The following is a 55,167-nucleotide window of genomic DNA, read 5'->3' as shown; positions in this document are numbered from 1 at the left end:
CCGAGCCGGTCGTGGCCTCGTGACCGTCTACCCGGGACGGGCCGGCCGGTCGATGCGGCCGACGTTGCGGCTGCGGCTGACCCTGCTCAACGGCATCCTGCTGGTCGGCGCCGGGGCGGTGCTGGTGCTGCTGGCCTGGCTGCTGGTCAGCGAGTCGCTGCACCCGGTGGACGAGCTGCGGGCGGGTTCCACCGTGACGCTGAACGACGGCACCACCCGGGAGGCGCTGACCTGGCAGACCGAGATGGTCGCGCAGGCCTCCCGGGAGCTGCTGATCAAGGGGTTCAGCGCGCTGCTGGCGGTCGGGGTGATCGGGGTGGCGCTGGCCTACGCGGTGGCCGGCCGGGCGCTGCGGCCGCTGCACTACGTCACCCAGACCGCGCAGCGGCTCGGTGAGGAGACCCTGGACCAGCGGATCCGGTACTCGGGCGCGGACGACGAGGTGGCCGAGCTGGCCCGGACGTTCGACGCGATGCTGGACCGGCTGGCGGCCGCGTTCGACTCGCAGAAACGGTTCGTGGCGAACGCGTCGCACGAGCTGCGCACCCCGCTCGCCGTGATGCGCACCGAGATCGACGTGACGCTCAGCGACGACGAGGCGGACGTCGCGGAGTACCGGCGGATGGCCAAGGTGGTCCGCAACGCCTCGGAGCGGGCGAACGGCCTGGTCGACGCGTTGCTGGTGCTGGCCCGGTCGGAGGCGCAGTCCGGCCGCCGGCTGGTCCGCAAGATGCCGGCCGACCTGGCGAGCAGCGCCCACAACGCGCTGTCGGCGGTGAAGGCCGAGGCGGAACGGCTGAAACTCGACGTGACGACCGATCTCACGCCGGCGCCGGTGGTCGGCGACCCGAGCCTGCTGGACCGGCTGGCCGGCAACCTGATCGAGAACGCGATCCGCTACAACCACCTGCTGGGCCGGCTGTGGCTGCGCACCGAGTCGGTGGACGGGCAGGCCCGGCTGATCGTCGGCAACACCGGTTTCGAGGTGGAGCAGGCCGACGTCCCGGGGCTGTTCGAGCCGTTCCAGCGGGGCGGCTGGGAGCGTACCGGCACGCGCGGCTCCGGCCTGGGCCTGTCGATCGTGCGGGCGGTCTGCGACGCGCACGGCGGCACGGTCTCCGCGGTGGCGCAGGAGGGCGGCGGGCTGGAGGTCACGGTGGCGCTGCCGGCCGCGGACACCACGCCGGTGGCCGCGGCCACCGCGAGCGTTCCGCGGGTCCGTTGATCCTCGGGGGTACGCCCGGAGCACGGTCCCGTGGTCAGCGGCTGCCGAGCGCCCGGCTCAGCGCCCGCACCGCGGCGTCGAACCCGTGCTCCGGCGGGGTGCCGTAACCGACGACGAGCCCGTCCGACGGCGGCATCGGGCTGTCCGGATGCCGGTACCCGCTCAGCCCGTCGACGGCCACGCCCTGCTCCCGGGCCGCCGCCAGGACAGCCGGTTCGGTGCCCGGCGCGAGCGCGACGACGGCGTGCAGGCCCGCGGCGACGCCGGTCACCCGTACCCCCGGATGGTCCTGCGCGAGCACCGCGACCAGGTGATCACGCCGTCGCCGATAGACCTGCCGCATCCGGCGCAGATGCCTGTCGTAGGCGCCGCAGGCGATGAAGTCGGCCAGCGTGAGCTGGTCGTTCGCGCCGGACCAGACCTCGCGTGACCCCTTGGCCGCGAGCACGTCGTCGATCATGCGGTCCGGCAGCACCATCCAGCCCAGCCGTAGCGCCGGCGACAGGCTCTTGCTCGCCGAGCCGAGGTACACCACCCGGTCCGGGTCGAGGCCCTGCACCGCCCCGATCGGCTGGCGGTCGTAGCGGAACTCCCCGTCGTAGTCGTCCTCCAGGATCAGCCCGCCGGTCGTGCGGGCCCAGTCGACGACCGCGGTGCGGCGGCTCGCGTGCAGGGCGCCGCCGGTCGGGTACTGATGCGCCGGGGTGAGCAGCACCGCCCCGGCGCCGGGCATCGCCGCCACCCGGGCGCCGTGCTCGTCGACCGGCAGCGCGACGGTGCGCCGGCCCAGCAGCTCGCGGTGGAACGGCAGGCCGTAGGCCTCGACCGCGACGGTCTCCGGCAGCAGGCGGGCGAGTAGCCGCACCCCGCCGGCGAACCCGGCGCAGACGACGATCCGTTCCGCGTCGGCGCGCACACCCCGGGCCCGGCTCAGGTATTCGGCGAGGGCCCGGCGCAGCTCGGGGCGCCCGCGCGGGTCACCGGGACCGAAGGCCTCGCTCGGCGCGGCGGTCAGCGCCCGGCGGGCCGAGGTCAGCCAGGCGGACCGGGGGAAGGCGGCGGCATCCGGTGAGCTGGGCGCGAGATCGTGTCGTGGCCGGTGGTCGTGCGCGATCGGGTGCCGGGGGCGGACCGGCGGCGGGGTGGCCCGGCGCGCGACCCGGGTGCCGGAGCCCTGCCGGGCGGTGAGCCAGCCCTCCTCGACCAGTTCGGTGTACGCCTCGGCGACGGTGTTGCGGGCGATGCCGAGATCGGCGGCGAGGGCCCGGTAGGACGGCAGCCGGGTGCCCGGGGTGAGCCGTCCGTCGCGGATCGCGTCGCGTACCGAGCGCATCAGGGCGACGCGCCGCCCGCCCGCGCCGAGGGTGAGATTGACCCAGGAATCCGGCATGGAACTGCACCATACTCCGGGTCACTCGGCTACTTAGCGTGTAAGTCATGAACTTCCGCGACACCGCCCCGAAGATCTTCCGCGCCATGCTCGCCCTCGACGCCGCGGCCCGGGAGGGCCTCGACCCGGTCCTCGCCGAACTCGTCCAGATCCGGGTCGCGCAGATCAACCGGTGCGCGTACTGCATCGGCTATCACACCCGCGACGCCCGCAAGGCCGGCGAGACCGAGCAGCGGATCTATCAGCTCACCGCCTGGCACGAGTCCCGCCTCTACACCGAGCGGGAGAGGGCGGCGCTCGCTCTGGCCGAGGCGGTCACCCTGCTCCCGCAGGGCGTCGCCGAGCAGGTGTACGCCGAGGCCGCGCGCCACTTCACCGAGCCCGAGCTGGCCGCCCTGATCGGGGTGACGTTCACCGCGAACGCCTGGAACCGGATCAACGTCACCTGCCGGACCGACCCCGATGACCTCTGAGGTCCTGGTCCGGCCGGCCCGTGGCTGGCTCGCCGTCGCCGCGGTGACCGTGGGCATCTTCGCCCTGATGACCTCCGAACTGCTGCCGGTCGGGTTGCTCACCCCGGTCGGCGCGGAACTCGGGGTGGCCGAGGGCACGGCCGGGCTGATGGTGACCGTGCCCGGCCTGGTCGCCGCGGTGTCCGCGCCGCTGGTCACGGTGGCCACCGGCCGGCTGGACCGGCGGCTCGTCCTGGCGGCGCTGATCGGCATCGTCGGGGTGGCCAACCTGGTCTCCGCGTTCGCGACCGGGTTCGGCCCGGTCCTGCTCGCCCGGTTCCTGATCGGGGTGAGCGTCGGCGGGTTCTGGTCGCTGGCCGGAGGCATCGCGGTGCGCCTGGTGCCGGAGCGTCACGTGCCCCGGGCCACCGCGGTGATCTTCGGTGGGGTGGAGACCGCGTCGGTGCTGGGGGTGCCGGCCGGCACGATGCTCGGCGATCTCAGCGGGTGGCGGACCGCGTTCGCCGCGGTCGGCGTGCTCGGCCTGGCCGCGCTGGCGGCGATCGTGCTGCTCGTGCCGCGGCTGCCACCGGAGCGGGTCCTCGCCCTGTCCGGCCTGCCGCCGGCCCTGCGCGGCCGGGCCCTGCGCGGCGCGCTCGCGGCGACGTTCCTGCTGATCACGGGGCATTTCACGGCGTACACCTTCGTCCGCCCCGTGCTGCTCGACCGGGACGTGCCCGCGGACCTGATCGGGGCGCTGCTGCTGGTCTTCGGTGTCGCCGGGATCTGCGGCAACTTCCTCGCCGGGGCGCTGGTCGCCCGTGGCCTGCGCCGGACCGTGGCGGGGATCGCCGTGGTCCTGGCCGTCGCGATGGCCGCGGTGCTGGTCACCGGCCTGCCGGTGTGGCTCGCGCTGTGGGGGCTCGGTTACGGGGCGATCCCGGTCGCGCTGCAGACCTGGGTGCTGACCGCCGCGCCGGCCGCGACCGAGGCCGCGAGCTCGTTGTTCGTATCGGTGTTCAATCTGTCGATCGCGTTCGGGGCGCTGCTCGGCGGCCTCGTCGTGGACACGCTCGGGGTGACCGGCGTGCTCGTGGCCGGCGCCGTCCTGGCCGTGGCCACGCTGGTCCCGGTGCGCCGGGCGCCGTGAGCCCGGCCTTCCGCTGCGGGCCGGTGCGGTCACCGCACCGGCCCGTCGCGGCGTACCGGATCAGCTCTTCGTCTCGATCTCGGCGCGGTGCTTCGGGAAGTCCGCGGCCACCTGGTCGGCGGTCTTGAAGAAGTACATGATCATGCCGACGCTGCCGTTGTCGGCCCAGCCGCAGACGGCGACCTTCTCGCCCTCCATGGCCGCGGTGCCGCACTGCGCGACGCCACCGAGCGTGCCGGTGCCGACCGCGGTGATGCCGCTGACCTGGGCGGTCTCGCTGAACGACTTGAACGAGGCGTCGAGTTCGGCCTTCGGGTCGGCCAGCGTGGCCTTGGTGGCGATCGCCGCGGTCATCTGCGACTTGGTGATGTCGCCGTAGAAGGCGCCGAACGCGTCGGACGCGCCGGGGTAGCCGGCCAGCTCCTTCTCCATGTCCGCCGTCAGCGAGGCGAACTCCTTGTTGTTGAGCTTGGGCTGGCCGCCGAGGGTGGCCGGCTCACTGATGGTGATCTTGGAGGCTTCGACGCCGGCGTCGATCTCGTCCTTGGCGAAGATGTAGAACGCGGCGCCACCGCCGACGCAGAGGACCAGCACGATCCCGATGATCACCAGGACGATCGGCAGGGCCTTGGACTTCTTCTGCGGGGCGCCGGGCGGGGGCCCGAAGCCGGGCGGCGGCGGTGCGAACCCGGGCGGCGGCTGCTGGCCGTAACCGGGCTGCTGCTGTCCGTACTCCGGCTGGCCGTACTGCGGCTGCTGGGGCTGCCCGTACTGCGGTTGCTGAGGCTGCCCGTACTGCGGCTGCTGCGGCACCTGCGGCTGACCGTACTGCGGCTGCTGCGGCGCGCCGTAGGGCGGCGGCGACTGGGGCTGGCCGTACTGCGGAGGCTCAGGGGACCCGAACTGCCGGGTCGGTGGAAGCGGTTCGCCGGGCGAGGGCTGCCCGGGCGGCGGGGGGTATGTCATCGGGACTCCATCAATCGAATAGTCGCTGGATCCTATCGACGCCCGGGAACGACGGTAGACCTCTCAGCGGGTGAATTCCCACACCAGCACGCCGATGGCCCCCGCGCCAGCAGCGCGGGGGCCATCGATCGTCGGATCTCGGTCAGCTGCGGACGTTGGCCACGCCGTCCGCCAGGAACCGCTTGCCGGTGACCTTCTCCGCGATGCCGCTGCGGTCCAGGTACGGCGTGACGCCACCCAGGTGGAACGGGTAGCCGGCGCCGAGGATCATGCACAGGTCGATGTCCTGCGCCTCCGCGACCACGCCCTCGTCGAGCATCAGGCGGATCTCCTCGGCCAGGCCCTCGAGCGCCTTCTGCCGAACCTCGTCGGCGGTCAGCGGGGCGTCCCCGACCTGGAGCAGGGCGATCACCTCGGGGTTGATCTCCTTGTCGGCCATCACCGGCAGCTTCGCGTCGACGATCCGCTTGAGGTTCGGCGAGTCGACGTAGCGGTCCGGGAACGCCGCGTGCAGCGTCTCGCCCACGTGGTAGGCGACGGCCGGGCCGACCAGCTGCAGCAGCGCGATCGGGCGCATCGGCAGGCCCAGCGGGTCCATCGCCACGTTCACCACGTCGAGCGGGGTGCCGGCGTCGACGGCCTGGAAGATCTCGCTGGTGACCCGGGTCAGCAGGCGGTTGACCACGAACGCCGGGGCGTCCTTGACCAGCACCGACGACTTCTTCAGCGTCTTGCCGACCTCGAACGCGGTGGCCAGCGTCGCGTCGTCGGTCTGCTCGCCCCGGATGATCTCCAGCAGCGGCAGGACGGCGACCGGGTTGAAGAAGTGGAAACCGACCAGCCGCTCCGGGTGCTCCAGACCGGCCGCCATCTCGGTGATCGACAGCGAGCTGGTGTTGGTCGCCAGGATCGCCTCCGGGGAGACGATCTTCTCGAAGTCGGCCCAGATCTGCTTCTTCAGCTCGAGGTTCTCGAAGACGGCCTCGATCACGAAGTCGGCGTCGGCGAACACCGACTTGTCGACCGAACCGCTGATCAGCAGGCGCAGCTTGGCCGCGGTGCCCTCGTCCATCCGGCGCTTGGAGACGAGCTTCTCGATCTCGGCGTGCACGTAGGCGACGCCCTTGTCGACCCGCTCCTGGTCCAGGTCGGTCAGCACGACCGGGACCTGGAGGCGGCGCAGGAACAGCAGGGCCAGCTGGGAGGCCATCAGGCCGGCGCCGACGATGCCGACCTTGGTGACCTTGCGGGCCAGCGACTTGTCCGGCACGCCGACCGGGCGCTTGGCCCGGCGCTGGACCAGGTCGAACGCGTACAGGCTGGCGCGGGACTCGTCACCCAGGATCAGGTCGGCGAGGGCCTCGGTCTCGGCCGCGGTGCCGTCCTCGAACGACGCCGTCTTGGCGAGCGCGAGCAGCTCCAGGGCCTTGTTCGCGGACGGGATGGCGCCGTGCGTCTTCTCGTCCAGAACGGCCTTGGCGAACTCGAGGACGCCGTCCCAGTCCTTGCGGTCGATCTCCTGACGCTCGACCGTGACGTCGCCCTTGACCACGCCGGCCGCCCAGGCCAGCGAGTCCTCCAGGAAGTCGGCCGCCTCGAACAGGGCGTCCGCGACACCCCACTCCTTGGCCTGCTTCGGGCGCAGCGTCTTCTGGGTCAGCGGGTTCGACAGGATCACCTGGGCGGCGTTGATGATGCCGATCAGGTTCGGCAGGATCTGCGAGCCACCCCAGCCGGGGATCAGGCCGATCGCGACCTCGGGCAGGGCGAGCGCCGCCGCGCCGGTGGAGACCGTGCGGTAGTGGCAGTGCAGCGCCACCTCGAGGCCGCCGCCCATCGCCGCGCCGTTGACGAACGCGAACGTCGGGATGGTGCTGTTCCTGAGGCGGGCGAAGACCCGGTGGCCCAGCTCGCCGAGCGCGACGGCCTGCTCCCGCGAGTTGATCAGCGGCATGCCGGTGATGTCGGCGCCGACACAGAAGATGTACGGCTTGCCGGTCAGCGCGATGAACGACGGGTTCGCCTCGGTGGCCGCGGTGATCGCCTCGTCCAGCGAGGTGAGGCCGGCCGGGCCGAAGCTGTTCGGCTTCTTGTGGTCGAAGCCGTTGTCCAGCGTGATCAGGGCGGCGGGCCGGTCCAGGCCGGGTACCGGCACCAGGCGGAGGATCGCCTTGGTGACTACCTCGTTCGGGTTCTCGATCACTTGGCCGCGCCCTCCCAGTACGGGTTCTCCCAGATAACGGTGCCGCCCATGCCGATGCCGATGCACATCGCGTTGATCCCGTAGCGGACGTCGGGACGCTCGGCGAACTGCCGGGCGAGCTGCGTCATCAGGCGGATCGCCGAGGACGCGAGCGGGTGACCGATGGCGATCGCGCCGCCCCACGGGTTGACCCGGGGGTCGTCGTCGGCGATGCCGTAGTGGTCGAGGAAGGCGAGCACCTGGATCGCGAAGGCCTCGTTCAGCTCGAACAGGCCGATGTCGTCGATCGTCAGGCCGGCCTTCTTCAGCGCCTTCTCCGTCGACGGGATCGGGCCGTAACCCATGATCTCCGGCTCGACGCCGACGAACGCGTAGGACACCATCCGCATCGCGACGGGCAGGCCCAGCTCACGGGCGGTCGCCTCGTCGGCCAGGATCGCCGCGGTCGCGCCGTCGTTGAGGCCGGCCGCGTTACCGGCGGTGACCCGGCCGTGCGGGCGGAACGGGGTCTTCAGGGTGGCGAGCTTCTCCAGCGACGTCTGGCGCGGGGCCTCGTCGACGGTGGCCAGGCCCCAGCCCAGCTCCTTGCTGCGGATCGCGACCGGCACCAGGTCCGGCTGGATCTTGCCGTCGGCGTACGCCTTGGCGGTCTTGATCTGAGAGTTCAGGCCGTACTTGTCGGCCCGTTCCTTCGTGATGTGCGGCAGGCGGTCGTGCAGGTTCTCCGCCGTCGAGCCCATCACCAGGGCGGACGGGTCGACCAGCTTCTCGGCCAGGATCCGCGGGTTGGGGTCGACGCCCTCACCCATCGGGTGCCGGCCCATGTGCTCGACGCCACCGGCGATGGCGATGTCGTACGCGCCCATCGCGATGCCGCCGGCGACGTTGGTGACCGCGGTCATGGCGCCCGCGCACATCCGGTCGACCGAGTAGCCCGGGGTGGTCTTGGGCAGACCGGACAGCAGAGCGGCGGTCCGGCCGAGGGTCAGGCCCTGGTCGCCGATCTGGGTGGTGGCCGCGATCGCGACCTCCTCCACCTTCTCCGGCGGCAGCTGGGGATTGCGCTTGAGCAGTTCGCGCATACAGCGGATCACCAGGTCGTCGGCGCGGGTCTCGGCATACATGCCGCCCGCTTTGCCGAACGGGGTGCGGACGCCGTCGACGAAGACGACCTCGCGTACTTCACGGGGCACAGCAAGCCTCCTTGCGGGCGTGAACCCAAATGTGTCGGCAATGCTACTCGCCAGTAACTAGTAGCTGCCAGGCCCTCCGAGAAAAGGTCACATCCCGAAGTCAGAGCCACATATCGGCGCTGCGGACCGCCGCTGAAGAACTCCGGCTGGTTGTCACGGCTGTCTCAGCGCCGCTGAGACAGCCGTGACAACCAGCCGGGAGAAGGAACCCCTCAGGCGCTTTCCGGAAGGACCGCCGCGAGATCGTCGCTGAGCAGCACCACCTGCCAGTTGCGGGCGCCGAAGCCGAGCAGCGTGTCACCCACCGTGCGGGGCGTGATCTCGTCCGGCGGGGACCAGGCCAGCCGGCGGATGAAGTCCGGGCTGATCAGGTTCTCCGGAGGCAGGTTGTGGCGCTCGGCGGTGCCCACCACGATCTGCCGGCAGCGGGCCAGCCGGGCCGCCGCGATCGGATCACGCTCGGCCCAGCGGTGCGGCGGTGGCGGGCCGTCGACCGGCTGGTTCACCGGCAGCTCGTCGTCCGGCAGCGACCGGGCCGCGTCCAGCGCGTCCAGCCAGATCTTCGCCAGCCGGCGCACCGAACGGCCACCGAACCCGGGAATGCCGAGCAGGGTGCGCTCGTCCTTCGGATCGGCCTCGGCCGCGGCCACGATCGCCGAGTCCGGCAGCACCCGGCCCGGTGCGGAGTCCTTGCGGGCGGCGACACCGTCCCGGGCGTACCAGAGCGCGCGGACCCGGGACTGGGCGCGGGCGCCCCGGACACGGTGTATCCCCGAGGTGCGGCGCCACGGATCCGGGCGCACCCGCGGCGGCCGGTCCGCGCCGGCCACCAGGGCCGCGAACTCCTCGGCCGCCCAGGCCGCCTTGCCCTGCCGCTCCAGCTCCTCGGCGAGCAGGTCCCGCAGGTCGGTGAGCAGCTCCACGTCCAGGGCGGCGTAGGTCAGCCAGGACTCCGGCAGCGGACGGGTCGACCAGTCCGCCGCCGAGTGGTGCTTCTCCAGCGAGTAACCCAGCAGCTGCTCGGTGAGCGCGGCCAGGCCGACCCGCTCGAAACCGGCCAGCCGCGCAGCCAGCTCGGTGTCGAACAGCCGGCGCGGCCGCATGCCGATCTCGGCCAGGCACGGCAGATCCTGGCTGGCGGCGTGCAGCACCCACTCGGTGTCGGCGAGCGCGGCGTCCAGGGTGCGCAGATCGTCCAGGGGCAGCGGGTCGATCAGAGCCGTTCCCGCGCCGGCCCGGCGCAGTTGCACCAGGTAGGCGCGCTGGGTGTAGCGGTAGCCCGAGGCGCGCTCGGCGTCCACCGCGACCGGCCCGGAGCCGGCGGTCATCAGGGCGACGATCTCGGCCAGTTCGGCCGGGGTCTCCACCGGGCGGGGAGTGCCGTCCCGGGGCGCGGTCAGGGGTGTGCTGGGGCGGGAAACCTCCTCGGGACCGCCAGACGGGTCGGGCGGCACATCGTGCGGTCCGTCTCCTGCCGTGTCCGGCGAGTCCCGACGGCGCAGGGGTGCTTCGTCGGTCACTCCGTAACCGTACGGGGACGGCACCCTCGCCGTGCGCAGCAGGGCACTCGGCGCGTCGATTCTCGATCTTTCGGGGAGTTCATCCGTTCCGCCTTCCGGTCCGTACCACCTGTCGCAGCGCCGAGACCACCGGGAGGCCGCGCAGAATGTCCACTTCTTTCGAGCCCTTCACGCCCGCCAACGGCTCCGGCGGGCGCCGGCGTTCCCAAGAGTGGCCCTCCTGGCAGGACGAGGCTCAGGACCCGTGGGCGCAGCCGGCTCATCACCAGCAGCCGGCTCATCACCAGCAGCCGGCTCATCACCAGCAGCCGGCTCATCACCAGCAGCCGGCCTATCACCAGCAGGCGGGTCACCAGCAGCAGCCGGTTTACCAGGATCCCGCCTATCAGCCGGTGTACCAGCAGCCGGTCTATCCGGAACCGGTTTACCAGGAACCGGTCTACCAGGCCCCGCCGCCGGTTCACCAGGCGCCGCCCGCTCCGCTTCCCCGGCCCCGGACCAACAAGACGAAGTCGATCATCATCGGGCTGGTGGTGGCCCTGGTCGCGGTCTCCGGCTGGCAGGCCTTCCGGGTCGAGAGCATGATCCAGAGCAGCAACGACCTGGCCGAGCGGGTGAGCACCTCGCAGGGCAAGACCGAGGAGCTGGAGAAGCGGCTCACCTCGGTCTTCGACTCGGAGGGCATCGCCGAGGGCGTCCTGCCCAGCGTCTTCCGGGTACGGGCGGGCGAGTTCACCGGCACCGCCTTCGCGATCGGCCGGGCGAGCGGGCGGACCAACCTGTTCACCAACTTCCACGTGGTGCAGGAGGTCTGGGAGAGCGGGGACCGGGCGGTCACCCTGGAACGCGGGAACACCCGGATCAACGCGACCATCGTGAAGGTCAGCGAGGGCAAGGACCTGGCGCTGCTGCGGACCAACCAGGACATCACGCCGCTGCAGGTGGCCCCGGGCGCGGTGAAGTCCGGTCAGCAGGTGATGGTGGTCGGCGCGCCGCTCGGCCTGGAGGACTCGGTGACCACCGGGGTGATCAGCGCGTTCCGGACCACCGAGGACGGGCCGACGATCCAGTTCGACGCCCCGATCAACCCCGGCAACTCGGGCGGGCCGGTGGTCGACGCGAACAAGCGGGTGGTCGGACTGGCCACGGCGAAGGCCCGGGACGCCGAGGGCATCGGCCTGGCCATCCCGATCGCGACGGCCTGCCAGACGCTCGGCGCCTGCAACGTCCCCTGAGCCCCGGCGGCGTGTGGATTTCGGGCGCTATGCGCGGCCGAAACCAACACACCGGGTCGTGTGGATTTCGGGCGCTATACGCGGCCGAAATCAACACGCGGGGTTCGGAGCGAGGCGACGCCCGGGGGCGGCAGACCGGCCGTCGAGGACAGCATCACGCACCAGCCGCGCAGGTGGGCGCCGAAGTCGCCGGAGGTGGGCGTCCACGACGCGCGCACCTCCAGGTCGGCGGTGGGCTCCGGGCCGGCCAGCTCACCGAACCGGGTGGACGCGGTCTGGGTGACGGTGCCGCCGATCGCCGTGTACGCCGCCGCGTGCTGGTCCAGCCCGTCGGTCAGCCAGGTCCAGGCCACCGCGGGCAGCAGCGGATCGGAGGCGAGGTCCTCCTCCAGCTCCGCCGTGATCAGGGTGACCAGCCGCAGGTCGCCGCGCCAGGCGTCGTGCCCGGCCGGGTCGTGCAGCAGGATCAGCCGGCCGCTCGCCACCTCGTCACCGGCGCGGAGCACGGTGGCGCTCAGGGCGAACGCGAACGGCGCGAGCCGCTGAGGCGCGGCGATCTCCTCGAGCAGGATCTCCGGCCGCGGCGACTCCGCGCGCAACCCGGCAACGGCGCGGGTGAACGCCTCGGGGGCAGCGGAGGGGGACGCCATGGGGGCAGCCTATGCCGATCTCGCGGCTGCCACCGCTCGCCGCGCCGCCGGGGCCCGCCGGTCCCATGACAGGATGGCCGGGTGACGGTTCTCCAGGATTCCCCGTTCGTCCGGGCCTGTCGTGGTCTGCCCGGCCCGCACACCCCGGTCTGGTTCATGCGGCAGGCCGGCCGGTCGCTGCCGGAGTACCGGAAGATCCGCCAGGGTGTCGGCATGCTGGAGTCGTGCCGCCGGCCCGACCTGGTCACCGAGATCACCCTGCAGCCGGTGCGCCGGCACCACGTGGACGCGGCGATCTTCTTCAGCGACATCGTGGTGCCGATCGCGGCGGCCGGCGTCGACCTGGACATCGTGGCCGGCACCGGCCCGGTGGTGGCCGAGCCGATCCGTGCCGAGGCCGATCTGGCCCGGTTGCGCCCGATCACCCCGGCCGACGTGGACTTCGTCACCGAGTCGGTGCGGCTGCTGGTCGCCGAGCTCGGCGCGACGCCGCTGATCGGTTTCGCCGGGGCCCCGTTCACCCTGGCCAGCTACCTGATCGAGGGCGGTCCCTCGCGGACCTACCTGAAGACCAAGGCGATGATGTACGGTGCCCCCGACCTGTGGAACGCGCTGCTGAGCCGGCTGGCCGACATCACGTCGACGTTCCTGCGCGTGCAGATCGAGGCCGGGGTGAGCGCGGTCCAGCTGTTCGACTCCTGGGCGGGCGCGCTGTCCGAGGCCGACTACCGCAAGTACGTGATGCCGCACTCGGCCGCCGTGCTGGGCGGCCTGGCCGACGCCGGTGTGCCGCGGATCCACTTCGGGGTGGGCACCGCGGTGCTGCTGGAGGCGATGGGCGAGGCGGGCGCCGACGTGGTCGGTGTGGACTGGCGCACCCCTCTGGACGAGGCGACGAAGCGGATCGGGCCGGACCGCGCGGTGCAGGGCAACCTGGACCCGGCGATCCTGTTCGCCGACTGGGCGACCGTCGAGCGGGAGACCCGCCGGGTCCTCAAGCAGGGCCAGGCGGCCCCCGGGCACGTCTTCAACCTGGGCCACGGCGTGCTGCCGGAGACCGATCCGGAGGTCCTGACCCGTCTGGTCGCGCTGGTGCACGAGGTTTCCGGCTCGTAAGAGAGGCCGCCCGTCACAGCGGCGGACCCCGCTGGCCGGAAGCGTGCGGGACCTGGGAGTGTGAAGAACGTGCGGAAGCGGATCGCGATCATCGGCGGCGGCATCGCGGGGCTTGCGGCCGCGGTCCGCTTGCGGGACCTGACCCCGGACACCGAGATCGTGGTGTACGAGCGGAGCACCGCCCCGGGTGGCAAGCTCCGCACCGGGAACCTGGGTGGACTGCGGGTGGAGCGGGGCGCCGAGTCGTTCCTGAACAGCGCTCCCGACGGCGGCGAGTCCGCGGCCGTGGCGCTGGCCCGCCGGGTCGGCCTCGGGGACACGCTGGTGCATCCGGCCGCCCGCCCGGCCGCGCTGGCCTTCGGCGGCCGGCTCGCGTCGATTCCCGGCGGCACCCTGGTCGGTGTCCCCGGTGACCTGTCCGCGCTGGACGGGGTGGCGCTGCCCGCCGACGGCGCCGACGTCGACTCCGGCCGCCCGCTGCTGGCTCCCGGCGAGGACGTCGCGGTCGGCGCGCTGGTCCGGGAGCGTTACGGGCCCGAGGTGGTGGACCGGCTGGTCGACCCGATGCTCGGCGGCGTCTACGCGGGCCGGGCCGACCGGTTGTCGCTGCGGGTCACCATGCCGCAGCTGGCGCACACCGCGGAGACCGAGCACACCCTGGCCGGCGCGGTCCGGGCCGCCCAGGCGCGCAGCCGCCGGACGCCGGGCCGGCCGGTGTTCGCGGCCGTCGAGGGCGGGATGAGCCGGTTCGTCGAGGCGGCCGTCGTGGCGTCCGGGGCGCGGGTGGTGCTGGGGGAGACGGTGCGGGAGCTCAGCCGTACCCCGCAAGGCCGTTGGATGTTGACTTTCGGGCCGGCGCCCGCGCCGCGCACCGATGAGGCCGACGCGGTGATCCTGGCCGTTCCGGCGAAGCCGGCGGCGCGCCTGCTCGGGCGGGCCGAGGACCTGGAGTACGCGAGTGTGGCGCTGGCCGCGCTGGCCCTGCCGCCCGGCACGCGGCTGCCGGAGCTGTCCGGTTTCCTGGTGCCGCCGGGGGAGGGAACGCTGGTCAAGGCCGCGACCTTCTTCACGGCGAAGTGGCCGCATCTCGCCGTGGACGGCGGCCCGGTGATCGTGCGGGTGTCGCTGGGCCGGGCCGGTGAGGAGGAGCGGCTGCAGCTGGACGACGCGTCGCTGCTCGCCGTCGCCCACCGGGAGCTCGGCGAGTTGCTGGGCGCGCCGCTGCCGGCGCCGGTGGAGTCGTGGGTGCAGCGCTGGGGCGGCGGCCTCCCGCAGTACGCGCCGGGTCACGCCGGCCGGGTCGCGGCGCTGCGGGCCGGGCTGCCGGACGGGGTGGCGCTGGCCGGGGCGGCGTTCGACGGTGTCGGCATCCCGGTGTGTGTGGCCAGTGGCGAGCGTGCGGCGGACGATGTGAGCAAGTACCTGGAGGAGATGCGATGACAGAGCAGCAGCAGACCAACGCGGCCCGGATCAAGGAGCTCAACGCGACGATCCGTTACACCATGTGGTCGGTCTTCCGGGCGGCCTCCCCGCTGCCGGCGCTGCGTGACGAGCTGGCCTCCGAGGTCGACGCCCTGTTCGGCCAGCTCGGGGGGAAGGACGTGACGATCCGCGGCACGTACGACGTGTCCGGTCTGCGCGCCGACGCCGACATCATGGTGTGGTGGCACTCCAGCTCGCCCGACGCGCTGCAGGACGCGTACGGGCTGTTCCGCCGGACCGCGCTGGGCCGCCACCTGGAGCCGGTCTGGTCGCAGATGGCGCTGCACCGCCCGGCCGAGTTCAACCGCAGCCACCTGCCGGCGTTCCTGGCCGATGAGGAGCCCCGGCCGTACATCTGCGTCTACCCGTTCGTCCGCTCCTACGAGTGGTACCTGCTGCCCGACGAGGAGCGCCGCGCGCTGCTCGCCGAGCACGGCAAGATGGCCCGGCCGTACCCCGACGTGCGGGCCAACACGGTCGCGTCGTTCGCGCTCGGCGACTACGAGTGGATGCTCGCCTTCGAGGCCGACGAGCTGCACCGCATCGTCGACCTGATGCGTGACCTGCGGGCGTCCGGCGCGCGCCGGCACGTCCGCGAGGAGGTCCCGTTCTACACCGGCCGGCGCCGCTCCGTCACCGAGCTGGTAGCGAACCTTCCGTAAGTTCCCGTGTGTGGAGTTCGGCCGCTATGCGCACCCGAACTTCACACGCAGGATCTGGCCATCGGCACGTGGGGGATGCCGTCCTCCAGGTACTCCGGACCGGCCGTCTCGAAGCCGTACCTCGCGTAGAACGCGGTGAGGTGCGCCTGGGCGTCGAGCACGGCCGGCCGGTGGCCGATGACCTCCAGGGCCTTCTCCATCAGGCGGGCGGCCAGGCCGGCGCCGCGGGCGTCCCGGGCGGTCACCACCCGGCCGATCCGCTCGGTGCCGTGATCGGCGAGAACGCGCAGGTAGGCGCGTACCTCATCGCCTCTCTTCACCCAGATGTGCCGGGTTCCGGGCTCGATGTCGCGTCCGTCCGGGTCAAGATAGGCACATTCCTGCTCGACCACGAAAACCTCGCTGCGCAGCTTGAGAATCTTGTAGAGGGTGGTGCCGTCCAGGTCACGGAACGACGCCACACGCAGCTCGTCATGAGGTTCGGGATGCATCGGCACAACATACGCGGCTGTCCGCCGTTGTACCGGGTGAAGGCTGGGAGGGCATCATGATCAAGACAAGCAGGCTGTTCGGCAACAAGACCCGGGTGACCTTCTGCCTGCCCGCCGACGCGCCGGCCGGCCGGGTCAGCGTGGTGGGCGACTTCAACGACTGGGAGCCGGGACGGCACGAGCTGCAGGCGCGGCGCAACGGCACCCGGACGGTCAGCGTGCCGCTCGGGCCGGGGACCTACAAGTTCCGGTACCTGGCCACCGACGGCGTGTGGCTGGACGACGAGGACGGCAGCGAACTTCACCTATAAGCGTTTCAGCGCGGGCGCGGGGGAGATCTCCTTGAGGCATGGCTGACGTGAAGCTCGCGATCATTTACTACTCGTCCACGGGCACCCTCCACGCGATGGCGCAGCGGCTGAGCGAGGCCGGTGAGAAGGCCGGCGCCGAGGTGCGCGTACGTCAGGTGCCCGAGCTCGCGCCGGCCGAGGCGATCGCCTCGAACGCGGCCTGGAGCCAGCACTTCGACAAGACCAAGGACGAGCCGAAGGCGTCCGCCGACGACGTGGTCTGGGCCGACGCGGTGCTCTTCGGCACCCCGACCCGGTACGGCAACGTCGCGAGCCAGCTCAAGCAGTTCATCGACACGCTGGGTCCGCAGTGGGCGCAGGGCCAGCTGGCGAACAAGGCGTACGCCGGGTTCACCGCGTCGATGACCGAGCACGGCGGCCAGGAGTCCACGCTGCTGGCGCTCTACAACACGATCTACCACTTCGGCGGGGTGGTGGTGGCGCCCGGTTACACCGACCCGCTGAAGTTCGCCGACGGCAACCCGTACGGCGTCTCGCACGTCACCGGCGGCAGCAACGACGCCCCGCTGACCGAGGTACAGTTCGCCGCGCTGGACCATCTGGCCCGCCGCATCGTCGGCATCGGCGGCAAGCTCCGCTAGTTTGGGCGGATGGCCGTCGACACCCAATACGAAGATCTTCTGCGGCGGGTTCTGGAGTCCGGCACTCCCAAGAGCGACCGCACCGGCACGGGGACGCTCAGCCTCTTCGGCGAGCGTCTCCGTTACGACCTGTCCCAGGGTTTCCCACTGATCACCACGAAGCGGGTGCACTTCAAGTCGCTCGCCGTGGAGCTGCTCTGGTTCCTGCGCGGCGACACCAACGTGCGGTGGCTGCAGGAGCGCGGCGTCACCATCTGGGACGAGTGGGCGTCGGAGTCGGGCGAACTGGGCCCGGTGTACGGCAAGCAGTGGCGTTCCTGGCCTTCCTCGCGCGGGGACGTCGATCAGCTCGCCGAGGTGCTGGAGACGCTGCGGAAGGACCCGGACTCGCGGCGGATGATCGTCTCCGCGTGGAACGTGTCCGAGATCCCCGACATGGCCCTTGCGCCGTGTCACGCCCTGTTCCAGTTCCACGTCGCCGACGGGCGGCTCTCCTGCCAGCTCTACCAGCGCAGCGCCGACCTGTTCCTGGGCGTGCCGTTCAACATCGCCAGTTACGCCCTGCTGACCCAGATGGTCGCCGCGCACACCGGTCTGACTCCGGGTGACTTCATCTGGGTCGGCGGCGACGTGCACATCTACAACAACCACGTCGAGCAGGTGCGCGAGCAGCTCACCCGCGAGCCGTACCCGTTCCCGACCCTGGAGATAGCCGCCCGCCCGAGCCTCTTCGAGCACGAGTTCGAGGACTTCACGCTGGTGGATTACCGGCACCACCCGCTGATCAAGGCGCCCGTGGCGGTATGACGATCCACATGATCTGGGCCGAGGCCCGGAACCGGGTGATCGGGGCGGGCAACACCATCCCGTGGCGGGTGCCGGGGGAGCAGCAGGTCTTCAAGGAGCGGACGATGGGCGCCGCGGTCGTGATGGGCCGTGCCACCTGGGATTCGCTCCCGCGCCGTCCGCTCCCGGGACGGGAGAACGTGGTTCTGACCCGCTCATCCGGGTGGACCGCTCCGGGCGCCACCGTGGTGCACGACCTGGAGGGTGTGGGACTCGACGACTTCTGGGTCATGGGCGGCGGTGAGGTCTACGCCGCGTTCCTGCCTCGTGCGTCGCACATCGTGCGGACGCGGATCGACCTCGAGGTCGCCGGGGACGCCTTCGCGCCGGAACTCGGTGACGAGTGGGTCGTCACCGAGTCGGTCCAGGTCGAGGCGCCGACCGGCGTCACCTACGTCGTCGAGGACCTCAGACGGCGGGATCCAGCCTGACCGACAGGCTGTTCACGCAGTGCCGCGTGTTCTTCGGGGTGAAGCCCTCGCCCCGGAACACGTGGCCCAGGTGCGAATCGCAGCGGGCGCACCTGATCTCCGTGCGGACCATCCCGGCGCTGCGGTCCTCGATCTCCCGGACCGCGCCCGGGATGGCGTCGTCGTAGGAGGGCCAGCCGCAGTGGCTGTCGAATTTGCTGCCGCTCTCATAGAGCGCCGCGCCACAGGCCCGGCAGTTGTAGACGCCCTCGGTCTTGGTGTCCACGTACTCACCACTCCAGGGGCGCTCCGTGCCGGCCTCGCGCAGCACATAGAACTCCTCAGGGGTCAGGCGGACCCGCCATTCTTCCTGAGTGGTAGGTAGATCGGTCGTCATGCCATCAACCGTACGTCGCACGCCCGGTCCGCCAGAAGTGATGTGCGCCCCCCGTTGAGGGGTCATGGAAGGTGCATCCCCGGCGACGTTCCGGCCGACCCCGCAGCAGGCCTTCGGCCACGGTCTCTACCTCGGTGTCCTCGGCGCCGTGGCGAGTGTCGGGCTGGCGGTGATCATCGCGCTGTTCGGCTCCGGGCCGCCGGGGTGGATGTGGGCGGCGCTGGTGCTCGGGTCGCTGCTGATCGGGGCCGTGGCCGGGCTGGCGGCCGGGCGGCGGACCGGGGTCGAGGTGGGCGCGGGCGGGATCCGTACCTCCTCGGTCTTCGAAGAGGGTGTGGCGCCCTGGAGCCGGGTGGTGGACCTGCGGGCGGAGCGGCGGGGCAGCCGCAACGTGGTCTCGGTGTACCTGGATTCCGGCGTCAGCGTGCAGTTGCACGCCCCGTACAGCGGAGAGTTCTTCGCGGCCGACCCGCAGTTCGAGCTGAAGGTGTTCGCTTTGTCTCATTTGTGGCGTAGTCACCGTTTCGGTGGTCTTCCGGGCTGAAGACCCGCCGAGGGCTTTTTTCGGGTAAACCGGGCAATTACCGTTAAGCTCTCGTGCGACCATGGAACCGTACCTTCAGCAACAGAACGGATACTCCTCATGAGCTTCTCGCGTCGGCTGGCCGCTGGCCTTCCCACGGTCGGTGCCACCGTCCTTGTCGCCCTGGCCCTCGGCGGCGCGCCCGCCGCGGCCGCCGCTGACCTCGCCGCGAAGGCCGGTCACGCGATCATCACGCCCAGCCCGGACCCGGGTGATCAGCGCGGCAACGCCGGTTACGGCAACGTCCAGGAAGCCCCCGAGGCGCCCGGCGCACCGGCCGCGGTGGCCACCACCCCGCCCGCCGGCGGCGCCCCGGCGACCACCGTCACCACGCCCACCCGGGGCAAGCCCGGTTACGGCGGCGAGTCGCCGAGCGAGACCCCCAGCGCGACGCCGAGCCAGCCGACCGGCACCGTCACCCAGGGCACGCCCGGCGGCGTCAACGCGGAGACCGTCACCCCGGTCCCCGGCGCCACCACCGGCGGCGCGGGCGTCAGCTCCGGCGAGACGCTGCCGCTGACCGGCGACGCGCTCGGCGGCACCCTGGCCGTTGGCGGCCTGCTGGTGGCCGGCGGCGCCGCGGCGGTGCTCTACACGCGCCGCCGCCGCAACGCCTGATCCACACTTTCCGAGGCCGTCCGGTTTGCCGGGCGGCCTCGCGGCGTACCGGGACATAGGCTCGAGGACATGCCGAAAGCCGCCGCGGAAGAGCACGAGATCGCCGGTCACACCGTGCGCCTGAGCAGCCCCGACAAGGTCGTCTTCCCGGCCCGCGGGTTCACCAAGCGCGACGTCTTCGAGTACTACCGCTCCGTCGGCGACGGCATCCTGCGTGCTCTGCGCGACCGTCCCACCACGTTGCAGCGCTTCCCCGACGGGATCGAAGGGGAGATGTTCTTCCAGAAACGGATCCCCACCCGCGGTGTCCCGGACTGGATCAAAACAGCGACGATCACGTTCCCGAGCATGCGTACGGCGGACGAGCTCAGCCCCGCCGACCTCGCCCACGTCGCCTGGGCCGCCCAGATGGGCACCGTGGTCTTCCACCCCTGGCCGGTCCGCGCCACCGCTCCGGACTCCCCCGACGAGCTGCGCATCGACCTCGACCCGCAGCCGGGCACCGGCTTCGCCGACGTGGTCGCCACCGCCGGCGTGGTCCGCGAGGTCCTCGCCGAACTCGGCTGGACCGGCTACCCGAAGACCTCCGGCGGCCGGGGCGTGCACGTCTACGTGCGCATCGAACCCCGCTGGTCGTTCGTCGACGTGCGGCGGGCCGCGATCGCGCTGGCCCGCGAGGTGGAACGGCGCAACCCGTCCGGCATCACCACCTCCTGGTGGAAGGAGGAGCGCGGCGAGCGGGTCTTCCTCGACTACAACCAGATGGCCCGGGACCGGACCATCGCCTGCGCCTACTCGCTGCGCGCCAACGCCCGGGCCACCGTCTCCGCGCCGGTCACCTGGGACGAGCTGGCGTCCGCCGAACCCGACGACTTCGACCTGCGGACCATGCCGGGCCGCTTCGCCGCCGCCGGCGACCCGCACGCCGGCATCGACGACGTGGCCCACGACCTCACCCCGCTGCTGGAGTGGGTCGCCCGCGACGAACGCGACGGCCTCGCCGACCTGCCCTACCCGCCGGACCACCCGAAGATGCCCGGCGAGCCCAAGCGGGTGCAGCCGTCCAAGGACCGCGACCTCAGATCACAGGGCTAGCTTCATGCCCTCGTGAGACGCCTCGAAGCCGAGCTTCGCGTAGAACCGGTGCGCGTCCGTGCGCCGCTTGTCCGTGGTCAGCTGCGCCATCGCGCAGCCGCGGGCTCGGGCGCGCTCGACCGTCCACCGGATCAGGTCGCCGCCGAGACCCCGGCCGCGCTGGTCCGAGCGGATCCGCACGGCCTCGATCAGCATGCGCGTGGCGCCGCCCCGGCTCAGTCCGGGGATGAAGGTGAGCTGGCACGTCCCGATCACCTCGCCGTCCGCCTCCGCCACGATCAGCTCGTTGCGGTCGTCGGCGTCGATCGCCTCGAACGCCGCCCAGATCCCCGGCTCGACCTCCGCCGGCACCGCGCCGAAGCCGCGCGCCCGGCTGACGTCGTCGTCGGCGAGCAGGTGGAGGATGGCGGGAACGTCGGCGCGGGTGGCGATGCGGATCTTCATGACGCAAAGCCTGTCACGGGCTGCCGCGAGCCGGTCGCCTCGGGCACCATGACCACATGAATGCGCTGCTCATCCTGCCCCGGATGCTGTACCGCGGGCTCGTCTGGCTGGCCAACTCACCGAAGAAACTGCTCATCGCGTACGCAATTCTGATCGTGATCTGTGGCCTTCTCTATCACCACTTCGAGGGCAAGTCTCTCGGCGACTCGATCTGGTGGGCTGTGGTCACCGCGTCCACCGTCGGGTACGGCGACATCTCACCGACGGAATGGCCCGCCCGCCTGATGGCCGGGATCCTCATCTCGGCGATGGTCCTGCTGGTGATCCCGCTGATCACCGCGCACTTCGCCAGCAAGCTGATCGTCGACACCGACGCGTTCCGGCACGAGGAGCAGGAGGAGCTCAAGAACAACCTGCGGATCACCCGGGCGCTGCTGGAGGAGATGGCGGCCCGTCAGGGCATCACTTCGCCGGGCATCGCAGACCCTCCCGCGGCAGCTTCAGATCGATGAGGTAACCGTCCACCGCGTCGCGGATGCAGGACGTCGCCGGGTACGCGGTGTGCCCCTCGCCCTCCCAGGTCAGCACGTGGCCGACACCCAGCATGTTCGCCAGGTCCGCGGTGTTCTCGTACGGCGTCGCGGGGTCCCCGGTGGTGCCCACCACCAGCAGGTCCGGCGCGCCGGTGGCCTTGCCCGCGGGGTACGGGTCGCGCTGCCCCGCCCAGAACACGCACGGCAGCATCCCGACCGCCAGCGCCGCGCCGAACAGCGGGTACTTCGCGCGCCACTCGGCCTGCAGCCGCCGCACCTCCTCGGCGGTCGGCGTCTTGCCGGTGTCCGCGCAGTTCACCGCCAGGTTCGCGTCGAACATGTTGGAGTAGGAGCCGTCCGGTTCGCGTTCCGCGTACTGATCGGCGAGCTGCAGGATGCCCTCCGCGTCGCCCTGCTGGAGACCGGCGATCGCCTCGGCCAGGTCCGACCAGCCGTCCTCGGTGTACAGCGACGAGATCAGCCCCACGAACACCCAGCCGTCGGTCACCGCCCGCCCGTCCGCGCCGATCACCGGTGACACCTTCGCCTTGGCCAGCGCGTCGGTCACCGCGCCCCGGGCGTCCGGCGCGATCGGGCATTTCGCCGCGTTCCGCGCGCACCAGTTCGTGAAGTTGGTGAAGGCCCGCTCGAAGCCCTTCGCCTGCTGCTCCGAGCCGGACACGAAACTCTCGGTCGGGTCGACGGCGCCGTCCAGCACCAGGGCGCGCACGTTCTTCGGGAACAGCTGGGCGTAGGTGGCGCCGAGCAGAGTCCCGTACGAATAGCCGAGGTAGGTCAGTTTCTCGTCGCCGACCGCTGCGCGCAGCGCGTCCAGGTCACGGGCGGCCTGCTCGGTGGAGAAGGTGGGCAGGCGCTTCCCGTACTTCCCGGCGCACTCGGCGGCCACCTTCCTGCTCAGCGCGACGGCCGCGTCGAACTCGGCCTGACCGGCCGGATCGGGGGTGGCGGCGAAACTGGCGTCCTGGTCCTTGGCGCTGATGCACTTCACCGGGCTGGACCGGCTCACCCCGCGCGGGTCGAACCCGACGATGTCGAACCGATCGGTGATCTCGGTGGGCAACCCGCCCTGCTGCGGGCCGAACGACAGGTAGACCGCGAGGTCGATCCCGGAGCCGCCGGGCCCGCCCGGGTTCAGCAGCAACGACCCAATCCGGTCCGCCGGCCTCTGCTTCTTCGGCCGGATGCGGAGAAGCGCGATGTCGTACGTCTCCCCGCTCGCCGGGGCCGCCCAGTCCCGGGGCACCTGGACGGTGGCGCACTCGTACGTCATGGTCGAGGCGGCGGTGCCCACCAGATCCCGGGGGACCTCGGGGCACGCCCGCCACTTCGTGCCCGGGCCTGTGCCGGCGCTCGGCGCGGCGGCGCCCGGGACGGCCGGCTCCGAGGAGCCCTCCGGCGCGAACGAGGGCAGCGTGCACCCCGCTGCGGTGGCCAGGACCAGCACGGTCAGAAGGGCGACGGCCAGGCGCGAGCGACGATCCACGCCCCGAACCCTATCCGGTCCCTCCCGCGGCGCCCCTCAACGGCTGGTCAGCACCTCGGCGAGATCGAACCGGACCGGGCGCTCCAGCTGCTCGTACGTGCAGGTCGGCGGTTCCCGGTCGGGACGCCACCGTTCGAACTGGGCGGTGTGCCGGAACCGGACGCCCTCCATGTAGTCATAGCGGACCTCGACCACCCGCTCCGGGCGCAACGGGACGAACGACAGGTCCTTGCCCGCGTTCCACCGGCTCACCTCGTTCTTGCGCGGGGTCCGCTCGCCCTGCTCGTGGGCCGCCCAGTTCCACGGGTGCTCCTCGAACGTGGTGACCAGCGGCTGCAGCTCCGCGAACAGCTCCTCCCGCACCTTCATCGGGAACGAGCCGATCACCCCCACGCTGACCAGGACGTTCCGCTCGTCGTACAGGCCGAGCAGCAGGGAGCCGATCCGGTTCTCCGCGGACTTGTGCACCCGGTAGCCGGCGACCACACAGTCCGCGGTCCGCTTGTGCTTGACCTTCGACATCACCCGCTTGTCCGGCTGATAGGTCAGATCCCGGCCCTTGGCGATCAAGCCGTCCAGACCGGCGCCCTCGAACTCGGCGAACCACCGGCGGGCCGTCTCGAGATCGTCGGTCGCCGGGGTCACGTACACCGGAGGCTTGGCGTTCTCCAGGGCCTTCACCAGCATCTCGCGTCGCTTGTGGAACGGCAGCCCGGTCAGGTCCTCGTCGCCGAGCGCGAGCAGATCGAACGCGACGAAACCGGCCGGCGTCTGCTCGGACAGCAGCTTCACCCGGCTGGCCGCGGGATGGATGCGCTGCTGGAGCGCCTCGAAGTCGAGCGTGTTCCGCCCGGTGTCGGCGACGATCACCTCGCCGTCGATCACCGCCCGCTCCGGGAAGTTCGCCAGGACGGCCTCCACCACTTCCGGGAAGTAGCGGGTCATCGGCTTCTCGTTGCGGCTGCCGATCTCCACCTCGTCGCCGTCCCGGAAGACGATCGACCGGAATCCGTCCCATTTGGGCTCATAGATCTGGCCGGGCGGGATGTCCGCGACGGGTTTGGCGAGCATCGGCTTGACCGGCGGGTTCAGCGGGAGCTGCATCCGATCAGTCTGCCCTCTTTACTCGTCCCCTGGGGCAGACCTCACCATCAAACCCATGGCGGTACGGGGAAACCACTCCATGACCATCGGAGAGTTCGGGCGGCGCACCGGGCTCTCCATCAAGGCGCTGCGGCTCTACGAGGCGTCCGGCCTGCTCCCACCGGCCGAGGTGGATCTCAGCGGCTATCGGCGCTACGCCCCCGCCCAGCTCGATCGGGCCGCTCGGATCAGCCTGCTGCGGCGGCTCGGCATGCCCCTCGCCACGATCGCCGAGGTGATCGACCTGCCCGACGCGGAGGCGGTCACCCGGCTCGACCGGTGGTGGTCCACCGAGGAGGTCGCGATCACCGGCCGCCGCGACGGCTATCGATGGCTGCGCACCCGGCTCGCGCACGGCGACGAGCCCGAGCGGGTCTATCCCGTGCATACCGTCCTGCAGCCGTTCCGCAAGCTCGCGACCCTGCATCTCGAGACCGACCAGCAGGGGCTCGTCCCGGCCATGGGCGCCGCCGAGTGGGAGATCCGCCGTCACCTGGAGGAGCAGGGGGCCGTCGTCACCGGCGAGCACTGGACGATCTATCACGGCCAGGTGACGCCCGACGGCGAGGCGCCCATCGAGGTCTGCGTGCCGTTCACCGGGACGGTCGAGCCGGCCGGGCGGCTGACCATCCGGCTGGAGCCGGAACGCCTGGTGGCCTATGCCGAGGTCACCCGCGACGACTGCTTCTATCCCCGGATCACCCAGGCCTACGAGGCGGTCGAGGCGCACGTCCGGGCCGCCGGCCTGATCCGCACCGCGCCACCCCGCGAGATCTATCTGGACAGCTGGGACCGGCTCACCGGAGCCGACCCGTTCACCCACGTCGCCCAACCGTTCGAGGGATGAGCCGATGGACTACACCCGACAGACCCGCTTCTCCGACCCCGGCCGCCACCGCGACCGGCTCACCGCCCTGCCCGGCGACGTGGCCGGGATCAGCGCCGTCGTCCGCAACACCGTCGTGCACTACCGCGCCTCCGGCCTCGACATCCCGCCGCACCGGCTCGCCGAGATCGACAGCCGCTGGGTGGAGACGATGCTCGGCACCCTCCCGCCCGGCGAGCCGCTCGACGCTCCACGCCCGGCCGGGGACCGGATCGTCGGCTGCTGCCGCGACTTCACCCTGCTGACCGTCGCGGCGCTGCGGGCCAAGGGGATCGCCGCCCGCAGCCGGATCGGCTTCGCCGACTACTTCCACGAGGGCTTCCACACCGACCACGTCGTCACGGAGTTCCACGACGGCACCCGCTGGATCGCCACCGACTCCCAGCTCGACCCGGCCGCCGGCCACCCGGTCGACGTGGCCGACGTGCCCCTCGGGCCGGGCGGCCTGCGCACGGCGGCCCAGTCGTGGCGGGCGTTCCGGCTAGGCGACGACGACCCGTCGACGTATGGGGTCGACCCGGCCCTGCCGATCCGCGGCCCTCTGATGATCGCGCAATACGTGCTGTCCGAGCTCGCCCACCGCCAAGGCGACGAGCTGCTCCTCTGGGACTTCTGGGGCGAGCCCGCCACCGTCCTCGCGGGCTTGGGCGGCCGGTCCATCGAGGAGGCCTGGTCGGCCCTGCCGTGGGAGTCCGTCGACGTGGCCCTGATCGACGAGATCGCCACCCTGCTCCTCGACGCGGACGCGGGCGATCAGGCCGCCGAACGAAAACTGGCCGACCGGTATTCGTCCGACCCTCGCGTGCGGCCCGGCAACGTCATCACCTGCTACTCGCCGCGGGGTGTTCGCTTCGACGTGGACCTGCGCGCCCCACTGCCGCTTTGTCCCTGATCACCTTTGTGGTGGTGTGCCGGTCCTCTCAGTGGACCAGCAGGGCCACGAGCCTGCGCAGCTCGGCGTCCGGGTCGGTGGCGAGGCCCATGTGGACCGGTCCGGCCCGCAGGATCGTGCTGCGCGGCGCCACCAGCCAACGGAACCGTTCACCCAGCCGCATCTGTTCCGCCGCGCCGCCGCCGGAGCAGGTCCGGTCCCAGGCATCCAGCGCCGCCCGGATCCCGTCCACGTCGGCGGCCGGGTCCAGCGCCCGCAGCCGCGCCGCGTCCAGGTGTGTCAGCGCCGACAGGAAATCGTGCCGCTGACTGTACAGAAGCACGCCGACATTGATCAGCTCGCCACGTTCGATCCGGGGCACGGCCTGGATGATCGCGTACTCGTAGGGGGTGAGTTTCGCTGTCACGGCAGCCACGCCTCCGGCTGCTCGGCCCGCCGCGACAGGTGGTTCAGATAGGCGTCGCGGTCGCCGTCCTCCAGCCACTCGCCCGGCACCAGCCCGATCGCCTCGGCCAGCAGTTCCGGCGTGATCCTGGCCGCCAGCCGCGGCCCTTCCACGGCGACCTCGGTGGCATACGGTTTGAGCACGTGATCGTCCCACTGGTACGGGCGGTGCACCACGTTCTCGGCCCGCGCCCAGTTGTGGTGGAAATACAGCGTCGCACCATGGTCGATCAGCCACAGGCCGCCGTGCCAGATCAGCAGGTTCGGGTTCCGCCAGCTGCGATCCACGTTCTCCACGAACGCGTCGAACGCCAGCACCCGGCTCGCCAGCCCCGCCCCGACAGGATGCGCCACCGGGTCGTAACCCAGCGCCCCCGGCAGGAAATCCATCCCGAGGTTGCCCCCGGCACTGGCCTTGATCAGCTCCTGGACCTCCTCGTCCGGCTCGGCCCGCGCCACCACCGGATCCAGCTCCACCCGGGCCAGCTCCGGCACCGGCAGCCCCAGCCGCCGCGCCAGCTCCCCGGCGATCACCTCAGCGACGAGAGCGCGAGGGCCTTGACCGGCCCCGCGGAACTTCACCACATAGGTCCCGAGATCGTCGGCCTCGACAACGCCAGGCAGCGACCCACCTTCCCGGAGGGGCGTGACATACCGGATTGCGGTCACTTCACGAAGCACGCCACCAACCCTACGGACCTTGATCCCCGCTCCCGGGAACCGGGGCCATCCACTGGGGCATCCGGTCATGGCGGGGGGGACTGTGCCAGGAGCGGTGTTTCCGGCCCGACACGCCGGGCTGGGGTCTGGCGGGATGGGCACTGTGAGTGATGACATCGAATGTTGTGAGTCCACGGAAGAAGATCGAGGGTGACGGGCGGCAGCTGTCGCCGGAGCAGGCTGCCGCGGCGGCGATGGTGGCCGAGGCCAAGGCTCGCGGGCTGGAGCTGACCGGCCCGAACGGACTACTCAAGCTGTTCACCAAGAACGTTCTCGAGACGGCATTGAACGAGGAGATGACCGAACACCTCGGCCATGAGAAGAACCAGGCCGATCCGGGTCGTGAGACAACAAATGTGCGTAACGGCAGTCGCGGTAAGACGGTGATCTCGGATGCCGCCGGGGAAGTCAGGATCGATGTGCCCCGGGATCGGGAAGGCACTTTCGAGCCGCAGATCGTCAAGAAACGGCAGCGACGGTTGACCGAGGTCGACGAGATCGTGCTGTCGTTGTATGCGAAAGGCATGACGACCGGAGAGATATCCGCGCACTTCGCCGAGATCTACGGTGCGTCGGTGTCGAAGGAGACCGTTTCACGGATCACCGACAAAGTCGTCGCGGAGATGACCGAATGGTCGTCACGGCCGCTCGACCGCGTGTACGCGGCCGTGTTCATCGACGCGATCGTCATCAAGGTCAGGGACGGCCAGGTCGCGAACCGGCCCATCTACGCCGCCATCGGTGTCACCGTGGACGGCCGTAAGGACGTCCTGGGCCTGTGGGCGGGCGCCGGCGGTGAGGGCGCCAAGTTCTGGCTCAGCGTCCTGGTCGATCTGAAGAACCGGGGCGTGGCCGATGTGTTCTTCGTCGTTTGCGACGGCTTGAAAGGGCTGCCGGACAGCGTCGAGGCGGTCTGGCCGCAAGCCATCGTGCAGACCTGCATCATCCACTTGATCAGGAATACGTTCCGGCTGACATCTCGGGCAGACGCGGACGCGATCAAGCGGGACATTCGGCCGATCTACACGGCCGTGAACGCGGACGCGGCGGCGGCCGCCCTGGACGAACTGGACGAGAAATGGGGTACGAAATATCGGGCGATGATCCGGCTGTGGCGTAACGCTTGGAACGAGTTCATTCCTTTTTTGGACTACGACGTCGAGATCAGAACGGTCATCTGTTCCACGAATGCTATCGAGTCGTTGAACGCCCGCTACCGGCGGGCCGTGCGTGCTCGTGGACATTTCCCGAGTGAGCAGGCCGCGTTGAAGTGTCTGTATCTTGTAACCCGCAGCCTGGACCCGACAGGGACCGGCCGCGCTCGGTGGACGATGCGCTGGAAGCCGGTGCTGAACGCCTTCGCCATCACCTTCGGTGACCGCTGGCCGGCCGCCGAGACCTACTAACCGAGAGCCGGAAACACCGATCTTGGTACGGACCCTGGCGGGGTCGTTCCGTGCTTCCGGGTGAGATTTGACCGTCCTGGGCGTCGGGTTCGGTCGTCGAGGTCCGCCCTGGTCCTTTGGGCTTGTCGGCTTCTTCTCGGTCTTTGCTCGGCGCTTTGATCGCCGGCAGCCCTCGGCCGCCATGCCGCGGATGCAGGCGGGCCGACCGATCTCTCGTTGAGCGCCCATTCGGCTGAGTGGCTCGCACCCCCTGTGATCATGGACGGAGGTGCGCGCGATTCGAATCTGGGGAGTGGCAAGTCCTCGTCCAGCGGAGAGGGCAGGATGCTCGGGGCGTGCGGGTCCGGAGCGAGGCCCGTGTCCGATCTTGTGGATGCGGTATCGGAGTGGAGCGCACAAGATCGGTATGGCGGTCGAAATTGTGCGTCTCGCTCCGGAAAGCCGGTGCTCCGAATCCAAGATCGCGAGACTGGCCGATCTTGGATTCGGGAGGCCGGGGCGCAACGCCCAAGATCGAAGTTTGAGATCGTCGCTCATGTACTTACTTCTATGGGGATTTGTCCGCCCACCGTCCGTTCAGTCGGACGCACCGGCCCCAGTGCGTCTCACTGCCGCAACTCCTGTCGAGAGATTGCGGATGCGGACGTGACCGGGGAAGAAGTTGTTCCGCAGGTTCGCCGTCTGAGCTTGCGGCGGGTGAGCTGCGCGGCCTTCTCAAACCGCTGAGGGTTTGCGAAGGCTCTTGTCGGGCGCGGTAGCGCCGTTGGGACCACCCACAACGGTGCGGGTGGTCCGGATTTCGGCTGTGGCGTACGGCCGGCACGGCCAGCCGTACGCCAGAACGGTCACCGCAATGGTCGGTGATGGCTCGCGTTCAGTCGCGGGTTTCGATGGGTGAAGCGGTCAGGCGTCCGGGCCGCGGCGGCGGAGTTCGTCGACGTGGGTCATGGCGGTGCGGAGTTCGGTGAGCCAGTCCTCGGTGTGCCGGCCGACCAGCTTGACGCACCAGGCCAGCGCCTCGGAACGGGAACGTGCCACGCCGGCGTCGACGAGTGTGTCGAGGACCTGGCGTTCGGGCTGGCGGAGGCGGGTCATCACGGGTGCGGACAGGTGGGTGAAGAGCTCCGAGGTGTCGCCGCAGCGGACACCCCAGGCGACCTTGCGCTGATAGCGGTGCTCGACCTGACGGGCGACCCGGATCCGGCTGTCACGGGTGTCCTCCCGGAACTGGCTGATCCGGCCGGCCTGACTGGCGGCCAGATCAGCGTCGGTGGCCTCGGCGGCCAGGTCGGGGCGGGGAAGCCGGCCCCAGATGATGATCTCGTCGCGGTCGATGATGATCTCGGGCTGCTCGGTGAACCATCCGTCGGGGATCGCCCCGGTGATCCAGGCGGCAGCGTCGTCGGCGTTGGGTGGCTCAGTCCGCCCACCGGGCGGAGCGATTCGGACGCGCATGTCATCTCCCTCTGCTTACCTGATTACATGCTTACAACCTTTCGCGGCGATCGGCCATGGTGGTTCGCCCACGGCGAACCGGGACTTCCTCAACAGTCCACCGGGGCGTGCTTCCTGATGGTGCGGTGCGGCGTGTCCCTGGAACGCGGTGTGGCCCTTTCCGCCGGGCGGCATGGCGCGGCGAGGGGTGAGGCCGGGCGTGGGTGCGCCGGTCACGGTGGCCGGAATGGCCCGGTCGCTTGGTGAGGCCGGGCGTGGGTACGTCGGTCACGGTGGCCGGAATGGCCCGGTCGCTTGGTGAGGTGCGCGGCTGGGCGGGTGAGGGCTGATTGCGCGGGGCCGTGGTGGTCGCCGTTGTCTGTGAGGCACGGGGCTCGGCGGGGGTGATCGCGAAGGCTTGTGCCGGTCGCGGTCGTTTTGTGAGGCGAGGGCGTTGCCTGGAGTGCGCGGTTCCCGAGGTTGTTGTGATGGTCCGGTCATTGCCCGGGTCAGGCGGACCGTGACGTCGGGGTCCGTGGCGGAGTGTGGACCGTGACGTCGGGGTCCGTGGCGGAGTGTGGACCGTGACGTCGGGGTCCGTGGCGGAATGTGGACCGTGACGTCGGGGATTCGTGGCCGGGCGGCGCGGGATGGGAGCCGGAATCGGCGAACCGCCCCGGCGCCGGAGCATCGGCGACGAGGCGGCTCGGGATCGGGGCGGCGGTGAAGCCGGTGGCGTCCGGTGCCGGGAGTCCCCTACGCTCCGGGCGGAGCCAATCCAGAGCGGCCGGCGTGAACGCGGCGCGACTCATCGGGTCCCGGAGCTTTGGGAGCGCTCCCATGACGGACGTTACCGTACATTCACGGTCCTGAAAAGGTCCTGGGCGCTGATCGGTGCGGGCAATTGCGACATGCCAAGACGGGCAATTTGCACTCGCCGCCTTGTGGACGACAGAATGAATGCGACGACGAGCATTCGCGGCCCGACTTCGCGCGCACGCCCGGACGTCACTCGAATGAACATGGCGTAGGAGCGAACAACCGTGGCCAAGCAGATAATTACCGTGCTGACCGACGACCTCGACGGTGGGGACGCCGACCGTACCGTCGAATTCGGTCTCGACGGGGTCAACTACACGATCGACCTGTCCGAGAAGAACGCCGGCAAGCTGCGTAAAGCTTTGGAACCGTTCCTCTCCGCGGCCACCCGGCTGGGCCGTAACGGTAACGTCGCCACCACTGCCCGGCGTGCCGTTCCGGCGGCGTCGAGCCGTTCCAGCCGCGACCAGAATCAGGCTATTCGCGAGTGGGCCAACAAGAACGGTTATCCGGTGTCCGAGCGTGGCCGGATCCCCAGTAACGTCGTCGAGGCGTACCACAACAAGCGCTAGATCGACGGGAATCGGCGCCGTCCGGGAGTGCCCGGGCGGCGCCGTGGGTCTCGCGGCCGACGGCCGTGACCGGCGCGTTCGCCGCGGCCGAGGGCACTGCCCGGCCGATGGTCGGCGACGCCGGCGATCCGGCTGTGGCGCGGGAGGCCGGCGCCCTGATCGGCGGCGCCGCGTCGCTCCTCGCGCCCGGCGAGCGGGTCAGGGCGATGGTCGCGCTGAATCCGATGGCCCTGATCCGGTTGTTGCGTGGGCAGCGGACCGGCTCGATTGCGAACATCGGCCCGGTGGCCGGTGAAATCCGCATCGGCGGGGGATTTCCGGCGGCCGAGTTCGGGCTGCGGGGGGATCCACGATTCGGTACGCCGGGAAGCCGGGCCCGGATTTCTTGACCGCGCACCGTTCCGGCCCGGCCGCCGTGGAACGGGCGCGGCGCCGGCAGGTCGTTCCCGGAAAGTGCCGGGCGGCGAATACGCCGCCGTTCGTCACCGGCCGGCTCTATGCCGGCCGGGCCGCGCGAAAATAGCCGCCCTCCGGAAATGCCGCCGCGCTGACCAGCCCGGTAAAGACTTCCTTAAGACGGCAATGAGTGGTTCAAACCCGCCGTCCGGGGTACTCCACAGCACCATGCGTGTAGTGATCGTGGGCGCCAGCGGCAACGTGGGCACCGCCCTGCTGCGCCGTCTCCACACCGAGTCCGACATCGAGATCGTCGGTGTCTCCCGCCGTACCCCCGACCCCACCGGCCCGTACGCCGATCTCACCTGGCATGCCGTCGACGTGGGCGCGGACGACGCGCCCGACCGCCTGGCCGCCGCCTTCGACGGGGCCGACGCCGTGGTCAACCTGGCCTGGCAGATCCAGCCGAGCCACGACCAGCGCCGCCTCTACCGGACCAATGTGCTGGGCAGCCGCTCGGTCTTCCGGGCCGCGATCCGGGCCGGCGTGCCCACTTTGGTGCACGCCTCCTCGGTCGGCGTCTACGCGCCCGGCCCGAAGCAGGCGTTCGTCCGCGAGACATGGCTGCGCACCGGCGTCCCGGAGTCCTCCTACAGCCGGCACAAAGCCCTCGTCGAACGCATGCTCGACGAGATCGAATCCGATCACCCGACGCTGCGGATCGTCCGGCTGCGTCCGGGGCTGATCTTCCAGCGGGACGCCGGGACGGAGATCGCCCGTTACTTCGCCGGCCCGCTGCTGCCCGCGAGACTGCTGCGGTTCGGGCGGATCCCGGTCGTGCCCGCGCACCCCGGGCTGCGGATGCAGGCGGTGCACGCCGACGACGTCGCCGAGGCCTACCTGAGCGCGCTCCGGGCCGACGTGCGGGGCGCCTTCAACATCGCCGCCGGCCCCGTGCTCGACGCCGGGCTGGTCGGGCGCGCTTTTCACGGCGTACCCCTCAAGGTCCCCGGTCTTCTCCTGGAGGGCGCCGCCGCGCTGACCTGGCAGCTGCGGCTGCAACCGGTGGACCGCGGTTGGGTGCGGCTGGCGCTGAAGGCGCCGCTGATGAGCTGTGACCGGGCGGCCGCGGAACTGGGCTGGCGTCCGCGGACCGACGCCGTCAGCGCGCTGCGCGAACTGCTCACCGGCATCGCCGACCACGCGCACACCGACAGCCCGCCGATGGCGGACGACCCCGGGCAGCCGGGACGGTTCGGCGGCCTGCTGCGCGGCCGGCTCCCCGGCACGGGGAATCCTTACTGACCGATTCGGGTCAGACGGCGATCGAGTGCGGGCTGCGGAGCCACGCCAGAACCTCGGTGGGGCCGAGCGGGCTGGAGAACAGGTACCCCTGACCGAGCGGGCACCCCAGCCGCACCAGCACGTCCCGGTGCGTCGCGCTCTCGATGCCCTCGGCGACCACCGTCAAGCCCAGCGACTGGGCCAGGCTGACGATGCCGCTGACCAGGGCCATCGGCTGCGGGCTGGTGACCATGTCGTCGATGAAGGTCTTGTCGATCTTGATGATGTCGATGGGGCGCTGCCGCAGGTAGCCGAGTGACGAGTACCCGGTGCCGAAGTCGTCGATGGCGATCCGGATGCCCATCTCGCGCAGGGCGCCGAGGTCGGTCCAGATCCGCTCGTCGTCCTTGACCAGCAGGGTCTCGGTGATCTCCAGGATCAGGGACCGCGGCGGCACCCCGGTGTGCGCGAGCGCCGTCCGGACCTGCTCGACGAAGCCGCTCTCCCGGAACTGGCGGACCGACACGTTGACGCTGACGTACGGGGCCTGACCGGCCGGCAGGATGCGCCGCCACTCGGCGACGGTGCGCAGCGCCTCCTCCAGCACCCAGCGGCCCATCGGGACGATCAGCCCGCTCTCCTCGGCCACCTCGATGAACTGGTCCGGGGTGACGATCCCGCGCTTCGGATGGTGCCAGCGGACCAGCGCCTCGAAACCGACCGCCGCGCCGGTGGGCAGGTCCACGATCGGCTGGTAGTGCAGCAGGAAGTGACCCTCGTTGACGGCGTGGTCGAGCGCGGACCGCAGCTCCAGGCGTTCCACCATCTCGTTGTGCAGGTGCGCCTGGTAGCGGCGCCACTGGTTCTTGCCGGCGCCTTTGGCCACGTACAACGCAAGATCCGCCTGCCGCAGCAGCTCGTCCGCGTCGCTGCCCTCGGGGGTGGTGGTGATGCCGATGCTGGCAGCCGCGTACAGCGGCTTGGCATCGGTGACGATCGGCTCGGCGAGGGCCGCGAAGATCCGGTTGGCGGTCTCCTCGACGGCGCCGGGGTCGTTGACGTTCTCGACCAGCGCGGCGAACTCGTCGCCGCCGAGCCGGGCCGCCGTGTCGTCGGCCCGCAGCGCCCCGGCGATCCGGTGCGCCACCGCGATCAGCAGCTGGTCGCCGACGGCGTGGCCGAGCGTGTCGTTCACGATCTTGAAGTCGTCGAGGTCGATGAAGAGCACCCCGATCACCGAGCCGTCCCGGGCGCTGCGGGCCGCCGCGTGCCGCAGCCGGTCGTTGAAGAGCACCCGGTTCGCCAGCCCGGTCATCGCGTCGTGGAACGCCTGGTGGGTCAGCTCGTTCTGCAGGCGGCGCTGCTCGGTCACGTCCCGCATGGTGATGACCAGGCCGGCCACCGTCGGTTCGGCGCGCAGGTCCCGGCAGTGCAGCTCCAGCAGCACCTCGGCCTGCCGGTGGCTGCGGGCCCGGAAGTCGAGCAGCTGGTCCAGCTCGTGACCGCCACGGACCGCGGCCAGCACCTCGCCCAGCCGGTCCCGTTCCCCCGGGTGGATCACCTCGGGCAGCAGCGCCCCGGTCGGGTCACCCCCGAAGACACCGAACGCGGACGGGCTGGCGTACCGGATCCGGTCCTGCTCGTCGATGATCGTGATGACGTCGGCGGTGTTCTGGATCAGCGTGCGGAAGTACGTCTCGCTGTTGCGCCGGGCCACCTCCTGACCGAGGGCGATCCGTTCCAGCGCGAGCGCCACCTGCCCGGCCAGCACCTCCACCGAGCGTTGCAGCTCCAGCAGGGCCCAGGTCGGCGCGGCCACGTGCAGCACGCCGACCAGCGGATCCCCGCCCGGCCGGTCCTTGAGCACCATCGGGCAGCGCAGCGTCTTGGTGAACTGGGTGAGGCGTACCGCGACCGCCCAGTCCACCTCCCGGGTCGGGACCAGGCGGGCCGCGGTGCCGGTGGCGCGGTCCACCGCCGCCTGCACCGCCGCCTCCGGGGCCTGCGGCTCCGACTGGGTGATCGCGATGGCGAGGACCACCCCGTGCGGCACGTCGCCGGGGATGAGCTGAGCGACAGCGGTGCGTACCGCCAGGCCGACGGCCTCGCTGTCGTTCGCCGACACCAGCGCCGCCGACGCCTCGCGCAACGCCCGTTCCCGGGACATCGCCTGCCGGTGACTCGTCATGATCCCGGCCATCCGGGCCAGCACCAGCGCCACCATCAGCGTGCTCAGCGCGGCCACCACGGTCAGGCCGGCGAACTGGCCGTCCCGGAACATCTTCACCAGCAGCACCGTCGGTGCTACCAGGGCCGCCCCGCAGAGCAGGGCCAGCCGGGCGCTGCTGGTCTCGGCGACCGGCTCCTCGGCCGGGCGGGTCAGCTCCGCCATCGACGGGATCAGCGCCGCCATGCCGGCCGCCGCGTACAGGGCCAGATGCCCGAACGCGGACCCTCGGCCGACGTCGGCGGCGAGCAGCGCGACCACCCCGGCGCCGAGCAGGTAACCCGGCGCGACCAGGCGGCCCGGCATGGTCGCGAGCCGGACCAGCAGCCCGAGGCAGAGCAGATCGGCGACCGGCATGGCGACCTCGGTCCAGCCGGCGCCGACCGAGCCCTCGAGCCGCGGGCCCACCACGAACGTCCAGATCAGCAGCGCCACCCCGGAGGTGACGGTGAGCGCGTCGAGCAGCCCGGCGCGGTCCCGGGACGAGCTGGTGCGCCGGTCGACGAAACCGGCCAGGGCGACGGCGAGGGCGGCGTACGCGACCAGCAGCAGAGCGGTCCCGCCCGGTTTCAGCCACAGCAACCAGTCGGCGACCCGGGCCGGAGCGTTCGCGGCCGCGCCACCGGTGGCGGAGAGGACGACGGCGCCGGCCAGGACCCACCAGGGACGTACGTCGTCCGGCCTGCTCCGCCGGAGCCCCAGACTGATCGCGACCACCGCGGAGACGCCCGCGGCCAGCCGGATCGGGGCGTGCAGCGCCGGCTGCAACCCGAAGGCCACGCCGAGCACCACCATCCAGGCGCCGAAGATGGTTGCCGGCCACCGTGTCGGCATCGGCGCTCCCTCCCGATGGGCTCCCGTCGTGACTGTTCGGCCCGGTGGGCGGGGATCTGAGCGACAACGGCACAATCGGGGCGTGCTTCTTGAATTCGTCCAGGCCCACACCGTCCTGGCGCCGGTTCCGTTCGTTCCCGAGGTCCGGCTCCACCAGGCCGGCGACCCGATCGCCCTGTGGGAGGCGACCGAGGAGGCCGGGACGGAGCAGCCGCCGCCGTTCTGGGCGTTCGCCTGGGCCGGCGGGCAGGCACTGGCCCGGCACATCCTCGACGACCCCGACCTGGTGTCCGGGCGCAGCGTCCTCGACCTGGCCACCGGATCCGGCCTCGTGGCGGTCGCCGCGGCCCGGGCCGGCGCGCATCCGGTCGTCGCCAACGACATCGACCCGCTGTCGCTGGCCGCGGCCCGGGCCAACGCCGAGGCCAACGAGCTGCGGGTGGAGACGGTCGAGGCGGATCTGCTGGACAGCGACGAGTGGTACGGGGTGGTGCTGGCCGGCGACGTCTTCTACAGCCGGGAGATGGCCGGGCGGGTCCTGCCGTTCCTGCGCCGGGCGGCAGGCCGTGGATCGCTGGTGCTGGTCGGTGACCCGGGCCGGGCCTACCTGCCGGACGGCCTGATCGAACGGGCGGTGTACGACGTGCCGGTCGTCGAGGAGCTGGAGAGCATGCCGATCCGCCGTACCAAGGTCTGGCAGGTCACCGCCTCCTGACCGGAACGGGGTCAGAGCAGGGCCAGCAGCCCGTGACCGTCGGGGACCACCTCGTCCGGTTCGGCCTGGGTTCCGCCGGAATCGGCGCGCCCCGAGGGCATCAGGATGGCGGTGCCGATGTCGGCGCGGCGGGCGCAGGCGATGTCGCGGCGACGGCTGTCACCGACGAACCAGCAGGCGGCGGGGGAGATGCCGAGGGCGTCGGTGGCGGTCCAGATCATCTGCGGGTTGGGTTTGCGGACGCCCGCCTCGTCGCTGTAGACCTGCACGGCGAACAGGTCACCGACGCCGGCGTGCGCCAGGAAGTCGCGGTGGGCGGCGCCGGACAGGGTGTTGCTCACCACGGCGAGACGGATGCCGCGGCCGGCGCAGGCGGTGAGGAACTCCGGGATGCCGGGGCGCAGCGCCCAGCCCTCGCGCCGCGCCCAGTCGTAGCTGAGCCGGGGGATCGCGCCGCGCACCCGCGCCTGGGCGAGCCGGGGCCAGTCGCCGATCACGAAGCGTTCCCAGACGTCGAGCTGGGGCAGTTCGTCGGGCCAGTCCTCGTCACGCCAGCGGGCGTAGGCGTCGGCGCCGTCCTTCAGCGACCGCTGGATGCGGCCGGGGGAGAGCGCGCCGTCGATCAGGTTGTACAGCCGCAGCACGAGGTCCGGCTGGTCGGCGCGGAACGGGGCGTCGGCCAGGACACCGCCGAAGTCCAGCAGGACCGCCTCCGGCGTCACCGGACCTGGCCCAGCGTCCAGGCGCGGACGCCACCGACGATGCCGGCGGTGTTCGGCACCACGACCACGTCGTCGCCCATCCGGGCCAGCTGGGCCGGGGTGATCAGGCGGGAGTTGCCGCCGCCCAGATAGACCCGGTCCCACAGGAACACCGGGCGCAGGCCGTCGACCACGTTGCGGACCCGGCGCGACCAGAGCGCATCGCCGAGGCGGCGGCGTTCGTGCTCGCCGATGTACGTGTCGTAGGACATCCCCCAGCGCACCGGCGCCTGCGACATCTCCAGGTGCGGGGCCAGCTCGCCACCGTCGAAGAGGGCACAGCCCAGCCCGGTCCCGAGGGTCAGCACCAGCTCGCAGCCGGTGCCCGCGACCACCCCGGCGCCGTGCACCTCGGCGTCGTTGAGCACCAGCGTCGGCAGCCCGAACGCCTCGGCCAGCGCGGTCCGGGCGTCGAAACCGTGCCACGCCTCGACCAGCTCCGGATCGACCTTGGTGCGCGGGCCGCTGCGAGTCACGTAGTGCGGAGTGGCGACCACCACCCCGTGCCGGATCATCCCGGGCATGCCGACCGTGACGCGGTCCGCGTTCGGCAGCTGCTCACCCAGGTTGACCAGCGTCTTCACGAACAGGTCGGGCGGCAGTGGATAGGGCGTGGGCACCCGGATCGGCTGGGCCCGCATGGTCCCCGCCTCGTCGAGGACGGAACCCTTGATCCCGCCACCACCACAGTCGATCGCCAGGGTGAAAGCCACTCGGCCAGTGTGCATGTGGATCGCCTCCCCAGCCGGTAATTGTGCCGGGTGTCCCGCTATCCCGCCTCTTCCGCCCACACGCGCCAGTTGTCCAGCACGCCGTGCAGGGCCGGGGTGAGCCAGCCCGGCGCCGAACGCCGGAACACGCCCGGGTCCATCGAACCGGCGCCCGCGGGCAGTGCGCCGACCAGGTGCGGGACGAGTTCGCCCAGGTTGGCCCAGTGGACCAGCTCGGGTTCGGCGGGCCAGGCGCCGAGGATCACCCGGGCCGGGACGGCGCGCCGGTTCAGCGCCTCCAGCGTCAGGGCGGTGTGGTTCAGGGTGCCGAGGCCGGCCCGCGCCACCACGATCATGTTGGCGCCCAGCGTGGTGGCCAGGTCGGCGAACGTCCACGGGTCGCCGGACGGGCGCAGGCCCATCGGCACCAGCAGCCCGCCGGCGCCCTCGACCAGCACCAGATCATGTTTCGCGGCCTCCGCCCGGACCGCGTCGACCACGTCGAACAGGTCCAGCGCGGGCAGCCCGGCCACCTTCGCGGCGGCCAGCGGGGCGAGCGGCTCGGGGTATTCGGCGAGGGTCCGCACGGTCGCCGGGCCGGCCAGCCGGGTGACCACCTCGGCGTCGGTGGGCGCACCGGTCGCGATGCCGGTCTGACCGGGTTTGATCACGGCGACGCGGAGTCCGGCGGCCTGGGCGGCGGCGGCCATCGCGGCGGTGGCGATGGTCTTGCCGACCTCGGTGTCGGTGCCGGTGACCAGCACGATCCCGTGCCATTCGTCCGGGTTGCCGGTGGTTCGGGCGGGTTCGGCTTCGCGGCTCTCCCCGGGATCCGGCGAGGCGTCGGCGGTGGGCGGGGCCTCGCCGGCGGGTGACGGGTCCGCCGTGGGCGGGGTTTCCGGCTGCGGGGGTACGGGCGGAGCCTGCTCCCCGTCGTCCGCCTGCTCTCCGTCGTGCTCCTGGTCTTCGCCGCGCGCCTGCTCCCCGTCGTGCGTCTGGTCTTCGCCGTGGGTCTGGTCTTCGTCGTGCGCCTGCGACGCAGCCTGCCCCCCGCCGTGCGCCTGCAACGGGTCCGGCTCCGGGGCGGCGACCGCGCGCGGTGCCACGTCCGGCAACCCGTGACCGCCGCCACGACGAGCGGGCGTCAGATCCGGCAGTTCATGACCACCGTCGCGGTGAGCGGGTGTCAGGTCGGGCAGTGTGCGACCACCGTCGCGGTGAACGGGTGTCAGGTCCGGCAGTCTTCGGCCGCTGTCGCCGTGAGTGGGCGTCGTGTCCGGCAGCCCGTGACCGCCGTCGGGGCGCGGGAGTGGCGGAACCACGGACAGGTGCGGGGGATCGGCGGTCATGGCGCGCACTCCAGGATCACGGTCAGGGCTCGGGCGAAAGCCTCCTCGGCCACGCCCGCGTTGACGGTCAGCCGCAGGCGTGAGCTGCCGTCCGGTGTCGACGGTGGGCGGAAACAGCCGACCGCCACCCCGCGGTCCCGGCAGTCGGCGGCCCAGGCCACGGCGGCCTCGGGTCCCGGCGCCGGCACCGACAGCACCCCGGCGGCCGGATCGCGGGCCGGGAAGCCCGCGTCCCGCAGCCGGGCGGCGATCAGCCGGCCGCGGCGGAACAGGATGTCCCGCCTGGCGTCGGCGGCCCGGGCCACCTCGACGGCGGCGAGCACCCCGGCGACGACGGCGGGCGGGGGCGCGGTGTCGTAGATGAAGGTGCGGCCGGTGTCGACCAGGTGGCCGATGAACGCTTGCGGGCCGGCGACCACACCGCCGGCGCCGCCGAGCGACTTGGACAGGGTGGCCGTGATGATCACGTCGGATCGCCCGGCCAGGCCGGCTGCCGTGACCCCGCCGGAACCCTGCGGGCCGAGAAGGCCGAGCGCGTGCGCGTCGTCGACGATCAGCAGCGCGCCGCGGGCCGTGGTGACCGCGTGCAGGGCGGCGAGCGGGGCGAGGTCGCCGTCGACGGAGAAGACCGACTCGGTGATCACGGCGGCCCGGCCGGGGTGGGCGTCCAGCAGGGCGGCGACGGCGGCCGGGTCGTTGTGCGGGGCGACCTTGACCGGCAGCCCGGCGATCTTGCAGCCGTCGATCAGGGACGCGTGGTTGTAGGCGTCCGAGACGATCAGGTCGCAGACCCCGGCGACGGCCCGGACGACGGCCAGGTTGGCCAGGTAGCCCGAGGAGAAGACCAGCGCGGCCTCGGCGCCGAGCCAGCCGGCCAGGGCGTCCTCGAGAGCGGCGTGGGCGTCGGTCGATCCACGGACCAGGCGGGAGCCGGTGGCGCCGAGCCCGTACGCCGCAAGCGCCTGCCGTGCCGCGTCGACCACCCGCGGGTGATCGGACAGACCGAGATAGTCGTTTCCGGCGAGATCGACGACGGAGTCGTCGGCCGATCGCGGCCGCAACTGACGGGTGAGCCCCGCCTTGGCCCGCTCACGGGCCAGACGGCCGATCTCCTCCAGCCAGTCCGCCAAGACACCCCCATTGATCACCGGAACGGAAAACTATCACCCAGCTCTGACAGTCCTACCGCGCTGGGAACTCTGTAGGGTACGGGCATGCCAGAGATCCTCGACCGGGCCCGTGCCCGGGTGCTCGACAACGGTGCCGATCTCGCCGAGGCGGACATCCTGGAGGTCCTTCGCCTCCCCGACGAGGATCTGCCGGAGCTGCTGCAACTGGCCCATGACGTCCGGATGAAGTGGTGCGGCCCGGAGGTCGAGGTCGAGGGCATCGTCTCGCTGAAGACCGGTGGCTGTCCCGAGGACTGTCATTTCTGCTCCCAGTCGGGCCTTTTCGCATCCCCCGTCCGGGCGGTGTGGCTCGACATTCCCTCCCTGGTGGAGGCCGCGAAGCAGACCGCCGCGACCGGCGCGACCGAGTTCTGCATCGTCGCCGCGGTCCGTGGGCCGGACCAGCGCCTGATGGACCAGATGCGGGCCGGCGTGAAGGCGATCAAGGAGGCGGTCGACATCCAGGTCGCCGCCAGCCTCGGCATGCTCAGCCAGGCGCAGGTCGACGAGCTGGCCGAGATGGGCGTGCACCGGTACAACCACAATCTGGAGACCTGCCGCTCCTACTTCCCGAACGTGGTGACCACCCACTCGTGGGAGGAGCGCTGGGACACGCTGACCATGGTCCGCGAGTCCGGCATGGAGGTCTGCTGCGGCGGCATCCTCGGCATGGGCGAGACCCTGGAGCAGCGGGCCGAGTTCGCCGCGCAACTGGCCGAACTGGACCCGCACGAGGTCCCGCTGAACTTCCTCAGCCCGCGGCCGGGCACCCCGTTCGGCGACCGCCCGGTGGTGGAGGGCCGCGACGCGTTGCGCGCCATCGCCGCCTTCCGGCTGGCGATGCCGAGGACCATTTTGCGGTACGCCGGCGGCCGCGAGATCACCCTCGGCGACCTGGGCACCCGGGACGGCCTGCTCGGCGGCATCAACGCGATGATCGTCGGCAATTACCTGACCACGCTGGGCCGCCCGGCCACCGCCGACCTGGAGCTGCTGAAGGACCTGAAGATGCCGGTCAAGTCCCTGTCGGCAACCTTCTGATGTACTGCGATCGCTGTGGCGAGCCGGGCACCCACCCGGACTGCGTGGCGGCACGGCGACTCGAACCGCCGCGTTACTGCGCCGACTGCCGCCGCCGGATGAAGGTGCAGGTCGTCCCGACCGGGTGGACCGCCACCTGCGTGGAGCACGGCGAACGCCGAGGCTAGCGGCTTTCCGTGTGTGTATCTCGGGCGTGCATGACGGCCGAGATACACACACGGGGACGCTCTAACCCGCGACCCGCTCGGTGGCCGTGCGCAGCGTGACGGTGACCATCGCGCCGTCCCGCTCGATCGGCCCGGCGCCGACCCGGCGCAGCGTGCGCAGCATCGCCGCGTTGCCGGCGCCGGTGTGCGCGACCAGCGCCACCACACCGGTCCGCGCGGCGTGGGCCCGCAGCCGCCGCAACAGCGCCGTGCCGATGCCGCGCCGCTGCCACTCGTCGGTGACCAGCACGTGCAGCTCGCCCAGGTCGCCCTCGGCGACCAGGCTCGCCATCGCCACCACGGCGCCACCCGGCGCGACCGCCAGCAGGGTCCGCCCGGCGGCCGGCTCCAGCAGGCGGCGCAGCCGCTCCGTGCCCGGGACACCACCGGGGAAACGCTGCCGCAGCGTCATCGGCGCGCACTCCTCGTGGAACTCGGTCACGGCGGCCAGATCGTCCGGCCCGGCCGGGCGCAGCGTCACCTCGGCGCCGTCCGGCAGCAGCAGGGCGATCTCCTCGCGCTGCCGGCGGTGAATGCCGGCGGCGACCTCGACCAGGGCCTGCGCCCGGGCGAACTCGGCCGGGGTGAACGCCGGCAGCGCCCGCAGCACCTCCAGGGAACCGCCGGACGGGTCGGCCAGCGTCATCCGGCCACCGTGGAAACCGGGCCGGTCGTCGGGCGAACCGGGCCGCCAGCGGACCTCGGCCGCGTCCAGCAGGGCGGCCAGGGTCTCGCCGAGCGAATCCGGCTCGTGCACCAGGCGGCCCGCCAGCGCCAGGGCGCGGGTCGGCTGGTCGGCCAGGCCCTGCGGGTCGGCCCGGGTCACGAACGCGTCCCGCCCGCGGCCCTTGGCGACCGCGGCCAGCAGGTCGGCCTCGGTCAGCTGGTCCGGCGCGTCCACCAGGAAGTCGTCGACCGCGCCCTCCTCGGTGGTGTGCACCTGGACGGCGAGGATGTTGACCGACCGCAGAGCCAGGCTCGCGGTCAGCACCGAGAGATAACCGGGACGGTCGTCGACCGTGGCCCGGACACGCCACAAAGCCATTCGGGGCACTCCTTTCCTGCCACCTCCAGAGTGCCCCGCCGTTGTTGCGCCGGTATTGCTCATGCCCGGATCCCCGGGGTTAGGACGATCACATGCGCTGGGCGGCGGCGGGCGTGACCACCGAGTCCAGGCGGTCGCCGAGGATGACGGCGGCGGCCCGGACCAGCTGCGCGATCCGGTCCACCTCGGTGACGTGGAAGGCGGCGGCCGGCAGGTCGTCGTCATCGGTGCGGGCGACCACCAGCACCAGCCCGGCCCGGCCGAACGGGGCGACCGCGTACCGCGCGCCGCCGGGCTCGGTCATCGGGCGGGCACGCAGCGGGGTCACCTCGGGCAGGTGCAGCGGGGACGGGGCACGCCAGCTCGCATAGACCACGCCCGGCCCGGTGGCGTCGCCGGTGCCGGTGCGGGCGGCCCAGTCGGCCGGCACCATCGCGGCCGCGGCCCAGTCGGCGGCCAGCAGCCCGGGGACCGCGTCGACCAGGGTGGCCAGACCGTCCGCCGGGTTCGCCGCGACCTGCGCCAGCAGCTCGGCGTCGTGACCACCGTTGACCGGGGCCCCGATCGCCTTCCACACCCCGTCCACCTGCACGCCGGGGATGGCGGCGAGCCCGGCGAGGAGACGCTCGACCCGGGAGGCACCCGGCCACACCACGGTGAAGTCGTCGACCGCCCGGCCGCCCAGCCGCTCCAGCACCACGACCTGGACGATGTCGGCGCCGGCCACGCCGAGGGTGCGCGCGACCTGGCCCAGCGCTCCGGGACGGTCCGGCAGGGTGATTCGAACCCGCAGCAACATGTAACTCCTCCCGTCGCGACGGCCGGTGGCGCCGTCCTGCCTCACCACCCTGCCGAAGTGGCGTTTCGGACCGATTGCACGGCCGTGTCCCGGTCGTCAAGATGCCGGTTCACCTCCCGCGTGTGTCACGCCGGGCGCGACCAGCGGCAGAATCGGGCGATAGGCTCGGGGCATGATCTGTGACGCCTGCCGGGAGCGGCGGCACGACGGCTGCCGGGGCGGCTCCTGGTGCGACTGCCAGCACCGCGAGCCCGAACCCGTCCCGCCGGTCACCGGCCCGCCCGGTCCATGAACGTCCTGCCGTCCTCGGCGGACGAACTGGTCGCCCGCTACCCCCGGGTGGACGCGCCACTCCTTCGGGTGAACTTCATCGCCAGCGCCGACGGCGCGGTCGCCGTCGACGGTCTCTCCGCCGGGCTCCAGGGCCCCGGCGACAAGGAGGTCTTCGACACCCTGCGGATGGTCTGCGACGCCCTGATCGTGGCAGCCGGCACGATCCGGGCCGAGGGCTACGACGCGCTGCGGCTGACCGCCCCGGCCCGGGAGTGGCGGGTGGCGCACGGCCTGCCCGAGTTCCCGCTCATGGTGATCGTCTCCGGTTCCCTCGACCTGGACCCGGAGCAGCTGATCTTCTCGGACGCGCCGGTCCGCCCGATCGTGCTCACCCACCACGCGGCGCCGGCCGACCCGCCGATCGCCGAGGTGGCCGAGGTGATCCGGCTCGGCGACGACGCGGTGGATCTGGCGGCCGCGGTGCGGCTGCTGCACGGGCGCGGGGCCGGCCAGCTGCTCTGCGAGGGCGGCCCTGGCCTGCTCGGTGCGCTGATCGCCGCCGACCTGGTCGGCGAGCTGTGCCTGACGGTCGCCCCGCTGCTGGTGGGCGGCGCGGCGGGCCGGATCGCGCACGGCCCGCCGGTCCCACCGCGCCGGATGTCGTTGCGGCACGCGCTGACCCGCGACGACATGCTTTTTCTGCGGTACGCCCGGAGTTAGGGCAACTGCCCGGCCCGGTCGACGACGGCGATCCCGATCCGGGCACGTTCCCCGTTCACGTGGCCGGCCGGCACGTTCCCGTACGGCCTGGTCAGCACCTCGCGTTCGCCCAGGTAACGGTAGGTTCGCGCGTCGAAGATCAGGTCGAACCGGGAGCCGTCCAGGACGTGCCCGACCGCGATGCCCTCGCGGCCGGCCAGGTCGGTGACGTTCTCGTGCACCTCGGTCCCGGGCACGCCGGCCAGCGCCTCGAAGATCGCCGCCTCGGCCGCCGGCGGGATGTACCGTTCCGCCAGCAGCTCCTCGGCGGCCGCCACGAACACGCCCCGGTCCTTCGGCTGCCCGCCGGTGTAGAGCTTCTCGAGGTGGGCCCGCATCGCCGCACCGCCGGTCGGCAGGTCCCGCAGATAGGCCGGGTGCACCGGGCAGGGCTGACCGGCCGCGATGCCCTGGCAGCGGTCCAGCGCGAAGCTCGCGTCCCGGGCGGGCAGCGGCGCCGCCGTCGGGTCCACCCGTTCCTGGCGTACCAGGCCGTCCCGCGTGCCGTCGGCGGACTGCCAGGCCCGGCGGCGTTCCAACTGCGCCGGTTCGATCGTCTCCGTTCCGTCGTGGTGCGTGGTGGTGCCGCTGTACCGCAGGAGCGACTCCACGTACACGAACTGGTCCGCGCGGGCCGGCAGCACCGGCTCCTGCCGGGCCTCGGCGGCGGCCAGCGTCAGCACGGTCCGCGCGGTCGGCGCCGGTGGCGGGGTGGGTTCCGGCGGCCGGGCCACCACCACGGCGGCGACCGCGACGGTGGCGGCGAACGCGGTCACCGGGCCGATCCGCCAGGCCCAGCGTGCCGCCGCCGGGCGGGTCCGTGGGCGGGCGCCGGTGAACATGCCGTCGCGGGCCCGGCGGCGGGCCTCCGGCGAGATCGGGGCGGCCTCGGCGCGGAAGCCCTCCAGCAGGTCCAGGTCGTTCATGCCACCGTTCCGTTCGTGAGATCGAGTTCGAGGCCGGGGAAGTCGCGCAGTGCCGTGCGGATCCGGCGGCGCGCGCTGTGCAGGCGGGACCGGACCGTGCCGACCGGGATGTCCAGGGCGCGGGCCACCTCGGCGTAGCTGAGCTGCGCCTGGCTGACCAGGGTGAGCACCTCGCGCTCCTTCACCGGCAGTTTCGCCAGGACGACGGCGAGGGCGCGGACGTGAGCGGCGGCGGTCACCCGGGCGGAGATCCGGTCGTCCGGGTTCTCCAGCGCGGGGTCGACGCCGGTCCGGGCGAGCGCGCGGTACTGCCGTACCTCGGTGCGCTGGTGACCCCGGAGCAGGTTCGCGGCGATCCCGTAGAGCCAGGGCAGGGCGTCGGGCTGGTTGTCGTCGTACCGGTGCCGGCCCCGGAAGGCGATCAGGAACGTCTCGGCGGTCAGATCGTCGGCGAGCACCCGCCCCGCCCGCCGGGCCAGGTAGCGGTGGATGGCGTCGGCGTGCCGGTCGAAAATCCGGCCGAAGGCCTCCGGGTCGTCCGCGGACCGCAGGATGAACAGCAGGTCCGGTTCGGTGTCGACCGGGGTGCTTCGGGCTGCTCGGGTCATGGCGCCCTTTCCGGTGTGGGGTGTTCCGTCACCCGGTCATTGACCGATCCCGGCCGATCGGTTCGAAACCGGGCGCGCCTCACACGCGGGTTCAAGATCTTGTGCGTAACTCGTCTGATGGACACCACAGGTTGTGGAACGTCACGGGCGCGGGCATTTTGTCGTACCTCTGAGGCAACATGATCCCCGTGTCTGATGAAACTTCCCCCGTCGGACGCGTGCTCGGGACTGCGGACGCCACGCCGCTGCAGTTCTGGACCGCGGTCACCCCGGGCAGCTACCTCCAGCTCGACGACGTCGTGGTGACCCGGCGCGATCTGCCGGACCGCGAGCCGGTGACGATCGCCGGGGTGGTGACCCAGGTGCGGGCGCGGCACGAGGGCGCCCAGTTCGACTCGGACGTGTTCGCCATCGCCGACGGCACCCTGCCCGCGATGGTGCAGGAGGCGGCCGAGATCACCACCACCCGTGTCGACCCGGAGCTCTACGTGCCGCCCGCCCCCGGCGCCGTGGTGCACCGGGCGTCCGGCGACGCGCGGGACGCGGCGCTGCACTTCGACCGGATGGAGCGGCGGGTCCCGATGGGCACCGGCCGCGACGGGGTCCCGGTCTTCCTCAACGCCGACTTCCTGGACGGCACCCGGGGCGCCCACGTGTCGATCTCCGGCATCTCCGGCGTGGCGACCAAGACCAGTTTCGCCACGTTCCTGCTCTATTCGGTGTTCCGCTCCGGTCAGCTCGGCGCCGACGGCACCAACGCCCGCGCCCTGATCTTCAACGTCAAGGGCGAGGACCTGCTCTTCCTCGACCACCCGAACACCAAGCTGGACGACCGGACCCGGGAGGCGTACGCGCTTCTCGGTCTGCCCGCCGCACCCTTCCCGGACGTCCGGGTCTACGCCCCGCCCCGGGCCGGCGAGTCGTCCGGCGCGCCCGACGTGGCGAGCCGGCTGACCGGCGTCGACTCGTTCTACTGGACCCTCGCCGAGTTCTGCGAGAACAAACTCCTGCCGTACGTGTTCGCCGACGCCGACGACGAACGCCAGCAGTACACGATGGTGGTCCACTCGGTGACCGCCCACCTGAACCGTTACGCCGTGCCCGCCGAGGGCGGCGTCAGCATCGACGGCAAGCGGATCAGCTCGTACCAGGATCTCGTCGACCACATCGTCGAGCAGCTCACCGACGACGACACCCGGTCCACCTGGGCGGGCAGCGCGGTCAACATGGGCACCGTCAACGCGTTCGCCCGGCGGTTGATCGGCAGCAAGCGGGACCTGTCCCGGTTGATCCGCGGCGACCTGGCGCAGCGCCGCCCGCATCAGATCAAGACCGCCGACAGCGCCCAGGTCACCGTCGTCGACCTGCACAACCTGCCGGATCGGGCGCAGCGGTTCGTGGTCGGTGTGACGCTGAAGACCGAGTTCGAGGAGAAGGAGAAGTCCGGCACCGGCCGCCCGCTGCTCTTCGTCGTCCTCGACGAGCTGAACAAATACGCGCCCAGGGAAGGTTCCTCCCCGATCAAGGAGGTGCTGCTGGACATCGCCGAGCGGGGCCGCTCGCTCGGCGTGATCCTGATCGGCGCCCAGCAGACCGCCAGCGAGGTGGAGCGCCGGATCGTCACCAACTCGGCGATCCGGGTGGTCGGCCGGCTCGACCCGGCCGAGGCGTCGAGGCCGGAATACGGGTTCCTGCCGCCCGCGATGCGCCAGCGCGCCCTGCTGGCCCGGCCCGGCACGATGTTCGTGAACCAGCCGGACATCCCGGTGCCGCTCTGTGTGGAGTTCCCGTTCCCGGCCTGGGCGACCCGCAAGTCGGAGTCCGGCCCGCCGCCGGCCGAGACGCTGCGCTCGATAGTGCAGGGCGCCGACCCGTTCGCGGTGGTCGGCGGGCGACCAGGCGCCGACGACGACATCCCGTTCTAGAGACCGGACTAGGGTTCAGCGATGCGCATCCTGCACACCTCCGACTGGCACGTCGGAAAGGTTCTCAAGGGCAAGAGCCGTTTCGAGGAGCACACGCGCGTGCTCGCCCAGGTGATCGACATCGCCCGGGCGGAGCGGCCGGACCTGGTGATCGTGGCCGGTGACCTCTACGACACGGCCGCGCCCACCGCGGACGCCACCCGGCTGGTGACCCGCGCGCTGTCGGCGCTGCGCAAGACCGGCGCGCGGGTGGTCGCGATCGGCGGCAACCACGACAACGGGGCCGCCCTGGACGCGCTGCGGCCCTGGGCCGACGCGGCCGGCATCGAGCTGCGCGGGTCGTACCCCAAAGGCGATCTGAACGATCTTCTGATCGAGGGGACCACGGAGGCCGGTGAGCGGTGGCGGCTGGCCGCCCTGCCGTTCCTCTCCCAGCGGTACGCGATCCGCGCCGCCGAGATGTACGAGCTGACCGCCGCCGAGGCCAACCAGACGTACGCGGACCTGGTCGCCCGCCTGATCGCCAAGATCAGCGAGCCGTTCGCGGAGCCGGGCGTGGTCAACCTGCTCACCGCGCACCTGACGATCGTCGGGGCGAGCACCGGCGGCGGCGAGCGCGAGGCGCACACCATCATGGGTTACGCGGTGCCGGCCACGGTGTTCCCGCCGACCGCGCACTACGTCGCCCTCGGCCACCTGCACCGGACCCAGTCGGTGATCTCGCCCTGTCCCACCCGCTACTCGGGCAGCCCGCTCGCCGTCGACTTCGGCGAGGAGGAGAACGTCTGCTCGGTCGCGATCGTCGACGTCTCCACCGACAAGGCGGCCCACGTCCGCGACGTGCCGGTGACCTCGGCGCTCACCCTGCGGACCGTGCGCGGCACCCTCGAACAGCTCGCCACGGTGAACCTTCCGGAGGCCTGGCTGCGTGTCCTGGTCCGGGAGGCGCCGCGCCCGGGCCTCCGCGAGGACGTGCAGGATCTCCTGCCGAACGCCCTGGAGGTGCGCATCGACCCGGACATGCTGCCGAGCCGCACCGGCGCCCGTGCCGCGGAACGGGCCGGCCGGTCCCCGCGCGAGCTCTTCGGCGACTACCTGGACAGTCGCGGCAACGCCGAGGAAGGTGTCCGCGAGCTCTTCGACGAGCTGTACGACGAGGTGAGCAGCAACCAATGAGGCCACTGAGGCTCGACATGGCCGGGTTCACGGTGTTCCGGGACAACACGACGGTGGACTTCACCGACGCCGACTACTTCGCCCTGGTCGGCCCGACCGGGTCCGGCAAGTCGACGGTGCTGGACGCGATCTGTTTCGCCCTCTACGGCACGGTGCCCCGCTGGGGCGGCGCCCGGGGCATCGGCAACGCCCTCGCGCCGTCCGCCGCCGAGGCCCGGGTGCGCCTGGTCTTCGAGTCGGCCGGGGACCGGTTCGTGGCGACCCGGGTGGTCCGGCGCGACGGGCGGGGCAACGTGAAGACCGCGGGAGCCGGGCTGCAGCTGATGCCGCCCGGCTTCGACGTCACCAAGCTCGACACCGGCATGGACCTGGAGGACCTGGGCGAGGTGCTGGCCGGCACCCCCGCCGAGATGGACGCCGCGGTGCTCGACGCGGTCGGCCTGCCCTATGAACAGTTCACCAGCTGCGTGGTGCTGCCGCAGGGGCAGTTCGCGGACTTCCTGCACGCCAAACCGGCGACCCGGCAGCAGATCCTGGTCAACCTGCTCGGGCTGCACGTCTACGAGGAGGTGCAGGGCCGGGCGGCCGAGCGCGGCAAGACCGCCGAGGCGAAACTGAGCGTCGTCGAGCAGCAGATCGGCACGCTGGGCGACGCCACCGACGAGGCGGTCGCCGAGGCGGCCGGTCACCTGGAGCGGATGCGGGAGCTGACTGCCGCCGTCGAGGCCGCCGTGCCGGGGCTGCGGTCGGCCCGGGAGGCCGAGGCCGCCGCCGCCGAGGCACGCGACGCGGTGGACGCGGAGCTGGCGGCGCTCGCCTCGGTGCGGACCCCGCCGGGGGTGACCGAGGCGACCGGCGCGGTCGCCGCGGCCCGGGAGGCGGCGGCCCGCGCGGCCGACGACGTGCACGCGGCCGAGGAGGCCGAGGAGAAGGTGCGCGGCGAGGTGGCCGCGGCCGGCGACCCCGGTCAGCTGCGGGTGGCGCTGGACCGGCACAACGAGCTGGCGAAACTGATCGAGCAGGAGGAGTGGTTCGCCGGGAAGGTGTCGGTCGCCGACGTCGAGCACCGCGACGCGCTCGCCGCCGCCGAACTGGCCCATGCCCACCATGTCGGCGCGCAACAGCTGCTCGAACAGGCCCGCCAAGCGTACCGGGAGGCCCAGCAGACCGACCGGGCCGCCGCGCTGCGCGGCCACCTGACGGCCGGGGAGTCCTGCCCGGTCTGCGAGCAGACCGTCACGGTGGTGCCGGAGGTGCCGCGCGAGTCGGCGGTCCGGCTCGCCGAGCAGGCCGGCAACGCCGCCCGCGAGGAGTCCGAGGCGGCGCAGGCCCGCTGGCGCGAGCGGGACGCGGTGGTCCGCAACCTCGCCAACGACCTGGAACGCAAACGCGGCCAGTACGAGCATCACCTGACCCGGCTCGCCGAGGTGCGCAAGGCCGTGGAGGGGTCACCGGACGCCGAGACGCTGCGGCGGCGGCTCGCCGAGCTGGGCGAGCTGCGGCGGCGCCTGGAGGACGCCGGGACGGCGGTGCGCGGCGCACGGGAGGCGCTGCGCTCGGCGCAGGCGGTGGTCAAGGCCGCCGAGGAGCAGCAGCGTACGGCGTGGCGCACCTTCGACACGATCCGCGACCGGCTGGCCCGGTTCGAGCCGCCGCCCGCCGACCGCGACGACCTCGCCCGGGCCTGGCAGGCCCTGGTCGCCTGGGCGGTGGCCGAGCACGGCAGCCGGCGGACGGCCCGCGAGCAGGCCGAGACCGCGGTGGCCGTGGCCCACCAGGAGACCGTCCGTGCCCGGGCCGACATCGTCGACCTGTTCACCGCCGCCGGGGTCCCCGGCCCGGCGTCGCACGACGAGGCCGGGCTGATCCGGGCCGCCGCGGTGGCCGCCGAACGCGCCGAGGCCGCCTGGCAGCGGCTGGCCGAGCGGCGTGAGCAGGCCCGCGCCGCCGTGGAGCAGCGCGACGAACTGCTGCGGGCGAGCCGGGTGGCGAAATCGCTGGCCGGGCACCTGCGGGCGAACAACTTCGAGCGCTGGCTCCTGGAGGAGGCCCTGGACCTGCTGGTCGACGGCGCCTCCCGGATCCTGCGGGAGCTGACCGGCGGGCAGTACGAGCTGATGCACGAGAAGGGCGAGTTCTTCGTCGTGGACCACCACGACGCCGGGCTGCGCCGCGGGGTCCGCACCCTGTCCGGCGGCGAGACGTTCCAGGCGTCGCTGGCCCTCGCGCTGGCCCTGTCCGAGCAGCTGGCCGGGATGAGCACCACCGCGGCCAGCCTGGAGTCGATCGTGCTGGACGAGGGGTTCGGCACCCTGGACGCGGCCACCCTCGACGTGGTCGCCGCCACCCTGGAGAATCTCGCGGCCCGCGGGGACCGGATGGTCGGGCTGGTCACCCACGTGCACGCGCTGGCCGAGCGGGTTCCGGTGCGGTTCGAGGTGCGCAAGGACGCGCGTACCGCCCACGTCGAGAGGGTGGGCCTGTGACCAGGATGTTCGTCGACGCGTGGGACCCGTCGTACGGGTCGTCCTTCGAGGGCGGCGAGGGCGGGGACGGCCCGGGGTCGTCCAGCAGCGCCCAGGTCGACGTGGACGTGGAGGTGGCGGCGGCCGAGTGGGCGCCGATCGACGTGCCCGCGGGCGCCCGGGTGCCGGACGTGGTGTTCCTGGTCGACGGGGTGCGGCGCAACGACGCCGGACTGTGGACGGCGGAGGAGGACGGGACGTCGTACGCGGGGCTGGCCGCCTCGTACGCCGCCGGGGTGGTCCGCTGCGACCTGGCCCGCGGGGTCGCCGAGCTGGCCGGCGCACGGGTCGCCCGGGGCCTGTTCACGGCCAGTCCCAGCGCGACCGACGTCCAGGCCGGTTCGGTGCGCTACGAGGTGCACCGGATCAGCGGGGCCGGTGAGGCGAGCAAGCTGCCGGCCGCCGTGCAGGGCCCGCTGACCGCGCTGGAGATCGAGATCTCGGCGGCGGCCCGGGACGGCGGCTCGGACGGCGCCGACCTGCTGATCGTGGACGGCCCGCTGCGCAACCGGCGGCAGCTGCCACGCACCATCGGGTACGTGAAGACCCAGCAGAAGCACTATCTGCCGGCCGCTCAGGAGGCGATCGTGCCCCGGCTGCGGCCGGGCCAGCGGACCCCGGTCTTCCACCTGGGCACGGTCTGGGGCGGCTGGACGTGGTACCTGCGCCTGCCCGGCGCGTCCGGCGCCCCGTGGTCGGGCATCGTGCGGGTGGAGTGCTCGCCGGAGCTGACCGCGGAGCAGGCGATCGAGCTGGCCGACGTGTCGGTGGCGACGTTGCCGCGGTTCGCGTCGTCGGCCTACAAGGATCCCCGGGCCCCGCAGAACCTGGTGCCGATCGCGGGCCTGGAACGCCGCCTGCGGGGGATGCTGGGCGATGCGCGGGTGCTGCACCGGGCGCTCGCCCTGGCAACCAGCACAACCCGCTGAGTGGTTGTTGTCCGGCTGGTTCTCAGGGCTGTCTCGGCGCCGCCGAGACAGCCCTGAGAACCAGCCGGGGGGTGACCGGGACGGGCATGCATGGCCCGCACCCGCGGGACGGTGGTGAGGGGGCGCCTGCCGTGGCCGCCGCGAGGCACGGGACCGTGGGTGGCCCGTACCGGAGCATGGTTGGAAAGAACCGCCGAGCCGGTCGGCGGGGACTCGCGGTGTGTGGAGTTGCGGCACGCATGGCGCCGCAACTCCACACACGGGGTCGTTTTCGGTCACGGACGGTCAGCGGCGGGCAGGGCCCGGACGCCGGCGGATGTGATCGTGAACATGGTGCGCCCAGCTGATGAGCCGGATGGTGTGATTCGTCCCGCTTTCTGGGACGTCGGCGAGATCCGGTTCCGTGGGTGGCCGGATGCTGCCTATTCGGGCATCTCGCTGCCACCCGAACAGGGAATTCTTAAATGGGAGCGCTCCCGGACGGGTGTCGCCCGAAAGGGGCCGACTGGCATTGTGGCATCCCCCGATCGGTTCACCGAGGGGCCCTTTAAGCACACGTGACAACGCTCTGGAATCGGTTGTTCACGCTCTGAGATCACGCTCTCCGGCGACTGCGAGAATTATTCTCGCCGCTGTTGTCCAGGGTCGAATGGCAGTGAGTATTATTCCGCCTTACCTGGCGTCCCAATCGGCGTTGATCAATACGGAGGGTGATCGGCGGCCGATGGTCCGTCTCGATCGCGAACGCAGCGGAGGACCGTTGAGACCAAGTGCCCCGGAAAATTCTGCCCCGGCTTTGATCCCGGCGGGGCTCCCCAGCCGTATCTCAGGCGACGGGGAAGGGTCCGGGCGGAGGTATCGATGCATGCGGTGGCCGAGGATCGGCTCGCGCCGGAGAGGGTGCGCGTGATGGCACGGCAATCCGGTGGTAGGTGGCAGGCTCTCGACGGTGGCAACAGCAACCGGGACGAGGGCACGGTGATCCCGCGGCAGGGGCCGCGGCACGGCGCCGCTCCGAGCAGTGCTCCCAGCCACGAGGACACCCTCGTGAAGATGCTGTACGAGGAGCACGCGGGACCGCTGCTGATGTTCGTGCTGCGGCTGACCGGCGGTGACCGGCAGCGCGCCGAGGACATCGTGCAGGAGACGCTGCTGCGGGCCTGGCGCAACGCGCACCGCCTGGGCGCCCAGGGGCAGCAGTCGCTGCGCCCCTGGCTCGTCACGGTGGCCCGCCGCATCGCCATCGACGAGCATCGCAGCGCGAGCGCCCGCCCCGCCGAGACGTATGATCGGGAGCTGGAGAGCTTCCCGACCACGTCCGACGAGACCGACAAGGTCCTGCAGTCGATGACCGTGTCGGACGCGCTCCGGCAGCTCAGCCATTCGCACCGGGAGATCCTGATCGAGACGTACTTCCGCGGCCGCACCGTCCCGGAGGCCGCCGAGGCGCTGAACCTGCCGCTCGGCACGGCCAAGTCGCGGGTGTACTACGCGCTGCGTGCGCTGCGCACCGCACTGCAGCAGCGGGGGGTGACGGAATGACCCAGGACCAGCAGCACTACGACGTCGCGTCGTACGCGCTCGGCATCCTCGACGACCGGGACGCCGCCCGGTTCGAGGACCATCTCATCGACTGCGCCCAGTGCGCGTACGAGCTGGAGTCGTTCGTCCAGGTGGCGGACGTGCTCTCGACCGTCGACGGGGAGGCCTTCGAGGCCGCCGAGCGGGCCGAGCGGGACGGCCAGGTGCTGCACAGGATGCTGAGCGAGGTCGGCGTGGAGCGGCAGCGGGCCAACAGCCGCCGGCTCTACTCGCTGGCCGCCGCCGTGGTGGTCTTCGCGATGCTGTCGATCGGCGCGCTGTTCGCCGGCGGCAAGTGGCTCGGCCCCGAGACGCCGAACGCGCCGGAGACCACGGCCCGCGGCTCCGGTGAGCTCGAGCCGCTGCCGAACATCGACGGCGTCGGCCTCGGCGGCACCAAGCTGCCCGGTGACAACCTGACCGGCACCGACACCCGGACCAACGTCGCGGCCGCGGTCGGCCTGCTGCAGAAGGACTGGGGCACCCAGGTCTCCTT

At 71.9% G+C, this 55,167-nt stretch carries 55 protein-coding genes (2 of these 55 cut by a window edge); 32 read left to right on the top strand and 23 right to left on the bottom strand.

Annotated features, from left to right (window positions below):
- Both ACZ3II_RS15210 and ACZ3II_RS15205 read left to right on the top strand, forming a co-directional pair.
- Positions 1-23: the 3' end of a response regulator transcription factor gene (locus tag ACZ3II_RS15210; RefSeq protein WP_465518244.1), read on the top strand. 652 nt of this gene lie to the left of the window's left edge; only the last 23 of its 675 coding nucleotides appear in the window; its start codon lies off the left edge, out of view; the stop codon is at positions 21-23.
- Between the two features lie 29 nt (positions 24-52).
- Complete coding sequence (locus ACZ3II_RS15205; protein ID WP_465518408.1) at positions 53-1,225, top strand: sensor histidine kinase; 1,173 nt, start codon at positions 53-55, stop codon at positions 1,223-1,225.
- 34 nt (positions 1,226-1,259) lie between these two features.
- Here the strand turns inward: ACZ3II_RS15205 and pdxR are convergent, their stop codons facing one another.
- The gene (pdxR, locus tag ACZ3II_RS15200) at positions 1,260-2,615 is read right to left on the bottom strand and encodes a MocR-like pyridoxine biosynthesis transcription factor PdxR (RefSeq protein WP_465518243.1); all 1,356 of its coding nucleotides are present in this window, start codon (positions 2,613-2,615) and stop codon (positions 1,260-1,262) included.
- A gap of 47 nt (positions 2,616-2,662) precedes the next feature.
- Between pdxR and ACZ3II_RS15195 the strand changes: the two genes are divergently transcribed.
- Positions 2,663-3,088 (top strand): carboxymuconolactone decarboxylase family protein, encoded by a 426-nt coding sequence (locus ACZ3II_RS15195; protein WP_465518242.1) that lies wholly within the window; start codon positions 2,663-2,665, stop codon positions 3,086-3,088.
- Positions 3,078-4,217: an MFS transporter gene (locus ACZ3II_RS15190; RefSeq protein WP_465518241.1), complete on the top strand. Its 1,140-nt coding sequence runs from the start codon at positions 3,078-3,080 to the stop codon at positions 4,215-4,217. Before ACZ3II_RS15195 ends, ACZ3II_RS15190 begins: the two co-directional genes overlap by 11 nt.
- Positions 4,218-4,277: 60 nt before the next feature.
- Here ACZ3II_RS15190 and ACZ3II_RS15185 read toward each other — a convergent pair whose 3' ends face one another.
- The 4 genes from ACZ3II_RS15185 to ACZ3II_RS15170 all read right to left on the bottom strand — a co-directional run bounded on the left by ACZ3II_RS15185 (position 4,278) and on the right by ACZ3II_RS15170 (position 10,099).
- The gene (locus tag ACZ3II_RS15185; RefSeq protein ID WP_465518240.1) at positions 4,278-5,183 is read right to left on the bottom strand and encodes a hypothetical protein; all 906 of its coding nucleotides are present in this window, start codon (positions 5,181-5,183) and stop codon (positions 4,278-4,280) included.
- Positions 5,184-5,325: 142 nt separating this feature from the next.
- A complete protein-coding gene (locus tag ACZ3II_RS15180) occupies positions 5,326-7,386 on the bottom strand; it encodes a 3-hydroxyacyl-CoA dehydrogenase NAD-binding domain-containing protein (RefSeq protein ID WP_465518239.1) in 2,061 nt (686 codons plus the stop codon).
- Complete coding sequence (locus ACZ3II_RS15175) at positions 7,383-8,579, bottom strand: thiolase family protein (RefSeq protein ID WP_465518238.1); 1,197 nt, start codon at positions 8,577-8,579, stop codon at positions 7,383-7,385. Before ACZ3II_RS15175 ends, ACZ3II_RS15180 begins: the two co-directional genes overlap by 4 nt.
- A gap of 212 nt (positions 8,580-8,791) precedes the next feature.
- Positions 8,792-10,099 (bottom strand): HRDC domain-containing protein, encoded by a 1,308-nt coding sequence (locus ACZ3II_RS15170; RefSeq protein WP_465518237.1) that lies wholly within the window; start codon positions 10,097-10,099, stop codon positions 8,792-8,794.
- A 146-nt stretch (positions 10,100-10,245) separates the two neighbouring features.
- On the opposite strand from ACZ3II_RS15170, the gene ACZ3II_RS15165 reads away from it, so the two are divergent.
- On the top strand, positions 10,246-11,334 hold the full coding sequence (locus tag ACZ3II_RS15165) for a S1C family serine protease (RefSeq protein WP_465518236.1): 1,089 nt from the start codon (positions 10,246-10,248) through the stop codon (positions 11,332-11,334).
- Between the two features lie 74 nt (positions 11,335-11,408).
- Here ACZ3II_RS15165 and ACZ3II_RS15160 read toward each other — a convergent pair whose 3' ends face one another.
- Positions 11,409-11,984 (bottom strand): DUF3000 domain-containing protein, encoded by a 576-nt coding sequence (locus ACZ3II_RS15160; RefSeq protein ID WP_465518235.1) that lies wholly within the window; start codon positions 11,982-11,984, stop codon positions 11,409-11,411.
- Between the two features lie 81 nt (positions 11,985-12,065).
- Between ACZ3II_RS15160 and hemE the strand changes: the two genes are divergently transcribed.
- The 3 genes from hemE to hemQ all read left to right on the top strand — a co-directional run bounded on the left by hemE (position 12,066) and on the right by hemQ (position 15,244).
- A complete protein-coding gene (gene hemE, locus ACZ3II_RS15155) occupies positions 12,066-13,100 on the top strand; it encodes a uroporphyrinogen decarboxylase (RefSeq protein WP_465518234.1) in 1,035 nt (344 codons plus the stop codon).
- A gap of 69 nt (positions 13,101-13,169) precedes the next feature.
- Complete coding sequence (hemG, locus tag ACZ3II_RS15150) at positions 13,170-14,540, top strand: protoporphyrinogen oxidase (RefSeq protein ID WP_465518233.1); 1,371 nt, start codon at positions 13,170-13,172, stop codon at positions 14,538-14,540.
- Positions 14,537-15,244: a hydrogen peroxide-dependent heme synthase gene (gene hemQ / locus ACZ3II_RS15145; protein ID WP_465518232.1), complete on the top strand. Its 708-nt coding sequence runs from the start codon at positions 14,537-14,539 to the stop codon at positions 15,242-15,244. The genes hemG and hemQ overlap by 4 nt, the downstream gene beginning before the upstream one ends.
- A gap of 41 nt (positions 15,245-15,285) precedes the next feature.
- Here hemQ and ACZ3II_RS15140 read toward each other — a convergent pair whose 3' ends face one another.
- A complete protein-coding gene (locus tag ACZ3II_RS15140; RefSeq protein ID WP_465518231.1) occupies positions 15,286-15,735 on the bottom strand; it encodes a GNAT family N-acetyltransferase in 450 nt (149 codons plus the stop codon).
- A 56-nt stretch (positions 15,736-15,791) separates the two neighbouring features.
- Here ACZ3II_RS15140 and ACZ3II_RS15135 point away from each other — a divergent pair, with 56 nt between their 5' ends.
- From ACZ3II_RS15135 to ACZ3II_RS15120, 4 genes are read left to right on the top strand one after another with little or no spacing between them, the layout of a single operon-like run.
- Positions 15,792-16,046, top strand: a complete 255-nt coding sequence (locus ACZ3II_RS15135) for an isoamylase early set domain-containing protein (RefSeq protein ID WP_465518230.1) — start codon at positions 15,792-15,794, stop codon at positions 16,044-16,046.
- 38 nt (positions 16,047-16,084) lie between these two features.
- Positions 16,085-16,687 carry an NAD(P)H:quinone oxidoreductase gene (gene wrbA / locus ACZ3II_RS15130; protein WP_465518229.1) on the top strand — a complete coding sequence of 201 codons (603 nt, stop codon included), beginning with the start codon at positions 16,085-16,087 and terminating at the stop codon, positions 16,685-16,687.
- Positions 16,688-16,696: 9 nt separating this feature from the next.
- Positions 16,697-17,494: a thymidylate synthase gene (locus tag ACZ3II_RS15125; RefSeq protein WP_465518228.1), complete on the top strand. Its 798-nt coding sequence runs from the start codon at positions 16,697-16,699 to the stop codon at positions 17,492-17,494.
- Positions 17,491-17,964 (top strand): dihydrofolate reductase, encoded by a 474-nt coding sequence (locus ACZ3II_RS15120; protein WP_465518227.1) that lies wholly within the window; start codon positions 17,491-17,493, stop codon positions 17,962-17,964. Before ACZ3II_RS15125 ends, ACZ3II_RS15120 begins: the two co-directional genes overlap by 4 nt.
- Here the strand turns inward: ACZ3II_RS15120 and msrB are convergent.
- A complete protein-coding gene (gene msrB, locus ACZ3II_RS15115; RefSeq protein ID WP_465518226.1) occupies positions 17,942-18,340 on the bottom strand; it encodes a peptide-methionine (R)-S-oxide reductase MsrB in 399 nt (132 codons plus the stop codon). The genes ACZ3II_RS15120 and msrB overlap by 23 nt on opposite strands.
- Before the next feature lie 64 nt (positions 18,341-18,404).
- Here msrB and ACZ3II_RS15110 point away from each other — a divergent pair, with 64 nt between their 5' ends.
- The 3 genes from ACZ3II_RS15110 to ligD all read left to right on the top strand — a co-directional run bounded on the left by ACZ3II_RS15110 (position 18,405) and on the right by ligD (position 20,636).
- On the top strand, positions 18,405-18,884 hold the full coding sequence (locus tag ACZ3II_RS15110; protein WP_465518225.1) for a hypothetical protein: 480 nt from the start codon (positions 18,405-18,407) through the stop codon (positions 18,882-18,884).
- Between the two features lie 99 nt (positions 18,885-18,983).
- The gene (locus ACZ3II_RS15105; protein ID WP_465518224.1) at positions 18,984-19,541 is read left to right on the top strand and encodes an LPXTG cell wall anchor domain-containing protein; all 558 of its coding nucleotides are present in this window, start codon (positions 18,984-18,986) and stop codon (positions 19,539-19,541) included.
- A 69-nt stretch (positions 19,542-19,610) separates the two neighbouring features.
- Positions 19,611-20,636, top strand: coding sequence for a non-homologous end-joining DNA ligase (gene ligD / locus ACZ3II_RS15100; RefSeq protein ID WP_465518223.1), 1,026 nt, complete (start codon positions 19,611-19,613; stop codon positions 20,634-20,636).
- Here ligD and ACZ3II_RS15095 read toward each other — a convergent pair.
- Positions 20,625-21,080 (bottom strand): GNAT family N-acetyltransferase, encoded by a 456-nt coding sequence (locus tag ACZ3II_RS15095; protein ID WP_465518222.1) that lies wholly within the window; start codon positions 21,078-21,080, stop codon positions 20,625-20,627. The genes ligD and ACZ3II_RS15095 overlap by 12 nt on opposite strands.
- 56 nt (positions 21,081-21,136) lie before the next feature.
- On the opposite strand from ACZ3II_RS15095, the gene ACZ3II_RS15090 reads away from it, so the two are divergent.
- Entirely contained in the window at positions 21,137-21,592 is a 456-nt protein-coding gene (locus ACZ3II_RS15090; protein ID WP_465518221.1) for a potassium channel family protein, read from the top strand.
- Here ACZ3II_RS15090 and ACZ3II_RS15085 read toward each other — a convergent pair.
- Together ACZ3II_RS15085 and ACZ3II_RS15080 are read right to left on the bottom strand one after the other, a co-directional pair.
- The gene (locus tag ACZ3II_RS15085; protein WP_465518220.1) at positions 21,543-23,117 is read right to left on the bottom strand and encodes an alpha/beta hydrolase; all 1,575 of its coding nucleotides are present in this window, start codon (positions 23,115-23,117) and stop codon (positions 21,543-21,545) included. The genes ACZ3II_RS15090 and ACZ3II_RS15085 overlap by 50 nt on opposite strands.
- 36 nt (positions 23,118-23,153) lie before the next feature.
- On the bottom strand, positions 23,154-24,221 hold the full coding sequence (locus ACZ3II_RS15080) for an ATP-dependent DNA ligase (RefSeq protein WP_465518219.1): 1,068 nt from the start codon (positions 24,219-24,221) through the stop codon (positions 23,154-23,156).
- Between the two features lie 55 nt (positions 24,222-24,276).
- On the opposite strand from ACZ3II_RS15080, the gene ACZ3II_RS15075 reads away from it, so the two are divergent.
- Positions 24,277-25,107: a MerR family transcriptional regulator gene (locus tag ACZ3II_RS15075; RefSeq protein ID WP_465518218.1), complete on the top strand. Its 831-nt coding sequence runs from the start codon at positions 24,277-24,279 to the stop codon at positions 25,105-25,107.
- Positions 25,108-25,111: 4 nt separating this feature from the next.
- Positions 25,112-26,038 (top strand): transglutaminase-like domain-containing protein, encoded by a 927-nt coding sequence (locus ACZ3II_RS15070; protein WP_465518217.1) that lies wholly within the window; start codon positions 25,112-25,114, stop codon positions 26,036-26,038.
- A gap of 28 nt (positions 26,039-26,066) precedes the next feature.
- On the opposite strand, the gene ACZ3II_RS15065 is transcribed toward ACZ3II_RS15070, so the two are convergent.
- Together ACZ3II_RS15065 and ACZ3II_RS15060 are read right to left on the bottom strand one after the other, a co-directional pair.
- Complete coding sequence (locus tag ACZ3II_RS15065) at positions 26,067-26,444, bottom strand: DUF3037 domain-containing protein (protein ID WP_465518216.1); 378 nt, start codon at positions 26,442-26,444, stop codon at positions 26,067-26,069.
- Positions 26,441-27,232 carry a HipA family kinase gene (locus ACZ3II_RS15060; protein ID WP_465518215.1) on the bottom strand — a complete coding sequence of 264 codons (792 nt, stop codon included), beginning with the start codon at positions 27,230-27,232 and terminating at the stop codon, positions 26,441-26,443. Before ACZ3II_RS15060 ends, ACZ3II_RS15065 begins: the two co-directional genes overlap by 4 nt.
- Positions 27,233-27,327: 95 nt before the next feature.
- Here ACZ3II_RS15060 and ACZ3II_RS15055 point away from each other — a divergent pair, with 95 nt between their 5' ends.
- Complete coding sequence (locus ACZ3II_RS15055) at positions 27,328-28,608, top strand: IS256 family transposase (RefSeq protein ID WP_465518407.1); 1,281 nt, start codon at positions 27,328-27,330, stop codon at positions 28,606-28,608.
- A 903-nt stretch (positions 28,609-29,511) separates the two neighbouring features.
- On the opposite strand, the gene ACZ3II_RS15050 is transcribed toward ACZ3II_RS15055, so the two are convergent.
- Positions 29,512-30,063, bottom strand: a complete 552-nt coding sequence (locus ACZ3II_RS15050) for a hypothetical protein (protein WP_465518214.1) — start codon at positions 30,061-30,063, stop codon at positions 29,512-29,514.
- A 1,022-nt stretch (positions 30,064-31,085) separates the two neighbouring features.
- Here ACZ3II_RS15050 and ACZ3II_RS15045 point away from each other — a divergent pair.
- The 3 genes from ACZ3II_RS15045 to ACZ3II_RS15035 all read left to right on the top strand — a co-directional run bounded on the left by ACZ3II_RS15045 (position 31,086) and on the right by ACZ3II_RS15035 (position 33,134).
- Positions 31,086-31,433, top strand: coding sequence for a histone-like nucleoid-structuring protein Lsr2 (locus ACZ3II_RS15045; RefSeq protein WP_043526407.1), 348 nt, complete (start codon positions 31,086-31,088; stop codon positions 31,431-31,433).
- Positions 31,434-31,498: 65 nt separating this feature from the next.
- Positions 31,499-31,822: a hypothetical protein gene (locus ACZ3II_RS15040; protein WP_465518213.1), complete on the top strand. Its 324-nt coding sequence runs from the start codon at positions 31,499-31,501 to the stop codon at positions 31,820-31,822.
- Positions 31,823-32,057: 235 nt separating this feature from the next.
- Positions 32,058-33,134, top strand: a complete 1,077-nt coding sequence (locus ACZ3II_RS15035) for an NAD-dependent epimerase/dehydratase family protein (protein ID WP_465518212.1) — start codon at positions 32,058-32,060, stop codon at positions 33,132-33,134.
- 10 nt (positions 33,135-33,144) lie between these two features.
- Here ACZ3II_RS15035 and ACZ3II_RS15030 read toward each other — a convergent pair whose 3' ends face one another.
- Positions 33,145-36,174: a putative bifunctional diguanylate cyclase/phosphodiesterase gene (locus ACZ3II_RS15030; protein WP_465518211.1), complete on the bottom strand. Its 3,030-nt coding sequence runs from the start codon at positions 36,172-36,174 to the stop codon at positions 33,145-33,147.
- An 82-nt stretch (positions 36,175-36,256) separates the two neighbouring features.
- Between ACZ3II_RS15030 and ACZ3II_RS15025 the strand changes: the two genes are divergently transcribed.
- Entirely contained in the window at positions 36,257-36,889 is a 633-nt protein-coding gene (locus tag ACZ3II_RS15025) for a class I SAM-dependent methyltransferase (RefSeq protein ID WP_465518210.1), read from the top strand.
- Positions 36,890-36,900: 11 nt separating this feature from the next.
- Here ACZ3II_RS15025 and ACZ3II_RS15020 read toward each other — a convergent pair whose 3' ends face one another.
- The 4 genes from ACZ3II_RS15020 to ACZ3II_RS15005 form a co-directional block, all read right to left on the bottom strand.
- Positions 36,901-37,611, bottom strand: coding sequence for an HAD family hydrolase (locus tag ACZ3II_RS15020; protein ID WP_465518209.1), 711 nt, complete (start codon positions 37,609-37,611; stop codon positions 36,901-36,903).
- Positions 37,608-38,363: an ROK family protein gene (locus ACZ3II_RS15015; RefSeq protein ID WP_465518208.1), complete on the bottom strand. Its 756-nt coding sequence runs from the start codon at positions 38,361-38,363 to the stop codon at positions 37,608-37,610. Before ACZ3II_RS15015 ends, ACZ3II_RS15020 begins: the two co-directional genes overlap by 4 nt.
- A gap of 56 nt (positions 38,364-38,419) precedes the next feature.
- Positions 38,420-39,127: a dethiobiotin synthase gene (gene bioD, locus ACZ3II_RS15010; RefSeq protein ID WP_465518406.1), complete on the bottom strand. Its 708-nt coding sequence runs from the start codon at positions 39,125-39,127 to the stop codon at positions 38,420-38,422.
- Positions 39,128-39,705: 578 nt separating this feature from the next.
- Entirely contained in the window at positions 39,706-40,839 is a 1,134-nt protein-coding gene (locus ACZ3II_RS15005; RefSeq protein WP_465518207.1) for an 8-amino-7-oxononanoate synthase, read from the bottom strand.
- A gap of 84 nt (positions 40,840-40,923) precedes the next feature.
- Here ACZ3II_RS15005 and bioB point away from each other — a divergent pair, with 84 nt between their 5' ends.
- Positions 40,924-41,919: a biotin synthase BioB gene (gene bioB / locus ACZ3II_RS15000; protein WP_465518206.1), complete on the top strand. Its 996-nt coding sequence runs from the start codon at positions 40,924-40,926 to the stop codon at positions 41,917-41,919.
- Positions 41,919-42,086: a biotin synthase auxiliary protein BsaP gene (gene bsaP / locus ACZ3II_RS14995; RefSeq protein ID WP_465518205.1), complete on the top strand. Its 168-nt coding sequence runs from the start codon at positions 41,919-41,921 to the stop codon at positions 42,084-42,086. Before bioB ends, bsaP begins: the two co-directional genes overlap by 1 nt.
- A gap of 61 nt (positions 42,087-42,147) precedes the next feature.
- On the opposite strand, the gene ACZ3II_RS14990 is transcribed toward bsaP, so the two are convergent.
- Together ACZ3II_RS14990 and ACZ3II_RS14985 are read right to left on the bottom strand one after the other, a co-directional pair.
- Positions 42,148-43,170 carry a GNAT family N-acetyltransferase gene (locus ACZ3II_RS14990; protein WP_465518204.1) on the bottom strand — a complete coding sequence of 341 codons (1,023 nt, stop codon included), beginning with the start codon at positions 43,168-43,170 and terminating at the stop codon, positions 42,148-42,150.
- Positions 43,171-43,258: 88 nt separating this feature from the next.
- Entirely contained in the window at positions 43,259-43,969 is a 711-nt protein-coding gene (locus ACZ3II_RS14985) for an ACT domain-containing protein (RefSeq protein WP_465518203.1), read from the bottom strand.
- A 288-nt stretch (positions 43,970-44,257) separates the two neighbouring features.
- Here ACZ3II_RS14985 and ACZ3II_RS14980 point away from each other — a divergent pair, with 288 nt between their 5' ends.
- Positions 44,258-44,962 carry a pyrimidine reductase family protein gene (locus ACZ3II_RS14980; RefSeq protein WP_465518202.1) on the top strand — a complete coding sequence of 235 codons (705 nt, stop codon included), beginning with the start codon at positions 44,258-44,260 and terminating at the stop codon, positions 44,960-44,962.
- On the opposite strand, the gene ACZ3II_RS14975 is transcribed toward ACZ3II_RS14980, so the two are convergent.
- Both ACZ3II_RS14975 and ACZ3II_RS14970 read right to left on the bottom strand, forming a co-directional pair.
- Positions 44,959-45,927: a CU044_5270 family protein gene (locus tag ACZ3II_RS14975; protein ID WP_465518201.1), complete on the bottom strand. Its 969-nt coding sequence runs from the start codon at positions 45,925-45,927 to the stop codon at positions 44,959-44,961. The two genes, ACZ3II_RS14980 and ACZ3II_RS14975, sit on opposite strands and share 4 nt — an antisense overlap.
- Positions 45,924-46,535: an RNA polymerase sigma factor gene (locus tag ACZ3II_RS14970; protein WP_465518200.1), complete on the bottom strand. Its 612-nt coding sequence runs from the start codon at positions 46,533-46,535 to the stop codon at positions 45,924-45,926. Before ACZ3II_RS14970 ends, ACZ3II_RS14975 begins: the two co-directional genes overlap by 4 nt.
- A 179-nt stretch (positions 46,536-46,714) precedes the next feature.
- Here ACZ3II_RS14970 and ACZ3II_RS14965 point away from each other — a divergent pair, with 179 nt between their 5' ends.
- The 6 genes from ACZ3II_RS14965 to ACZ3II_RS14940 all read left to right on the top strand — a co-directional run.
- Complete coding sequence (locus ACZ3II_RS14965) at positions 46,715-48,460, top strand: ATP-binding protein (RefSeq protein WP_465518199.1); 1,746 nt, start codon at positions 46,715-46,717, stop codon at positions 48,458-48,460.
- Between the two features lie 21 nt (positions 48,461-48,481).
- A complete protein-coding gene (locus ACZ3II_RS14960) occupies positions 48,482-49,636 on the top strand; it encodes an exonuclease SbcCD subunit D (protein ID WP_465518198.1) in 1,155 nt (384 codons plus the stop codon).
- The gene (locus ACZ3II_RS14955; protein ID WP_465518197.1) at positions 49,633-52,122 is read left to right on the top strand and encodes an AAA family ATPase; all 2,490 of its coding nucleotides are present in this window, start codon (positions 49,633-49,635) and stop codon (positions 52,120-52,122) included. Before ACZ3II_RS14960 ends, ACZ3II_RS14955 begins: the two co-directional genes overlap by 4 nt.
- The gene (locus ACZ3II_RS14950; RefSeq protein WP_465518196.1) at positions 52,119-53,090 is read left to right on the top strand and encodes a hypothetical protein; all 972 of its coding nucleotides are present in this window, start codon (positions 52,119-52,121) and stop codon (positions 53,088-53,090) included. The genes ACZ3II_RS14955 and ACZ3II_RS14950 overlap by 4 nt, the downstream gene beginning before the upstream one ends.
- 861 nt (positions 53,091-53,951) lie before the next feature.
- Positions 53,952-54,632 carry a sigma-70 family RNA polymerase sigma factor gene (locus tag ACZ3II_RS14945; protein ID WP_465518195.1) on the top strand — a complete coding sequence of 227 codons (681 nt, stop codon included), beginning with the start codon at positions 53,952-53,954 and terminating at the stop codon, positions 54,630-54,632.
- Positions 54,629-55,167 carry the 5' portion of an anti-sigma factor family protein gene (locus ACZ3II_RS14940; RefSeq protein ID WP_465518194.1) on the top strand. Its footprint extends 238 nt past the window's final position, so 539 of the gene's 777 nt are visible here — the first part of the coding sequence; the start codon lies at positions 54,629-54,631; its stop codon lies off the right edge, out of view. Before ACZ3II_RS14945 ends, ACZ3II_RS14940 begins: the two co-directional genes overlap by 4 nt.

Source organism: Actinoplanes sp. NPDC019969, assembly GCF_055562375.1.
Note: the sequence above shows the minus strand (reverse complement) of the source record. Positions and strands in the feature narration are given on the sequence as shown.

Coding starts and splice junctions, on each gene's coding strand:
- ACZ3II_RS15125 (WP_465518228.1), top strand. CDS start 16,697: ATGGCCGTCGACACCCAATACGAAGATCTTCTGCGGCGGGTTCTGGAG.
- ACZ3II_RS15110 (WP_465518225.1), top strand. CDS start 18,405: ATGGAAGGTGCATCCCCGGCGACGTTCCGGCCGACCCCGCAGCAGGCC.
- ACZ3II_RS14985 (WP_465518203.1), bottom strand. CDS start 43,969: ATGTTGCTGCGGGTTCGAATCACCCTGCCGGACCGTCCCGGAGCGCTG.
- ACZ3II_RS15185 (WP_465518240.1), bottom strand. CDS start 5,183: ATGACATACCCCCCGCCGCCCGGGCAGCCCTCGCCCGGCGAACCGCTT.
- ACZ3II_RS15030 (WP_465518211.1), bottom strand. CDS start 36,174: ATGCCGACACGGTGGCCGGCAACCATCTTCGGCGCCTGGATGGTGGTG.
- ACZ3II_RS15095 (WP_465518222.1), bottom strand. CDS start 21,080: ATGAAGATCCGCATCGCCACCCGCGCCGACGTTCCCGCCATCCTCCAC.
- ACZ3II_RS15050 (WP_465518214.1), bottom strand. CDS start 30,063: ATGCGCGTCCGAATCGCTCCGCCCGGTGGGCGGACTGAGCCACCCAAC.
- ACZ3II_RS15090 (WP_465518221.1), top strand. CDS start 21,137: ATGAATGCGCTGCTCATCCTGCCCCGGATGCTGTACCGCGGGCTCGTC.
- ACZ3II_RS15035 (WP_465518212.1), top strand. CDS start 32,058: ATGCGTGTAGTGATCGTGGGCGCCAGCGGCAACGTGGGCACCGCCCTG.
- ACZ3II_RS15195 (WP_465518242.1), top strand. CDS start 2,663: ATGAACTTCCGCGACACCGCCCCGAAGATCTTCCGCGCCATGCTCGCC.
- ACZ3II_RS14960 (WP_465518198.1), top strand. CDS start 48,482: ATGCGCATCCTGCACACCTCCGACTGGCACGTCGGAAAGGTTCTCAAG.
- pdxR (WP_465518243.1), bottom strand. CDS start 2,615: ATGCCGGATTCCTGGGTCAATCTCACCCTCGGCGCGGGCGGGCGGCGC.
- bsaP (WP_465518205.1), top strand. CDS start 41,919: ATGTACTGCGATCGCTGTGGCGAGCCGGGCACCCACCCGGACTGCGTG.
- ACZ3II_RS15205 (WP_465518408.1), top strand. CDS start 53: ATGCGGCCGACGTTGCGGCTGCGGCTGACCCTGCTCAACGGCATCCTG.
- ligD (WP_465518223.1), top strand. CDS start 19,611: ATGCCGAAAGCCGCCGCGGAAGAGCACGAGATCGCCGGTCACACCGTG.
- ACZ3II_RS15135 (WP_465518230.1), top strand. CDS start 15,792: ATGATCAAGACAAGCAGGCTGTTCGGCAACAAGACCCGGGTGACCTTC.
- ACZ3II_RS14980 (WP_465518202.1), top strand. CDS start 44,258: ATGAACGTCCTGCCGTCCTCGGCGGACGAACTGGTCGCCCGCTACCCC.
- msrB (WP_465518226.1), bottom strand. CDS start 18,340: ATGACGACCGATCTACCTACCACTCAGGAAGAATGGCGGGTCCGCCTG.
- ACZ3II_RS15120 (WP_465518227.1), top strand. CDS start 17,491: ATGACGATCCACATGATCTGGGCCGAGGCCCGGAACCGGGTGATCGGG.
- ACZ3II_RS15060 (WP_465518215.1), bottom strand. CDS start 27,232: ATGACCGGATGCCCCAGTGGATGGCCCCGGTTCCCGGGAGCGGGGATC.
- ACZ3II_RS15070 (WP_465518217.1), top strand. CDS start 25,112: ATGGACTACACCCGACAGACCCGCTTCTCCGACCCCGGCCGCCACCGC.
- ACZ3II_RS15105 (WP_465518224.1), top strand. CDS start 18,984: ATGAGCTTCTCGCGTCGGCTGGCCGCTGGCCTTCCCACGGTCGGTGCC.
- ACZ3II_RS15165 (WP_465518236.1), top strand. CDS start 10,246: ATGTCCACTTCTTTCGAGCCCTTCACGCCCGCCAACGGCTCCGGCGGG.
- bioB (WP_465518206.1), top strand. CDS start 40,924: ATGCCAGAGATCCTCGACCGGGCCCGTGCCCGGGTGCTCGACAACGGT.
- ACZ3II_RS14945 (WP_465518195.1), top strand. CDS start 53,952: ATGCATGCGGTGGCCGAGGATCGGCTCGCGCCGGAGAGGGTGCGCGTG.
- ACZ3II_RS14970 (WP_465518200.1), bottom strand. CDS start 46,535: ATGACCCGAGCAGCCCGAAGCACCCCGGTCGACACCGAACCGGACCTG.
- ACZ3II_RS14975 (WP_465518201.1), bottom strand. CDS start 45,927: ATGAACGACCTGGACCTGCTGGAGGGCTTCCGCGCCGAGGCCGCCCCG.
- ACZ3II_RS14965 (WP_465518199.1), top strand. CDS start 46,715: ATGATCCCCGTGTCTGATGAAACTTCCCCCGTCGGACGCGTGCTCGGG.
- hemQ (WP_465518232.1), top strand. CDS start 14,537: ATGACAGAGCAGCAGCAGACCAACGCGGCCCGGATCAAGGAGCTCAAC.
- ACZ3II_RS14955 (WP_465518197.1), top strand. CDS start 49,633: ATGAGGCCACTGAGGCTCGACATGGCCGGGTTCACGGTGTTCCGGGAC.
- ACZ3II_RS15160 (WP_465518235.1), bottom strand. CDS start 11,984: ATGGCGTCCCCCTCCGCTGCCCCCGAGGCGTTCACCCGCGCCGTTGCC.
- ACZ3II_RS15080 (WP_465518219.1), bottom strand. CDS start 24,221: ATGCAGCTCCCGCTGAACCCGCCGGTCAAGCCGATGCTCGCCAAACCC.
- ACZ3II_RS15190 (WP_465518241.1), top strand. CDS start 3,078: ATGACCTCTGAGGTCCTGGTCCGGCCGGCCCGTGGCTGGCTCGCCGTC.
- ACZ3II_RS15075 (WP_465518218.1), top strand. CDS start 24,277: ATGGCGGTACGGGGAAACCACTCCATGACCATCGGAGAGTTCGGGCGG.
- ACZ3II_RS14990 (WP_465518204.1), bottom strand. CDS start 43,170: ATGGCTTTGTGGCGTGTCCGGGCCACGGTCGACGACCGTCCCGGTTAT.
- ACZ3II_RS15140 (WP_465518231.1), bottom strand. CDS start 15,735: ATGCATCCCGAACCTCATGACGAGCTGCGTGTGGCGTCGTTCCGTGAC.
- wrbA (WP_465518229.1), top strand. CDS start 16,085: ATGGCTGACGTGAAGCTCGCGATCATTTACTACTCGTCCACGGGCACC.